Here is a 56,900-nt window from a genome sequence, read left to right as displayed (position 1 = left end):
GCCGCTCAGCACGGCCAGGCGGGTGGCGAGCAGCCCGATGACGCCCTGGCCGAAGATCGCGATCTGGTCGCCGAGGTGCACGTCGGCGGCGTGCACGGCGTTGAGCGCGATGGCCCCGACCCGGGCGAGGACGGCGCTCAGCGGGTCGGCGCCGGGCGGCAGCGCGTGGCCGACGAGCTTGCCGGCCGGGACGACGGCTTCGGCGCGGTGGCCCCAGATGCCCCAGACGATGCTGCCGACAGGGGGATCGGCGACGTCGGGCGCCGCCTCCACCACCTCGCCGACCTCCTGGTAGCCCCAGCCGGACAGCGGGTAGGCATGAGTGCGGCCGTCGACGAAGAGCCGTCGCTCGGTGTCCCACTTGCGGCTGAGGTAAGGGTTGGTGCCTCGATAGGCGGTGAGTTCGGTGCCCGCCGAAACCCCGGAGTAGATCGTGCGCACGCGCACGGAGCCCGGCACGAGATCGGCGGGCGGCTCAAGGTTGACGCTGACTTGGCCTGGCTTTTCAAAGGTGATGACGCGCATTCCCCACACTTACGCTTTATGATCAGACAGAAGTCAAAGATTTAGTCGTTGTTTGCACACCCTAGTTGCGCTCGTAACAGTAGTAAGTCTACGACTCCGACCTGGGAGGTGGCTGATGAAATCGGGGTCCCTGACGACGTGTCTTCCGGAAAGCGACCTTACCGACATCGCTCGATCAGCGACAGCGCACGGCTTCGAGGCTCTCGACGTGGCGGGCCGACGGTCTTCTGATGACCGAAATAACATCAGAGTAGATCGTTTCGATGCCGCCGAATGTGATCGTGTCAGGCGTGTCTTCGCGGATACCGGACCGACGCTTTCCACAATCGCCTGCCGCGAGGACAATCCGCGCCCTCCGCAAGGGGCGCAGGTGAACGCCCGGCGCCGCGGCCCATGCTGACGGCAGGGCAGATCCTCCAGCTCATCCGCCAGGGCACCTGCCGCACGCGCAAAGAACTGATCGAGCACACCGGCCTGTCCCGCTCGACGATCACCGACCGGGTCGACCGGCTCATCGACGCCGGCTACATCCACGAGTCGGGGGTGACCGTCTCGGGGGGCGGACGGCCGCCCTCGGTGCTCGCCGTGGACGCCACCAGGCGGCTGGTGCTGGTGGCCGATCTGGGCGCCGCCCACGCGAGGGTGGCGCTGACCGACCTGGCGGCCAGGCCGCTGGCAGAGGAGCGCACCGCGATGCGCATCGAGCTCGGGCCCGAGGCCGTGCTGTCGTGGGTGCGGCAGGCGTTCCAGCGCCTGCTCGACAGGGCCGGACGGGCGCCGGGCGAGGTGTGCGGGATCGGCCTGGACGTGCCGGGCTCGGTGGACCACGGCACCGGCCGGCCGATCAGGTCGTTCCTGATGCCGGGATGGGACGATCACCCGGTCGGTGAGGCCTTCGCCGCGGCCTACGACGTGCCGGTCATGGTCGAGAACGACGCCGACGCGATGGCGCTGGGCGAGTGGTGGTCGACGTGGCGGGACACGGAATCCCTGCTCCTCGTCAAGGTGTCGACCGGGATAGGCACCGGCATCGTACTCGACGGGTCGATCTATCGCGGCGTCGGGGACGCCGCGGGAAATCTCGGGCACGTGCGGCTGCACGAGACCGACGACCGCGTCTGCACCTGCGGCTCGCGCGGCTGCGTGGCCTCGCTGGCCAGCGGCAACGCCGTGGCCGCCGGCCTGGGCCACGGGTCGAGCCGCGACGTCGTCCGCCTCGTCCAGGCCGGCCATCCCGCGGCCATCGCGCGCACCCAGGAGGCCGGGCGCACCCTGGGCCTCGTGCTGGCCACGGCGGTCAGCCTGCTCAACCCGGGCGTGCTGGTGCTGGCCGGCGACATGGCCGACACCGGGCAGCACTACCTGACGGGCATCAGGGAGGTCGTCCACCGGCGCAGCCTGCCGTACACGACCGCGAACCTGGAGATCGTCACCACGTCGCTGGGCGAGCGGGCCGGGATCGTCGGGATGGCGGTCGTCGTCATGGAGCACGTGCTCTCCCCCTCCGCCGTGGACGCCGCGCTCGGCGTCCACGGGCCCGCCGAGCGGGGGCGAACGACGGGCTGACCGGTCAGCCCAGGGCGCGGCGGAGCAGGTCGGGCGCCTGCACGAGCGACGGGCCGTACCACGTGAGCAGGCGGCCGCTGACCAGGGCGCAGGAGAGCCCGGGGAAGGCCTCGGGCCCGTCGGTCGCGGAGAACGCGTACGGCTCGTCCGGCAGCACCACCAGATCGGGCCCGAGCCCGGCCAACTCGGTCAGCGGGATCCTGGGGTAGCGCTCGGCGTGGCCCGCGTAGAGGTTGTCCACGCCGAGGCGCCGCAGCACGTCGCCGGTGAACGTGTCGCGTCCCACCACCATCCACGGCCGCCGCCAGATCGGCACGATCGCCGTGCGCCGCGGGCCCCCGGCGGGCACGCGCCACGCCCGCTCCGCCGCGTCCAGCCAGCCGGGCCGGTCGGTACGGCACGCGTACGCGAACATCCGGCCCAGGGACGCGAAGGCCTCGTCCAGGGTCTCGATCCTCGTCACCCAGACCGGGATGCCCGCCCCGCGCAGCGCCTCGATGTCGGGCGGGCGGTTCTCCTCGGCGTTGGCCAGCACCACGTCGGGCCGCAGCGCTCTGATCGCGTCGAGGTCGGGGTTCTTCGTGCCCCTGACCCTGGCCACGTCGAGGTCGGCCGGATGCGTGCACCAGTCGGTCGCCCCTGCCAGCGCCTCGGGCATGGTGGCCGCCACCGACTCGGTCAGCGACGGCACCAGCGACACGATCCGTCGCACGGTCTCCGGAACCCTCACCTGCACCCCGGTGTCGTCTTCCACAACACGAGCCTAAAGCGGTGCGGACCCGTAGAATCCACGCCATGCGCTGGAGACGACCTGAATGATGGACGTCGGGCTGGCCGTGCCGCAATACGGCAGGTTCGCCGCGCTGTCCAGCGTGTTGCGGGTGGCTCGGGAGGCCGAGTCGATGGGGTTCGCCGGCCTGTGGGCGGGCGACCGGCTGCTGACGCCGCTGCGGCCCAGAGACCGCTACCCGGGGGGCGACGGCCGGATCCCCGAGGCGCACCGGGTGTTCCTCGACCCGTTCGCGGTGCTCTCGGTGGCGGCCTCGGCGACCTCCGCCATCCGGCTGGGCACCAGCGCGCTCAACGCCTGCTGGTATCCCCCGGTGGTGCTGGCCCGCTCGCTCACCACGATCGACCATCTCAGCGGCGGCCGGCTGGACGTCGGCCTGGGGCTCGGCTGGTCGTCCGACGAGTACGCCGCCGCCGGCGTGACCTGGCGGGACCGGGCGAGCCGCTATGACGCCACGCTCGACGCCCTGGAAGCGATCTGGCGCGACGATCCCGTCTCGTTCGAGCACGAGCCGTGGACGATCGTGCCCAGCCACATCGAGCCCAAGCCGGCCCGCCGCCCGCCGATCTATCTGGGTGGTTTCGCCGCACCCGCGCTGCGCCGCATCGGCCGCAGGGCCGACGGCTGGCTGACGGCCTCGCTGCCGATCCCGATGCTCACCGCGATGTGGCGGACGGTGCGCGAGACGGCGGAGCGGGCCGGGCGCGACCCCGGCGCGCTCCGCATGGTGCTGCGGACCAACCCCGAGATCACGGAGACCGGCAGGCCTCCGTGGAGCGGCACGGTCGCCCAGATCTGCGACTATCTCGCCGCCGCGGCGGAGGCCGGGGTCCACGCGGTGATCATCGACCTCCAGCACACCGCCACGGGCGACGAGCACCTACTGGAGCTGGCCGCGGAGTTCGGGGGTCACTTGAGAGCGGCCAGCGCGCCCTCGTAGTCGGGCTCCTGCGTGATCTCCGGCACCAGCTCGGAGTAGACCACCTTGTTGTCGCCGTCGAGCACGACGACCGCGCGCGCGGCCAGCCCGGCCAGCGGCCCCGACTCCTGCGCGACACCGTAGTCGGCCAGGAACTCGCGGCCCCGCATGAGCGAGAGCGTGGTCACCTTGTCGAGCCCTTCGGAACCGCAGAACCGCTTCTGCGCGAACGGCAGGTCGGCGGAGATGCAGAGCACGGCCACGCCGGGGTGCTCGGCCGCCACCTGGTTGAAGCGGCGCACCGAGGCCGCGCAGACGCCGGTGTCGAGGCTCGGGAAGATGTTGAGCACCTTGGTCTGCCCGCCGAAGTCGGCGAGCGTACGCTCACTCAGGTCGTCGCCGACCAGGCGGAACGCGGGCGCGCTGTCGCCCGGCTCGGGGAAGGAGCCGCCTACGGTGATGGGGTTGCCCTTGAACGTGACGTCGGACATGAGTGCCTCCTGGTAGCGATGTTCGATTCACTGGATATCAGGTTGGGCCGGGGATCCACGAACCAGGGGGTCAGGCCCACCCGTGGCGGGCGGCGTGCCAGCCGAGTTGCACGCGTGTGCGCACGCCCGCGAGGTCCATCAGAGCGCGCAGCCGCCGCTGGAGCGTGCGCAGCGACAGGTCGAGCTGGCCGGCCACGGACTCGTCGGTCAGCCCTGACAGCAGCAGGCCGAGGATCTTCCTGTCGAGCTCGGTGATCGCCGGCTCGGGCTGCTCGTCGAGCGCGCCGGAGGCGTCCAGGCGAAGGGGGTAGGCCCGCTGCCACACCGCGTCGAACAGCGCCTCCACGGCGCTCAGCAGGCCGCTGCGGTGCAGCAGCACGGCCGCGGGCTCGCCGCCCGGCTCGGTGGTCAGCGGGACCAGGGCCAGCTCGCCGTCCGCCATGATCAGCTTGATGGGCAGCTTGTCCACCACCCTGACCTGCACGCCCCTGCGGACGGAGTCGAGGGTCATCGCGGCGACGCCGGGGGTGGCCAGCACCTCGCGCTCCAGCACCACGCGATATTCCACGCCGCGGTCGACGGCCTGGTCCTCGGCGGTGTTGTCGCCGGGCGGCACCGCCACGAAGGGCGCCGTGGAGAACGAGCGCACCTGCCTGCCCGCCGCCCACTGGATCTGCAGGAAACGTTGCCGTACCGGCTCCATGCCGGTCACGACCTCGATGAGGTCTCCGGCGGCACGGTCGGTGGCCGCCATCCTGTGCTGCTCGGCCAGCGCGACGAGGGCCAGCTCCGCGGTGCGCAGCTCCTCCCTGCGCGCGGTGAGCAGGCCGCCGAGCGCGACCGAGGGCGGCGCGGCCACGTGCCGGACGGGGGTGCCCGCGAGCCGCGAGACCAGGCCGCGCCCGATCAGCGCGACGAGGTCCTCCTCGATCGAGGAGCGCGAGCGGTCGAGGGACTCGGCGAGCTCGGTGGCGGCGCGGGGGCCGTCGATCAGGAAGCGGTAGACGGCCTCCTCACCGGCTGTGAGACCCAGCGCTTCGAGCACGGTGCCCGTCTCCCCCTTCCCGGCCGGAACGCCGACCAGTATGGAAGAGACGACAGGCCCAAAGGCGACATCAGCCCTCAATCGTGACTGCACGGTTATTCAGCCACGATCGCCCGGATGATCTCACGACTCACCGTGTTGCCCCTGGCGTCGGCCGCGGTGGCCTTCAGCGACATCCTGCGTGGTCCCGACAGGGCGATCCTGGCGAGCGGCCCCAGCGTCTCGAACCACTCCCTCGTGACCAGCGCACCCGTCAGCGATTTGAGGGGCATGGTGAGGATTTCACCGTTTCCGCCATGCCCTCGGGTAGGTCATCCGCTGGCGAGAACCCGCCCTGACGGAATCCCGCCAGCGGACCTTTCAGACGTTGCGGCGGTACTGGCCTCCGGCCTCGAACAGCGCGTCGGTGATCTGGCCGAGCGAGCAGGCGCGGGCCGCGTCCATCAGCACCTCGAACGCGTTCTCCTCCGACATCGCCGCCTCACGGAGCCGGGCCAGCTGGGCGGGCGCCTCCGAGCGGTTGCGCTCGTGGAAGGCGCGCAGGCGGTCGAGCTGCGACTGCTTCTCCTCCTCCGTGCCCCTGGCCAGCTCCAGCTTGTGCGGGTCGGAGTCCTCGCCGTGGGCGCCGTTGCGGAAGGTGTTGACGCCGACGATGGGCAACGAGCCGTCGTGCTTGCGCATCTCGTACAGCATCGACTCGTCCTGGATCTTGCCGCGCTGGTAGCCGGTCTCCATCGCGCCCAGCACCCCGCCCCGGTCCGACAGGCGCTCGAACTCGCCGAGCACCGCCTCCTCCACCAGGTCGGTGAGCTCCTCGATGATGAACGAACCCTGCAGGGGGTTCTCGTTCCTGGCCAGGCCCCACTCCTTGTTGATGATGAGCTGGATCGCCATGGCCCGGCGCACCGAGTCGGCGGACGGCGTGGTCACGGCCTCGTCGAAGGCGTTGGTGTGCAGGCTGTTGCAGTTGTCGTAGACGGCGATCAGCGCCTGGAGCGTGGTGCGGATGTCGTTGAAGTTCATCTCCTGCGCGTGCAGGGACCGCCCCGAGGTCTGGATGTGGTACTTCAGCTTCTGCGAGCGCTCGCCGGCGCCGTACCTCTCCCGCATGGCCACCGCCCAGATGCGGCGGGCCACCCGCCCGAGCACGCTGTACTCGGGGTCCATGCCGTTGGAGAAGAAGAACGACAGGTTGGGGGCGAAGTCGTCGATCTTCATGCCCCTGGCCAGGTACGCCTCCACGTACGTGAAGCCGTTGGCCAGGGTGAAGGCCAGCTGGCTGATGGGGTTGGCCCCGGCCTCGGCGATGTGGTAGCCGGAGATCGAGACCGAGTAGAAGTTGCGCACGCCGTTGCGGATGAACCACTCCTGGATGTCGGCCATCATCCGCAGCGAGAACTCCGTGGAGAAGATGCAGGTGTTCTGTCCCTGGTCCTCCTTGAGGATGTCGGCCTGGACGGTGCCCCTGACCGTGGCCAGGGTGCGGGCGCGCAGGTCGCGGTCCTCCTGCTCCCCGGGGTCGCGGCCGTGCTCGGCCCGGAACCGGTCGCGGGCCTGGTCGATGGCGGCGTTGAGGTAGAAGGCCAGGATCGTGGGAGCCGGCCCGTTGATCGTCATCGACACCGACGTGTTGGGCGCCGCCAGGTCGAAACCGTCGTAGAGCACCTTCATGTCGTCGAGCGTCGCGATGGAGACGCCCGACGTGCCGACCTTTCCGTAGATGTCGGGCCGCAGGTCGGGGTCGTGGCCGTACAACGTGACCGAGTCGAAGGCGGTGGACAGCCGGGTCGCGGGCTGGCCCTCCGACAGCAGCTTGAAGCGCCTGTTGGTGCGGAACGGGTCGCCCTCGCCGGCGAACATCCTGGTCGGGTCCTCGTCCGCGCGCTTGAACGGGAACACCCCGGCGGTGAAGGGGAACATGCCCGGCAGGTTCTCGCCGCGCAGGAACCGCAGCAGGTCGCCGTGGTCGGTGTAGCGGGGCAGGGCGACTCTGGGGACGCGGTTGCCGGAGAGCGTCTCGCGCCAGAGCGGGGTGTGGATCTCGCGATCGCGGATCTTCACCACCAGCTCGTCGGCGGTGTAGCGCTCCTTGAGCGCCGGCCAGGCGTCGAGCAGCGCCCGGCTCTCGTCGCCGAGCTCCCGCTCGGCCTGGGCTTCGAGCTCGGCCAGCCGCCCGTCGCCCTCCTCCAGCAGCGACCGTACGGCGGCGAGTTGCTGGCGGCGGCGGGCCACCTCCGCCTGGGCGAGGGTCTCGGCGTGGTACGCGCGGACCGTCTCGGCGATCTCGGCCAGGTAGCGCGCCCTGGCGGGCGGGACGATGGCGGCCGAGGCCCTGGAGGTGCGCTCGGACACCCGGGGCAGCAGCCCGGGGCCGGCGCCGGGCAGCAGGAGGGGCTTGAGGTGCTGGTAGAGGGCCGTCACGCCGCTGTCGTTGTAGCGGGCGGCGATGGTGCCGAAGACCGGCATGTCGTCCGGGGACACCCCGAACGCCTCGCGGTTGCGTACGAGCTGGCGGCGCACGTCACGCAGGGCGTCCTCCGCGCCGCGCCGCTCGTACTTGTTGATCACCACGGCCTCGGCGAAGTCGAGCATGTCGATCTTCTCCAGCTGGGAGGCCGCGCCGAACTCGGGCGTCATCACGTAGATGGGCACGTCGACGTGCGGGACGATGCCGGCGTCGCCCTGTCCGATGCCGGGCGTCTCCACGATGACCAGGTCGTGGCCGGCCGCGCGGCAGGCGGTGATCACGTCGTCGAGGCAGGCGGGCACCTCGTTGGCGGCGCCGCGGGTGGCCAGGGAGCGGAAGTAGGTCTGGGGTCCCAGGCTGTTCATCCTGATGCGGTCGCCGAGCAGCGCGCCACCGCCTCGCCTGCGGGTGGGGTCGATGGCGATGATCGCGATACGCAGCTTGTCGTCGTTGTCGACGCGGAACCTGCGGACGATCTCGTCGGTCAGCGACGACTTCCCCGAGCCGCCCGTGCCCGTGATGCCGAGCACCGGCGCCCTCGCGTCGCCCTCCTTCGGCCCCGCGGCCCGCAGGCCCTCCATCAGGTCGGCGGGGGCGCGCCCGCACTCCACGAGCGTGATCGCCCGGGCCAGGGCCGCCTGGTCGCCGGAGACCACGGCCTCCACCGAGGGCGGGTCGTCCAGCTCGACGTCGCACTCCTCGACCAGCTTGTTGATCATCCCGGGCAGTCCGTAGCGCTGGCCGTCCTCGGGCGAGAAGATGCGGGCGACGCCGCGCGAGTGCAGCAGCTCGATCTCCTCGGGGACGATCACTCCCCCGCCGCCTCCGTACACCCTGACGTGGCCGGCGCCCCGCTCGCGCAGCAGTTGCACCAGGTAGGAGAAGAACTCCACGTGCCCGCCCTGGTACGAGCTGATCGCCACCCCCTGGGCGTCCTCCTGGATGGCGGCCGTGACGATCTCGTCAACCGAACGGTTGTGCCCGAGATGGATGACCTCGGCCCCCTGTGACTGGAGGATGCGTCGCATGATGTTGATCGCCGCGTCATGGCCGTCGAACAGGGCCGCGGCGGTCACGAAACGGACTGGGTGTACCGGGACGTGCACGCCTGTTCACTCCTTCGTGAGGGTGTCATCTCCGAAGATACTAGGACGTCCTACTATTTCCCAAGCCCGTCCGGGGTAGGGTCCCGCTGGAGGGGGTGAGCGCGATGCGTGCACTGACGTTCGCACCGGGCAAGCAGGGGACACTCGGCATCGAGGAACTACCCGAACCCCAGCCCGGCCAGGGCGAGCTGCTCGTCCAAGGGCTGGCCCTGGGCATCTGCGGGACGGACCGCGAACTGGCCGCCGCCGAATACGGCTGGCCGCCGCCCGGCAGGGAACGCATGGTCATCGGGCACGAGTCGCTGGGCCGGGTGCTCGAATCGCCCCAAGGATCCGCCTTCTCACCCGGAGACCTGGTGGTGGGCGTGGTCCGCCGCCCCGACCCCGTGCCCTGCGGGGCCTGCGAGCGGGGCGAGTTCGACATGTGCCGCAACGGCCGCTACACCGAGCGGGGCATCAAAGACCTCGACGGGTACGCCAGCGAGCGCTGGGTCGTCGAAGCCGGCTACGCCGTCCGCCTCGACCCCTCGCTGGAGAGCGTCGGCATGCTGGTCGAGCCCACCTCCGTGGTCGCCAAGGCGTGGGAGCAGATCGAGCGCATCGGGTCGCGATCCTGGTTCGAGCCACGCACGCTGCTCGTGATCGGCGCGGGGCCGATCGGGCTGCTGGCCGCGCTCCTCGGCCGGCAGCGAGGGCTCAACGTGCACGTGCTGGACCGCGCCCCCAAAGGGCTCAAGTCCGGCCTGGTGGAGGATCTGGGCGCCACCTACCACTCGGGCACGGGGCTGGAGCCGTTCGCCGACGCGAAGCCGGACATCATCATCGAGTGCACGGGCGTGGGGCAACTCGTCATCGACGCCATGCGCACCACCGCCGCCGCGGGCATCGTCTGCCTGTGCGGCCTCGCCCCTGGAGGGCGTTCCCATCGGGTGGACGCCGGGGTGATCAACCGGGACATCGTCCTGGAGAACGACGTGATCTTCGGCACGGTCAACGGCAACCTGCGCCATTTCAGGGACGCGGCGGCGGCACTGGCCCAGGCGGACATCACGTGGCTGGAGCGGCTGATCACCCGGCGGCTGCCGCTGGAGCGCGCCCTGGAGGCCTTCGAGCCGAGCCACGACGTCAAGGCCGTCATCGATCTCCCGTCCTAGCGCCCGCCGGGCTCCCGCACCGCACCCTTACCGGAAGGCCGTGCACGGGGTCGGACCGACCGGGCGGCGCGCCGTGCCGTTGCCGGACGGGCATGCGCGGGGCGAACTCAGCGGGGTTCGTACGGGCGGCGCCGGGTGGGCGCGGCCTGCTTGGCGGCCTGATGCGCCGGGCCGGCGGGAACGCGGATCCTGGCGGGGCGGGCGGGCTGCTCGGGGGCCGGATGGCGCTGGGCGGGGCCGGGGTGGGTTGCGGCCCGCGCCTTCTCGCGTACCTTGGGAGGCCGCGTACCGGAGGAGGTCTTGGCGGGACGGCGAGTGGTTGGCGCGTTCCGGGGCCAGGGGAAACGGCGGGCGAAACGGCGGGCGAAACGGCGGGTGAAGCGGCGGTGGGTGCCGCGGCGGCGGCCGGTCACGCGCAGCGTGAGCACGATCGTGGTGATCACCATCGCGGCGAGCAGCGCGGGCGGGGTGCCTAAGACGTCCAGCGGCGAGCCGTTGCCCGTTTCCGGTCGAGGCGCGGACACGAACGGCCGCTCGGTCGACCGGATCTCGTCGAGCCGCTCGGCGTTCGCCTTGACTAATCGCGGGACGCCGTAGCCGACGACCTTGTCCGTCTCGCGGGTCTTGCGCTTGAGCCACTCCCGGTCGACGTTGGCCTCGATCGTGTGGATCTTCTTGCCGGCGACGCGCTCCACGACGCCCACATGGTCGACACCTTTGTAACTCTCGCCGCCGCGCCAGTCGAAGAAGACCAGAGCTCCCGGCTCGGGCTTCCGCGTCCACGCGTCCTGCTTGATGAACCAGGCCGCGTGGGAGGGTGTCCACGCGAATTCGCCGACGTATTCGGTGAGGCCGGCCTTGTCCGCGGCCCAGGCGAGGAACATGTCGCACCATGGCGCGTTGCGATACTGGGTGTCTTGGACGCGATCCGCATACCACTGGCCGAATTTGGTGACCTGGCCGCTCTTCTCCCTGTAGCCGAGTTCCTGCCGCACCGTCTTCAGCAGCTCGTCCGCGATCGGGTCCAGGGTGACACCTCCCAGATAACCGACAAATCACGATGGACTGTAATAGCGCCATCGCGCATACGCGTGCGTCACTGCGAAAGTGTCTCGCTATGAGGCGAAATATCGGCTATGCGGTTTTCGGGGCATCAGCACACTGACGAGGCTGAGGAGAATTCTGAGACTCCTGGGATCCGGCCTGCGCTGCGAAGATCAGGAACCTGCGCCGACGCGGTAGACGCTCACCTCTCCGGCGCCCGGCGCGACGACGTCGGCCACGATCACGGTCACGTTGTCGGGAGAGCCGCCCTCGTTGGCCAGATCTATCAACCGCTGGACGGCCGCGCCCGGGTCTGCCACCGTGGTCAGCACCTCGTGCAGGACCTCGGGCCCGAGCACGGTCGTGAGACCGTCGGAGCAGAGGAGGTAGCGATCGTCAGGCTCGGCTTCGCGCAGCGCCATGTCCGGCTCCGCCCTGCCCTCGCTGCCCAGCACCCGCAGCACCATCGAGCGCCTGGGGTGCACGGCCGCCTGGTCCTCCGTTATCCGCCCTTCGTCCACCATCGACTGCACAAGTGTGTGATCCTTGGTCATCTGGTAGAGAGCGCCGTCGCGAAGCAGATATCCGCGGGAGTCACCAAGATGAGCCAGGGCGAACCGGTAGCCGTCCCACAACATGGCGGTCACCGTGGTCCCCATCCCCCTGCGCGCGGGGTCGATGTCGGCCAGCTCGACCAGCCTGCGGGCCGCCTCGTGCACGGCGCCTTCCAGCGCCGCCTCCAGGTCGGCGCCGCTCTCGGGAAGCGTGGCATCCAGCTCCCGCATGACGGCGATCGCCGCCGAACTCGCCAGCTCACCGGCGGCATGGCCGCCCATCCCGTCAGCCACCACGAGCAACCGGCCACTCGCATAGCCGGAATCTTCGTTCTGCTCCCTGCGGCGGCCCACGTCTGATCCGGCGGCATAGCGGATGTTGTGCTTCATACCCAGCAGTAAATCATTGGTTGAAAGACTTCACAAGCAGATGCGCTGAAGACCCTTGTGAACTAATGTGGGCCCCATGAGCCACGACCCGACCGTCAACGCCGGGGACATCGCCCGGCTCGCCGGTGTCGGGCGTGCCGCGGTGAGCAACTGGCGCCGCCGCCACGACGACTTCCCCCACCCGGTCGGGGGCACCGCCAACCAGCCGCTGTTCTCGCTGCGGCAGGTCGAGTCCTGGCTGCGTCGCTACGGGAAGTCCTACCAGGTCTCCCTGGGTGATCGGGTGTGGCAACGCCTGAAAGCCGCCGGCGATTTGCGACTGGGCGAGCTGGTGGCCCAGGCCGGGGTGCTCCTGACCCGCCACGCGCAGGCCACCGCCTCCTCTCCCTCCCCCGGAACCCACGCCGGCGACGGACCCGGCCGGGACGGCGAGCGACCTCGCCCCCAAGCCGGAGACGACCCCGTTGAGAGCGCCAGAACGGTGGACGAACCGGCCGGGCTCGACCCCGAGCTGGCCGAGCTGATCCTGGAGCTGGCCGGGCAGCACGGCCCCCTGACCGCGTACGAGTTCCTGTGTGAGCGCTACCTCGAAGCGCATTCCAGGCAGCTCTCCGTCACCCGCGACGACGTGGCCGAGCTGATGCTCCGGCTCGTCGAACCGGACGGCGCCACCATCCTCGACCCCGCCTGCGGTGTCGGGACGCTGCTGCTCGCCCCCGCACGATCGGTCCACGGCCAGGACGGCGACGAGCGCAGGATGCCCGCCAGGACGCTGGGCCAGGAGCTGAGCGAGACGTCGGCGGCCATCACCGCCTCCCGGCTCCGCCTGCGCGGCATCGAGGCCACGGTCGTGGCGGGCGACTCCATGCGCCACGACGGGTTCGCCGGAGAGCGAGCCGACGCGGTGGTGTGCAGCCCGCCGTTCAACGAACGGGCCTGGGGCTACGAGGAGCTGACCGGCGACCCGCGCTGGGAGCACGGCCTGCCGCCGCGCGGCGAGCCCGAGCTGGCGTGGGTGCAGCACTGCCTCACCCATGTCAAACCGCGCGGCCTGGTCGCCATCCTCATGCCCCCGGCGGCCGCCAGCCGCAAGGCCGGCCGCCGCATCCGCGCCAACCTGCTGCGCGCGGGCGCGCTGCGGGCTGTCGTGGCGCTGCCCGGCTCCGACCTGTGGCTGCTGCGCCGCCCCGCGGCGGGCGAGCGGCCGCCGTCCGACGTGCTGATCCTCGACGCCACGGCCGACCTGTCGCTGGTCGAGCCGGCCTGGCAGGCCTATCTGGAGGACCGTTCCGACCAGACCGTACGCATCATCGACCTGCTGGCCGACGAGGTCGACATGACCCCGGCCCGCCACCAGCGGCGTGACGACGTCGGACGGGCGTTCGCCGAGGCCCGCGACCGGTTCCTGGCGGCCGCCGCCGTGCCGCCCGACCTCAAGGTCCTGGAGCAGCCGCTCGACCAGCCCGCCACCACGCTGGGCGACCTGATCAAGGAGGGCCTGGTGACCTCCGCGCAGGCCCCGCCCAAGATGGCCGCGGACGGCGGCGACATCCCGGTGCTGACCACCGACGACGTGCTCAACGGCACCTCGCCGTCCGGCCTCACCAGCACGCAGCAGGGGCTGGTCGCGATCCGCCCCGGCGACGTGGTGGCCTCCTATTCGGCGGTGCGGGTGATGGCCGACGACGGCGCGGTGCTGGGGCCCCACCTGACCCTCTACCGCGTCGACGCCGGGCGGCTCGACCCCGACTTCCTGGCCGGTTTCCTGCGGGCCGCGGGCGGCCGGGTGACGACCGGCTCCAGCAGGTTCGACGTGCGCCGCACCCGGCTGCCGCGCCTGTCGTTGCGGGAGCAGCAGGCCTACGGCGCGGCGTTCCGGCAGCTCGCCGTGCTGGAGGACACCCTGCGCGAGACCGCCGCCCTCGGACAGACGCTCATCAGGCTGGGCCTCGACGGGCTCGCCGACGGCCACCTGCACCCACCTGCTCATGGCCCCACTTCGTGAGACGGGCTCGATCACCCCATGTCGCCGCCTGCTCATGGCCTCGCTCCGCTCCCGCCGCTCCGGCAGGCGACGGCACTCCTCACAAGTTCATGGCCTCACTCCGTTCGGCGGCTCGGTCGCCAGACGCCGCCGCCTTCCCCCGTTCTGGTCGCTCCGCTCCCGCCGCTCCTCCAGGCGACGGCACTCCTCACGAGTTCATGGCCTCACTCCGTTCGGCGGCTCGGTCGCCAGACGCCGCCGCCTTCCCCCGTTCTGGTCGCTCCGCTCCCGCCACTCCTCCAGACGACGGCACTCCTCGCCGTCCTGACGGTGTAGTTTTTTCCCGATAAGGCGGCAGGAGGGCGAATGGTCATCGGCGACCGCTATGAGCTCGACGACCTGCCCCTAGGGCAGGGCGGCATGGGTGCGGTCTACGCGGGCCACGACCGCCACCTCGATCGCCGGGTCGCGGTGAAGCTGCTCAGGTTGCCCAGCGGGCCCGACGAGGAGCTGGAGCGCAGGTTCATCCGAGAGGCCCGCATCCTGGCCAGGCTGGAGCACCCCGGCGCCCCCGTGCTGTACGACTTCGGCGCCCACGATCAGCGGCTCTACCAGGTGATGCAGTTCATCGAGGGCGTCACGGTGGCCGACGTGGTCAGCGAGCACGGCCCGCTGCCCGTGCCGTGGGCGGCGGCGATCGCGGCCCAGGCGTGCGCGGTGTTGTCGGCGGCCCACGCGCTGTCGATCTGCCATCGCGACCTCAAGCCGACGAACCTCATGCTCTGCCCCGACGGCAGCGTGAAGGTGCTGGACTTCGGGCTGGCCATGCTCCGCGACGCGGACGTCACCACGTTCACGAGGATCGGCCAGATCCTGGGCACGCCGGCGTACATGGCGCCCGAGCAGATCCAGCACGGCGTCGCCGAGCCGCGCAGCGACCTCTACTCGCTCGGCTGCGTCCTGCACGAGATGCTGGCCGGACGCCAGCTCTTCACCGGTCCCACCGACTACGTGGTCTTCGAGAAGCAGGTCAAGGAGCGTCCGCCCGCCCTGCCCGGGCTGCCGGGAGAGCTGGGCGCGCTGCTGGCGCAGTTGCTGGAGAAGAAGCCGGACGACCGGCCCGCGGACGCCGAAGAGCTGTACGAGCGGCTCGACCCGTTCGCCGTCAGCCTGCCCATGTTGCCCGGCTTCCTGACGAGGGCGCCGAGCCCCGGCCGGATGTACGCCCGGATGGCCGGGCGGGTGCTCAGCGACTGATCAGACCCCGTACGACGCCTGCCGGGCACCTGTCCGGTTCGTGAGAACGCTCTCTTCATAACCCCGATTGTTACACAGAGCCCGTTGACAGAGCCGTACGAACGCCTGGAATCTCTTGAGAGAGCGCTCTCTCCACCCTTCAGCACCTACCCAGGAGGGTTTCCGATGACCCCTCGTATCCGGCGGATCGGCCTGTCCTTGCTCGCCGCGTCCGCACTCACCCTGGCGGCCGCGTGCGGCGGCGGCGGTGGCGGGGACTCCGCCGCAGAGGCGAGCGCCAACCCCGGCGAAAAGATCAAACTGACCGTCGACCTCTTCGGCGACTTCGGGTTCAAACCTCTCTACGAGGAATACAAGAAGACCCATCCCGACATCGAGATCGTCGAGAACGTCACGCAGTTCAACGACCACCACAACAACCTGGTCAAGCGGCTCGCCACGAACTCGGGCGCGGGCGACGTCACGGCCGTCGAGGTCGGCTACATCAGCACGTTCACCGCGCAGCCCGCCAAGTTCACCGACCTCAAGCAGTTCGGGCTCGACAAGCGGCAGGCCGACTACCTCGACTGGAAGTGGCAGCAGGGCCTGAGCAAGGACGGCTCGCAGGTGCTCGGGCTCGGCACCGACGTGGGCGGCCTGGCCATGTGCTACCGCAAGGACCTGTTCGAGAAGGCGGGCCTGCCGAGCGACCGCGAGGAGGTCGCGGCGCTCTGGCCGACGTGGGACGAGTACATCGCGACCGGCAAGAAGTTCGCCGCGGCCGACGTGGCCGGCGCGAAGTTCGTCGACTCCCCCGGCGAGATCTTCCGCGCCATGGTCAACCAGGCCCCCGTCGGTCTGTACGACGCCCAGGACCAGATCATCGTGGAGTCGAACCCCGACGTGAAGAAGGCCTGGGACCTGTCGAACCAGCTCACCCAGGAGGGCCTGACCGCGAAGCTGGCGGCCTTCTCCCCGCCGTGGAACACCGGTTTCGCCAAGGGCTCGTTCGCCACGATCATCTGCCCGGCCTGGATGACGGGCTTCATCCAGGAGCAGGCCAAGGACGCCTCCGGCAAGTGGGACATCGCGGCCGTGCCCGGCGGCTCGGGCAACAGCGGCGGCTCGCACCTGATGGTGCCGAAGCAGAGCGACCACCCGAAGGAGGCGGCGGAGCTGATCGACTTCCTCACCTCCAAGGAGAACCAGGCCAAGGTGTTCAAGGAGGAGGGCACGTTCCCCTCGATCCCGGCGCTCTACGACGACCCGGAGATCCAGAACTTCACCAAGCCGTTCTTCGGCGACGCCCCCATCGGCAAGATCTACTCCGACGCGGCCAAGGCGCTCAAGCCGCAGCACCTCGGCCCCAAGGAGGCTGACGTCCGGGTCGCCATCGGCAACGGGCTCGGCCGGGTCGAGCAGGGCAAGCAGACGCCGGACGAGGCGTGGGCGCAGGTGCTCGAGGACGTCAAGAAGATCAAATGAGCACTCTCCCCCTCGCGGTCACGCGACGGCGCGGGAAGGGCGTGCGGCACACCCTCGACGTGAGGGTGTCGCCGTACGCCTACGTGGCGCCGTTCTTCCTGCTGTTCTGCGCGTTCGGGCTGTTCCCGCTCATCTACACGGCCTGGGTGAGCCTGCACGAGTGGACGTTGTTGTCGGAGACCCAGACGTTCGTCGGGCTGGACAACTTCGCGACGCTGCTCGCCGACGACTACTTCTGGAACGCCACGTTCAACACGCTCTCCATCGGCGTGTTGTCGACGGTGCCGCAACTCGCGCTGGCCATCTGGCTGGCGCACCTGCTCAACCGGCGGCTGCGGTTCCAGACGTTGTTCCGGGTCTCGTTGCTGCTGCCCAACGTCACGAGCGTGGTGGCGGTGGTGGTGATCTTCAGCCAGCTTTTCGGCCGCGACTTCGGCATGATCAACTGGGTCCTGTCGTGGTTCGGTGTCGGCAGCATCGACTGGGCGGCGGGCACCGCGAGCTCGCACGTCGCCCTCTCGGTGATGATCATGTGGCGCTGGACCGGCTACAACGCGCTGATCTTCCTGGCCGCCATGCAGGCCGTGCCGCGCGAGCTGTACGAGGCCGCCACCCTCGACGGGGCGAGCAACCTCACGCAGCTGCGCAAGATCACCATCCCGATGATCCGGCCAACGATGATCTTCGTGGTCATCGTCTCCACGATCGGCGCCATGCAGATCATCGCCGAGCCCATGCTGTTCGGACAGAGCAGCGGCGGCGGGGGCGGCATCGCCACCGGCGGGCCCGACCGGCAGTTCCAGACCCTGGCGCTGTTCGTCTACGAGCAGGGCTTCGCGAACTCGACGTTCGACTTCGGCTACGCCTCGGCCGCGTCCTGGCTGATGTTCCTCGCCGTGGTGATCGTGGCCGGCATCAACTTCCTGATCACCCGCAGGGCGAAGGGAGGGCTGGTATGAGGCTGCGCTATCTGACCCTGACCGCGGTCGCCTTCTTCTCGGCGTTCCCGCTCTACTACAGCGTCGTGGTGGCCTCCCGGCACAACTCGGCGCTGGCCGAGGTGCCGCCGCCGCTGCTGCCCGGCGGCAACTTCTTCGCCAACGTCGCCCGGGTCTTCGACACCGTCCCCTTCGGGCTCGCGCTGCTCAACTCCATCATCGTGGCCGGATCGATCTCCGTCGCGGTGATGTTCTTCTCGACGCTGGCCGGGTTCGCCTTCGCCAAGCTCAGGTTCCGGGGCAGGAACGCCATGCTGGTGATCACCGTGGCGACCATGATGGTCCCGGCGCAGCTCGGCATCATCCCGCTCTACATGCTCATGGTGAAGCTGGAGTGGACCGGCACCAACTACGCGCTGATCGTGCCGGCGCTGGTCAACGCGTTCGGCGTGTTCTTCATGACGCAGTACCTCTCGCGCGCCCTGCCCACCGACCTGCTGGAGGCCGGGCGGGTGGACGGGTGCACGACGTGGGGCCTGTTCTGGCACGTCGTGTTGCCGGCGGCCCGGCCAGCGGCGGCCGTGCTCGGCATGCTGACCTTCATGTCGGCCTGGAACGACTATTTCTGGCCGCTGGTCGTGCTGAGCCCGGACAACCCGACGGTCCAGGTCGCCCTGTCGACGCTGGCCAGCGGATACGTCAACGACTACGTGCTGGGCCTGGCCGGAACGGCGATCGGCACGTTGCCACTCGTTGCCGTCTTCGCCCTGTTCGGCAAGCAAATCATCGGCGGAATCATGCAAGGAGCTGTGAAGGGATGATTTTTCCCGAGGACTTCGTCTGGGGAGCCGCCACGGCCTCGTACCAGATCGAGGGGGCGGTCAAGGAGGACGGGCGGGGCCAGTCGATCTGGGACACCTTCTCCCATACCCCCGGGAACGTGGCGGACGGCGACACCGGCGACGTGGCGTGCGACCACTATCACCGCTACCGGGACGACGTCGGGCTGATGCGCGAGCTGCGGCTGGCGGCCTACCGGTTCTCGATCGCCTGGCCGCGCATCCAGCCCGACGGCGCGGGGCCGATCAACCCGCGCGGGCTGGCGTTCTACGACAAGCTCGTCGATGAACTACTAGCCGCCGAAATTTCGCCCTACGTCACGCTTTATCACTGGGATCTCCCCCAAGCCCTCGAAGAACGCGGCGGCTGGACCCACCGCGACACGGCCTACCGGTTCGCCGACTACGCCCAGGCCGTACACGACCGGCTCGGCGACCGCGTCAGCGACTGGGCGACGCTGAACGAGCCCTGGGTGGCGGCGTTCCTCGGCTACGGCAACGGCCTGCACGCCCCGGGCCGCCGTCTCCCGGCCGACGCCATGCGTGCCGCGCACCACCTGCTGCTCGGCCACGGGCTGGCCGCGCGGCGGCTGCGCTCCGGAGGCGCGCAGAGCATCATGCTGGTGGTCAACTCGGCGCCGGTGCTCACCCCCGCCCAGGTCAACAACCCCTCCGCGGTGCCGGACGAGGTGGACGCGGCCGTCACCCACCGCATCCACACGCTGCTGACCCGGCAGTTCCTGGACCCGGCGGTGTACGGGACGTACCCCCAGGAGGTGCTGGACGCGGCGGCCCGCAACGGCGGTACCGGCCACATCGAGGACGGCGACCTCGCGCTCATCAACGCGCCGATCGACCTGGTGGGCATCAACTACTACAACCCGTGCGTGGTCGAGGCGGGCCCAGGGCTGCCCGCGGACGCCGCGTGGCCGGGTTCGGAGGACGTCAGGTTCGCCGCGGCGGACGCGCCGACGACCGCGATGGGCTGGCCCATCGTGCCGGACGGCCTGTCCAGGCTGCTCGTACGCCTCTCGCGGGACTACCCGCAGGTCGGCCTGATGGTCACCGAGAACGGCGCGGCCTTCGAGGACGTCGTGGAGGACGGGCGCGTGCGCGACGACGAGCGGGTGGCGTACCTGGACGGGCACCTGCGCGAGGTGCACCGGGCCATCGAGGCGGGCGCGGACCTGCGCGGGTATCTGGTCTGGTCGCTGCTCGACAACTTCGAGTGGGCGGAGGGGTACCGGCGGCGTTTCGGCATCGTCCATGTGGACTATGCGACACAAACCAGGACGCCCAAGGACAGCGCCCTCTGGTACCGGGACGTGATCGGCCGAAACGGCCTGTAGATTTTTTCCATGCTCTCCCTCCTGCCGGTCCAGCCATGAGACGTCCGACGCTGGAAGCGGTCGCCGCCCGGGCGGGCGTGTCGCGCGCCACCGCTTCCCGGGTCGTCAACGGGCAGACGACGGTGGCGCCGCACATCCGTGACGCCGTGCTGCGCGCGATCGACGAGCTGGGTTATGTCCCCAACTCCGCCGCGCGCAGCCTCGTCACCCAGCGCACCGACTCGATCGCCCTGGTCGTCAGCGAGCCCGGCACCCGCGTCTTCTCCGAAGACCCGATGTTCTCCACGGCGATCAGGTCGGCCTCCATGGAGCTGGAGGCGGTCAACAAGCAGGTCGTGCTCATGATGGCCTCCTCCGCCAAGAGCCACGCCCGCGTGGAGCGCTACATCTCCGGCGGCCACGTCGACGGCGTCATGCTGATCTCCATGCACGGCGCCGACCCGCTGCCGTCGGCCCTGTCTCGGTTGCGCGTCCCCGTGGTCTCCTACGGCCGGCCGGCCGTCCCCGTGGAGATCCCCTACGTCGACAACGACAACATCGGCGGCGCGGAGGCGGGGGTTCGGCACCTGGTGGAGACGGGGCGGCGCAGGATCGCCACGATCGCCGGCCCGCAGGACATGATCGGCGGCCAGGACCGCCTGACCGGCTACCGCAACGTGCTGCGCGACTCCGACCACCGCTCGATCGTCGCCGTCGGCGACTTCACGCGGGAGTCGGGGGCGGTGGCGATGCGCCAGCTCCTGCGCGACGATCCCGAGCTCGACGCCGTGTTCGTGGCCAACGACCTGATGGCGGTCGGCGCGCTGCAGTCGTTGCGCCAGGCCGGCCGGCGGGTGCCCGACGACGTCGCCGTGGTGGGCTTCGACGACATAGAGGCGGCGAAATACACCGAGCCGCCGCTGACCACGCTCCGCCATCCGGTCGCCGAGCAGGCGGCGGCCATGGTCAGGCTGCTGCTCAACCTCTTCGAGGGTGGTGCGAGCGAGCCGGTGATCCTGCCCACCGAGCTGGTGATCCGCGAGTCGGCCTGACCGCGGCCTTGACAGCTCCGACCGCTGACACGACAGTCGGTCTCGACGATCATGCCCCACCCCCGAAGGGGACCCCATGACCACGAGATCCGTCAGCCGCCGCGTCAGTGTGGCGTTATGCCTGGCCGCCTCGCTACTGGCCACCGGCCATCCGGCCGCCGCCGACCCCGCGCGGACGACGGCGGTCACCGGCCCGCCCGTCCTCGACGCGCCCGTCTTCAACGATCCCACCGCCGACTCGGACGTGCCCGGCACGCCGAGCGCCGCCCAGTCCGCCGTCATGGACCAGCTGATCAGGCTGATCCAGGCGGTGCAGCCCGGTGGCGACATCCGGTTCGTGATGCACCAGTTCTCCACCGGCCAGCGGTCGAGCGAGGTGGCGAACGCGCTGGTCGCCGCCCACGAGCGCGGCGTGCGGGTGAAGGTCATCCTCGACAGCCGCGAGGACGCCTCCAACGACGCCGTCGAGGCCCAGCTCACCTCCGCGCTCGGCACCTCGGAGAGCGCAGGCTCGTGGGTGGTGGGCTGCGAATATCCCGACCCGTCCGCCGAGAACCGCGGTTGCATCGCGCGCAACTACCAGCACAACAAGTTCGCGCTCTTCTCCAACGTGCTGGTCGGCGGCACCCTGCATCCCAAGGTCGGCTTCCAGACGTCGTCGAACCTGTCCGACTGGTACCTGTACAACTCCTACAACGACGCCTACACCTTCACCGACGCCACGGTCTATGACGGCTACCTGACCTACTTCAACGACCTGCGCGCGGGCCGGCGCACGTCGGTCGATCCCGGCTATTTCTGGACCACCCCGACCGGCACTCCCATCCGGGCGATGTTCTTCCCGCGCCGGGTGTCGTCCGGCGACCCCGTCGTCAACATCCTGCGGCTCGTCGAGTGCTCGTACCAGACCCCCGACGGCGTCACCCGGCAGACCGACATCCGCATGGCGCTCACGGCCTTCAACAAGAACCGCAAGGCCATCGCCGACGAGTTGCTGCGGCTCAGGGGCAAGAACTGCTGGATCGACATCGTCTTCTACGAGAACGCCGGCAACGCCATGGAGAACGTCGACAGCGAGATCCGGAAGATCCTTGGCACCACGGCGTCCAACGGGAAGAAGATGCAGGTCACGCCCTGCCGGTTCACCGTCGGCTCGCGCAGCGTGGTGCCGCACACCAAGCTCATGCTGCTGGACGGCTTCTACGACGACGACATCACGCCCCGCGTCTACACCGGAAGCGCGAACTTCACGTATCTGGAGAACGCCGACGACGCCTGGCTGCGGCTCTCCGGCCGCGACCTGCACGACCGGTACGAGGCCTGGTTCAAGAGCATCCGTGGAGCCTGCGGCGGCCCGCCGCCCAGTTAGACACGGAAGACGCGGAGCTGGAGCGCCAGCGTCGTGTAGTAGCCGACCAGGGTGGTCAGCTCGAACACCACGCTCTCCTCCAGCTTCGCGTATTCGTCGTCGTCGAGGTCGCCTCTGGTCACCAGGGCGCGGGCGACGTCGAGGACCGCCTGCTCGTCCTCGGGCAGTGACAGGGGCGAGCCGTCGCGCAACGCCTGGAGCTGGTCGTCGGTGAAGCCGAGGCCGCGGGCGATCGGCTCGTGGGCGGCCCGCTCGAACGCGCTGTCGTGGTGGCCGGCGACGACCAGGATCGCCAGCTCCCGCGCCCGGTCGGTGAGCGCCGAACGGTAGCGGACGGCCGCCCCCAGCTCCTGCAGCGCGTCGCCGACCGGCGGGCTGAGCAACATCGCGTTGAACGGGCCGGTCAGCCCGCCCTCCGGGTCCACCATGAACGTGCCGCGCGGGCCGGCGGTGATCTTGTCATGGAGGGCGCGGGCGTGCGGCGCCAGGTCGTGCGGGGGCGTTCTGCGCAGGCGGGCCATCAGGCGATGGTAGCGCTGCGCGGCAGGGTCGCCCGCGGCATGTTGACACCGTATACGTCGATGTTTACGGTGTATACACGCCAACGGACGGGGCAAGCTTCATGGCATCACGACTCAGGGCGCCGGCCGCACTGGTGGCCTCGGCGCTGCTGTTCTACTTCGGCACCGGCTTCGCGCCCATCCCGGCGCTGACCTGGCTGGCCCCGCTGCCGGTGTTGCTGCTGGCGCCGCGGGTGAGCGCGAGGTCGACCTTCTGCGTCGCGTTGCTGGCGTACCTGCTGGGCTTGGGCAACCAGTTCGAGTTCTTCCTGAAGACGCCGTCGGTGCCGCTGCCCATCGGGATCGCCATCGTCATCGGCTCCTCCCTGCTGTTCGGGCTGGTGGCCTGGCTGTTCCGGGCGCTCCTCCTGCGCGGGCTGCCGCTGCTCGCCGCGAGCGCGCCACCCGCCGTATGGGTGGCTTTCATGTACGTGACCGTTCTCGCCAACCCGACCGGCATCGTCTGGCCGCTCGCCACGTCGGTGGCCGACGTGCCCGTCGTGATCCAGATCGCCTCGGTGACGGGCACGTGGGGGGTGACGTTCTTCGTGCTCATGGTGCCGGCCGCCATCGCGGCGGTGGCCTGGCCGGGAGCGGTCCCGAGGGCGCGGCTGCGCACCGGTGTCGCAGGGGTGGCGGCGTGCGCCGTCGTGCTCGGCTTCGGGGTGCTGCGCCTGGCCGACGCGGGCGGACCCGTCGCGCAGCGGGTGGTGGTCATGTCGGCGAGCCGCTTCCAGTGGGCCCCCGACGCGGCCGGCCCGGGAGGCCAGGCCCTGATCAAGGACTACGCGGCCAGGATCGCGGCGCTGCCGGAGGGCACGATGGCCGTGCTGCCGGAGGGCGCTCTGGGCACCGACGAGGACAGCCTGCCCGGCGCGCTCCAGCCGCTGCGCGCGGTCGCCCGCGAGCGAGGCGTCGACGTGGTGGTCGGGATCGTGCACACGACCCCGGAGATCAAGTACAACTACTCCGTGCACCTCCCGGCCGACGGGTCCGCGCCGGTCTCCTACACGAAGTGGCACTTCGCCCCCGGGGCGCCCTTCCGCCGCGGTGACGCGCTGGTCTTCGCGCACGGCCACGGGCGCGACGTCGGCCTGGCCAACTGCATGGACCTCAACTTCCCCACGCCGATCCGCGGCTACGCCCTGGCGGGGGCGCGCCTGCTGGCGACGCCGGCCGCCGACGAGTTCGGCAACGGCCGGCAGCACAGCCGCAACGCGTTGCTGCGCGGCGTCGAGAACGGGCTCTCGGTGGCGTGGGCGGCCCAGCAGGGCACGCCGATGATCTCCGACCCGTGGGGACGCGTGCTCGCCGAGACCGACACAGAAACGAGCAGCAGCCCGTTCGTCATGGCCGCCGCCGGCGTGCCCGAAGGGCCGGGCACCACCGTCTACGCCCGTTTCGGCGACTGGTTCGCCTGGTTGTGCCTGGCGCTCGCGGCGGCCGGCGGGTTGCGGCTCCTCAGGCGCGGGCGATCCGCACCCGAGACGGCCGGGACCCGCCGGGCCGTCCACACCGCGCACAGCGCGTGAGCGGTCAGCTCGCGGTCAGCCAGACCGTGGTGTCCGAGGGCAGCGCGCCGTCCTCCAGCGGCCCGCTGGCCAGGACGACCTCGCCGGCGGGCCTCGGCACCGGGTAAGGGCCCAGGTTGGTGACGCTGGTCAGGCCCGACTCGCGGGTGAAGGCCAGCACGTTCTCCCCCAGCGGAAGCCACGTCATGGTGCCGTCGCCCAGCCGGTCGCGCCGGATGGCCAGGGCCGCCCTGTAGAGGGTGAGCATCGACCCCGGATCCGTGCGCTGGGCCTGCGCGGTGAGCTTGCGCCAGCTCTCCGGCTGCGGCAACCAGGGCGTGCCGGTCCCGAAGCCGTACGGCGGCTCGTCGCCCGACCAGGGCAGCGGCACCCGGCAGCCGTCACGGCCCGGGTTGGCGCCGCCCGACCTGGCGAACATCGGGTCCTGGCGGAGCTCGTCAGGAAGGTTCTCCACCTCCGGCAGGCCCAGCTCATCGCCCTGGTAGACGTAGACCGACCCGGGCAGCGCCATCGACAGCAGGGCCGCCGCCCGCGCCCGCCGGTAGCCCAGCTCCGGGTCCGACGGGGTTCCGTGCAGGCGCCCGCCGTGCTCGAACGCGGTGTCGGCGCGGCCGTAGCGGGTGACGGGCCTGGTCACGTCGTGGTTGGACAACACCCACGTGGGCGGGGCGCCGATCGGGGTGTGGGTGGCCAGCGTCAGATCGATGACCCGGCGCAGCTCGGCCGGGTCCCACGGGCATGACAGGAAGCCGAAGTTGAAAGCCGTGTGCAGCTCGTCGGGGCGCAGGTAGCGGGCGAACCGCTCCTGGTCGGGCAGCCAGACCTCGCCGATCAGGACGCGCTCGCCGTACTCGTCGGCCACCTCGCGCCACCGGCGGTAGACGTCGTGGACCTCGTCGAGGTCCTCGTAGCCGGTGTCCGACTTGTACAGCAGGGCCGCCGAGTCGATGCGGAAACCGTCGACGCCGCGCTCGAACCAGAACCGCAGCACGTCCTCGAACTCCCGGTGCACCTCCGGGTTGGCCCAGTTGAAGTCGGGCTGCTCGGGGGCGAACAGGTGCAGGTACCACTGCCCGTCGGGCACCTGGGTCCAGGCGGAGCCGCCGAAGATGGACTGCCAGTCGTTCACGGGCTCGTCGCTGAACCAGAACCGGTCCCTGGCCGCCGGGTTCGCCAGCGCCTCCTGGAACCAGGCGCTCTGCGTCGAGCTGTGGTTCGGCACCACGTCGATGATGACCTTGATGTCCAGCTCGTGCGCCTCGGCGATGAACCGCTCCGCCTCGGCGAGCGTGCCGAAGTCCGGCTCGATGTCCCGGTAGTCGGCCACGTCGTAGCCGCCGTCGGCCATCGGCGACGGATACCACGGGTTCAGCCAGATGGCGTCGATCCCCAGGTCCTTCAGGTACGGCAGGCGGGCGCGCAGGCCGGCGAGGTCACCCACGCCGTCGCCGTTGCCGTCGGCGAAGCTACGCAGGTAGACCTGGTAGATCGCGGCTCCCCGCCACCACGTTTGCGACATGCGCTCATCCCTTGATGCTTCCGGCGGTGAGTCCCGCCATGATGTGCCGTTGGAAGATGAAGAAAACGATGATCATGGGGATGCCGGCGATGACCAGGCCTCCCATGACCTGGTTCTGCGTCACCGCTCCCGCCGTCTGTGACAGGCCCACGCTGATGGTCATCTTGTCGCTGTCGGTCATGACCAGCAGCGGCAGGACGAAGTCCTTGAACGCGGCGACGATCGTGAAGATGGAGACCACGCCGAGGATCGGCCTGGAGACCGGCAGCACGACCGACCACAACACTCGCAAGGGGCCGGCGCCGTCGATCTGCGCCGCCTCGATCAGCTCGCGGGGAATGGAGTCGAAGAACCGTTTGAGCAGGAAGATGTTGAAGCCGTTGGCCGCCGCGGGGAACCACAGGCCCCACGGGTTGTTGAGCAGCCCCAGGTCCACGATCGTGACGTAGAGCGGGATGAGGATCACCATCGGCGGGATCATCAGCGTGGCCAGCATGGCGCCGAGGATCACGTTGCCGAGGACCGGCCGCAGCTTCGACAGCGCGTACGCGGCCGTGACGTCCACCGCCATGGAGAACAACCAGGCGCCCAGCGCGTAGTAGACGGTGTTGGCCAGCAGCGTGCCGATGTCGAACAGGTCCCACGCCTCGGCGAACGCGTCGGTCGTCGGGCGGGCCGGGAAGAGCGACGGAGGCATCTCGGCGATCTCCTCCGGCGTCTTCATGGCGCCGGTGACCATCCAGTAGAGCGGGAAGACGAAGGCCAGCGTGAACAGCACGATGACCGCGGCCAGCACCAGCCAGTAGATCCGCCGCCCCCACCTGCTGTTGAGCTGGTGCGGCGAGACGATCGTGCGGAACTGCACGTGGATGGGTCTCGGCGCGCGCGCCTTCCTGGCCCGGCGTCGTGCGGCGGGCCGGACGTCCGTTGCGGAGGTCATGCCTGGTCCTCCCTGGTCGTCCGGAGCTGGAAGGCCGCGAAGACGAGGAGGGCCAGCATGAGCATCATGCCGAGCGCCCCCGCCTGGCCGTAGTTCATCTGCGAGAAGGCGAACTGGTACATCAGGTACGCCACCGAGACCGTGGCGTTCTCCGGCCCGCCGCCGGTGAGCATGTACGGCTCGATGAAGACCTGCATGGTGGCCACGATCTGCAACATCAGCATGAGGAGGAGGATCAGCCGGGTCTGCGGGATGGTGACGTGCCTGATGCGCTTGAGGATGCCGGCCCCGTCGAGCTCGGCGGCCTCGTACAGCTCGGGCGGGATGTTCTGCAGGGCGGCGAGATAGATCAGCGTCGCGCTGCCCATGTTCATCCACGTCGAGACGAGCACCAGCGAGATCAGCGCCGTGGACGAGCTGTCGAGCCAGGCCAGCGGCGGCAGGCCGGCGGCGCCGAGGATCTGGTTGAACAGCCCGGGCCCCGGATCGTAGAACCACCGGAACAGCAGCACCGCGACGATGGGCGGCAACATGACCGGCAGGTAGACGACGAACCGCAGGTAGGCCCGGGCGTGGCGCAGTTCGTTCAGCACGAGCGCGACGACGAACGGCACGGCATAGCCGCACAACAGCGCGAGGAGGGTGAACTCCATGGTGTTCAGCCAGGCCTCGCCGAAGGCGGGGTCCTGGACGGCCGCGGTGAAGTTGTCCAGGCCCACCCATTCGGGCGGGTTGATCAGGTCGGTCTTCTGGAAGCTCAGCACGAACTCCCTGACCATCGGATACCAGGCGAACACCGCGAAGCAGGCCAGCGCCGCGCACAGGAACCCGTAGGCCGTCAGATTGCGCCTCACGATTCCCACAGGGTCAGCCCTTGGCCGCCAGCAGGGAGTTCGCCTTGGTCTCGGCGTCGGCGAGGAGCTGGTCGATGCCGGCGTCCTCGCGGCTCAGCACGCCCGACATGGGCACGTCGAGGATGGCGTACAGCTCCTGCGCGTGCACCGGCTCGGCCTTCGGCGGGATCGTGGCGGCGGCCCGCACGTACGGGTCGTAGTTCTCGACCGGCAGCGAGGCGTTCTTCACGCGGTCGGCCTGGATCGCCTTGCCGGTGGGCGAGTCGCCGTAGACGTCGTTGTCGGGCACGCCGACCGGGTTGCCGAGGGCCTTGCCCCGGGCGAAGTCGAAGCGGCCCTTGCCGACGGTGTTGAAGCGGAAGTCGAGCCAGGCCAGGCCCGCCTTGGCCTCCTCAGGGGTGGCCTTCGGGTTGATCATGAACGCTTCGCCGCCGCTGAGCGACGCCTTGGCCTCGGGGAAGCCGGTGATGCCGTAGTCGGCGACGTTGCCCTTGAACTTGTTGACCACGTCGGTGACCACGTCGGGCGCCCCGAGCATCATGCCCACCTTGCCGCTGCCCATCGCCATCATCAGCGACTCCCAGCCGACCAGGAGCTTGTTGCCCATGCTGTCGTCCACCCAGCGCATGTCGTGCAGGGTCTGCAGCACGGCCTTGCCCTCGGGGGAGTTGAAGGCGGCCTTCGTGTTGTCGGGGGTCAGGATGCTGCCGCCGCGGCCGTAGATCGCCTGGGTGAAGTGCCAGCCTCCGGTGTTGCCGCCGGAGTATTCGCCGTAGCCGACGTAGCCCTGGCCGAGGGCGGCGATCTTCTTGGCCGCCTCGCGGACCTCGGCCCACGTCGTGGGCGGGCTGTTCGGGTCGAGCCCCGCCTTGGCGAACAGGGCGCGGTTGTAGACGAGTCCGACGCCGTAGTGGACGTTCGGGACGCCGTACACCTTGCCGTCCTTGGTGACCAGGTCGCGGACGTCGGGGCGCAGGTCGTTCCAGTTCTTGATCGTGCTGGTGTACGGGGTGATGTCGAGCGCCTGGCCCTTGCCGATGACGTCGGCGTAGTTGGTCACGGGCACCACGAAGACGGTCTCCATCTGGCCGCCGGCCATCTTGGGGCCGAACGTCTTGGGGTCGAAGCACGGCTGCTGGTCCGTGCTCTTGACCGTGACCCGGGGGTGGTTCTTCATGAACGTGGCCACGTCGTCATCCCAGGCCTGCCGCTCCTTCGGCGCCGACTTGGCGGGCTGGCAGGCCACCGTGATCGTCACGGCCTCGGCGCCGCCGGCGGAAGGGGAGGCTGGCTCGCCCGAGCCGCAGGCCGTGGCCGCGAGCCCGAGCACGGTTGCGAGCAGGAGTCCGGTGGATCTCTGCATGGTCTGACCCTTCTGATGCGAGGTGCCCACACCATAGGATCGCCAACCGAAGTCCGCAATATTTCGACGGACTATTGCAAGATAACGACTACGTCACGAGCGAGCTCGCGTCAACGGCGCCTTGCCGGGAGCGCGGGCCGTGGAGGCCCTGACCACGAGCTCGGGCTCGAACAGCAGCTCGTCCGCGGGCACGACCGCCTTGTCGATCTGCGCGACCAGCAGGTCCACCGCGGCCCTGCCCATGGCGTCGATCGGCTGGCGGACCGTCGTCAGCGGCGGCTCGGTGCAGTTCATCAGCGCCGAGTCGTCGAAGCCGATGACCGAGACGTCCGCCGGCACGGCGAGCCCGGCGCGGCGGGCCGCCCTGACGGTGCCGAGCGCGAGCAGGTCGCTGGCGCAGACCACGCCGGTGACGCCGCGCCTGACCAGCCGGGCCGCGGCGGCGTGCCCGCCCTCCAGCGAGAACATCGTGTGCTCGACCAGCTCGGGATCGCCACCCTCCGACAGGAACGTCTCCAGCTTGCGCCGCGACGGCATGTGGTCCTTCGGCCCGAGCACCATGCCGATCCGCTCGTGGCCGAGCGCGCGCAGGTGGGCGACGGCCATCCCGGCGGCCACCACGTCGTCGCAGGACACCTGCGGGAAGTCGAGCCGGGCCACGGCCGCGTTCACCAGCACGGTGGGCAGCTTGCGCTCGTGCAGCAGCTCGTAGTGCCCGTGCGCGGCGTCGGCCTGTGCGTAGAGCCCGCCGGCGAAGACCACGCCGCTGACCTGCTGCTGGAGCAGCAGGTCGACGTAGTCGGCCTCGGAGACGCCGCCGACCGTGCGCGTGCACAACACCGAAGTGAAGCCCTGCTGGGCCAGGGCGCCGCCGACCACCTCGGCGAAGGCGGGGAAGATCGGGTTCTGCAGCTCGGGGAGCACCAGGCCGACCAGCCTGGCCCGGTCGCCGCGCAGCTGGGTGGGGCGTTCGTAGCCGAGGACGTCGAGGGCGGTGAGCACCGCCTCGCGGGTCGCGTCGGACACCCCCGGCTTGCCGTTGAGCACGCGGCTCACGGTCGCCTCGCTCACCCCGACCTTCTTGGCCACCTCTGCGAGTCGTCGTGTCATGCGCAAACTATACGGCCTGGAACGCAAGCGCTTGCAACGGCTTACGTGAATCCGGCGCGGCCGCTTGCAGTGGACGCACGGCGCCCTTCGATGACCCGGGCAAGCCCTGACCAGCGAGGAGAGCCTTGGAAGCCATCGCGAGACCCGGTCAATTCCTTGCGAAATGTCGTCGGAATATTGCGGCTATCTGCTTGTCATCCTATGGTTCGGCCAACCGCCTGACCCGAAGGGCCACCCCCATGAGAGCACTCATCGCCGCCCTCGCGTTACTCACCGGACTCCTCGCCGCCCCCGCGCACGCCGCGGCCGACACCGACCTCGCCGCCGGGAAGACCGCCACCGCCAGCAGCCACGCCGACGTCTACCGCGCCGCCAACGCGACCGACGGCGACCAGGCCACCTACTGGGAGTCGGCCAACCACGCCTTCCCGCAGTGGATCCAGGTCGATCTCGGCGCCGCCGCCGACATCAGCAGGCTCGTGCTCAAGCTGCCCGCCGGCTGGCCCCGCCGCACCCAGACGCTGACCGTCCAGGGCAGCGCCGACGGCACGGCCTTCACCACGCTCGCCGACTCGGCCACGTACACCTTCGAGCCCACCGCGACGATCACCCTCACCGAGGCCAGAACCCGCCACGTCCGGCTGGCGTTCACCGCCAACACCGGCTGGCCGGCCGGGCAACTGTCCGAGTTCGAGATCTGGGGCAGCCGCCCCGACGGGCCCGGCGACCCCGGCGACGGCGCCAACCTGGCCCTCGGAAAGCCCGTCGAGGGCTCCTCCCACACCCACACCTACGTCGCCGCCAACGCCAACGACGACGACCTGAGCACGTACTGGGAGGGCGCCGCCTACCCCGGCACGCTCACCGTGAAGCTCGGCGCCGACACCGACCTGAGCTCCGTCACGCTCAAGCTCGACCCCGCCCAGGCGTGGGCCAGGCGTACGCAGGCCATCCAGGTCCTCGGCCGCGCGCAGGGCGCCACCGGCTTCACCAGCCTCGTCTCCCAGGCCACCTACACCTTCGACCCGGCCACCGGGAACGAGGTCACCATCCCCGTGACCGGCAGGGCCGCCGACGTCCGGCTCAGGATCACCGCCAACTCCGGCGCGCCCGGCGGCCAGATCGCCGAGTTCCAGATCTTCGGCGCGCCCGCGCCCAACCCCGACCTGACCGTGTCGGGCCTCACCTCCTCGCCCGCGTCGCCGGTCGAGACCGACGACGTCACGCTCTCGGCCACGGTCGGGAACGCCGGCACCGAACGCTCCGCCGCGACCACGGTCAACTTCTACGTGGGCGACGACAAGGCCGGCAGCGCCGACGTGGCCGCGCTGGCCGCGGGGGCGTCGGCCACCGTGTCCGCGGACATCGGGGCGCGTACGGCCGGCCCCCACGAGCTGTCCGCCAGGGTGGACGAGGACGGCGAGGTCACCGAGCAGGACGAAACCAACAACGCCACGACCGGCACGTTGACCGTGAAACCCGCCGACACGGCCGACCTGGTCGCCTCCCCCGTCTCCTGGACGCCGGGCAACCCGCCCGCGGGCGCCACCGTGACGTTCACCGTGGCGATCAGGAACCAGGGCACGGTCGCCTCCGGCGGCGGCTCCCACGGCGTCACGCTCACCGTCGCCGACGGCTCGGGCGACGTCGTCAGGACGCTGGCCGGCTCCGTGACCGGCGTGATCGCCCCCGGCGCCACCACCGCCCCGGTCAACCTCGGCACCTGGACCGCGGCCGACGGGAGGTACACCGTCAAGACCGTGCTCGCCGCCGACCCCGAAGAACTGCCGGTCCGGCGCGACAACAACACCAGCACGCTGCCGCTGTTCGTGGGCCGCGGCGCGAACATGCCGTACGACACCTACGAGGCCGAGGACGCCGTGCTCGGCGGCGGCGCCACCCGCGTCGGCCCGAGCAGGGAGATCGGCACGACCGCCGGCGAGGCGTCGGGGCGGCGCGCGGTGACGCTGGACAGGACCGGCGCCTACGTCGAGTTCACCACCAAGGCGCCGGCCAACACCCTCGTCACCCGCTTCTCCATCCCCGACGCCCCGGGCGGCGGCGGCATCGACTCGACGCTCAACGTCTACGTCGACGGGACGTTCCACAAGGCCATCGACCTGACCTCCCGCTACGCCTGGCTCTACGGCCCCGAGGCGAGTCCCGGCAACGATCCCGGCTCGGGCCCGCCCCGGCACATCTACGACGAGGCGAACCTGATGCTCGACGCCACCGTGCCGGCGGGCAGCAAGATCAGGCTGCAGAAGGACGCGGCCAACGGCTCCACGTACGCGATCGACTTCGTGGACCTCGAGCGGGTGGCCCCGGTCGCCAACCCCGACCCGGACGCGTACGCCGTGCCGGCCGGCTTCTCCCACCAGGACGTGCAGAACGCGCTGGACAAGGCCCGCATGGACGCCGGCCTGACCGGCGTCTACCTGCCCGCGGGCGACTACCAGACCTCCGGCAAGTTCCAGGTGTACGGCAAGGCGATCGAGATCGTCGGCGCCGGCCCGTGGTTCACCAGGTTCCACGCGCCCTCGGGGCAGTCCAACACCGACATCGGCTTCCGGGCCGACGCCACGGCCAACGGCACGACGTTCGCGAACTTCGCCTACTTCGGCAACTACACCTCGCGCATCGACGGCCCCGGCAAGGTGTTCGACTTCACGAACGTGGCGAACATGACGATCGACAACATCTGGGTCGAGCACCAGATCTGCATGTACTGGGGCTCCAACACCGACGACATGACGATCAGGAACTCGCGCATCCGCAACGTGTTCGCCGACGGCCTGAACATGACCAACGGCAGCACCGGCAACCACGTCACCGACGTCGAGACGCGGTCCACGGGCGACGACAGCTTCGCGCTGTTCTCCGCGACCGACAACAACGCGGGCGAGCAGCACGGCAACGTCTACGAGAACCTGACCTCGCTGCTCACCTGGCGGGCCGCGGGCGTGGCCGTCTACGGCGGCTACGGCAACACGTTCAGGAACATCCACGTGGCCGACACGCTGGTGTACTCCGGCGTCACGATCAGCTCGCTGGACTTCGGCATCCCGATGCACGGGTTCGGGGCCGACCCGCCCACGGTCTTCGAGAACATCTCGCTGGTCAGGGCAGGCGGGCACTTCTGGGGACAGCAGACGTTCCCGGCGATGTGGCTGTTCTCCGCGTCCAAGAAGTTCCAGGGCATCCGCGTCAGCAACCTGGACATCGTGGACCCGACGTACAGCGGGATCATGTTCCAGACCGGCTACCAGGGTCCGGCGCCGCTCAACCCGATCGAGGACACGGTCTTCACGAACGTGTCCATCAGCGGGGCGAAGAAGAGCGGTGACGCCTTCGACGCCAAGTCCGGGTTCGGCATCTGGGTTAACGAGCTGCCCGAGCCCGGTCAGGGCCCGGCGGTCGGATCGGCCACGTTCAACGGCCTGCGCTTCTCCGGCAACGCCCAGGACGTCAAGAACACGACCTCGACCTTCACTCTGGACATCGATCCCTGATAGCGCCTTCCACCGTCAGGTGAGGTCGGATCTGGTGGGCAGGCCCTGCCAGTCGCTCGCGCTGGTCACCGCGGCGGCGCTCAGCAGCGCCCCGCGGTGCAGGCGTTCCTGGGGGATGAGGCCGTCGAGCGCGGCGCTGATGTAACCCGCGGTGAAGGCCTCCCCCGCCCCTGACGTGTCCACGACGGGCACCTGCCAGCCGGGAACGTCGTACCGCATGCGGTCGGCCCGTACGCTCGCGCCCTTCGCCCCGCGGTCCACCACGACCTCGCGCTCGGGCGTGAGCGCGGGCTTGACCAGATCGAGCTCGTCCTGGCGGAGGAAGAGCAGGTGGGAGCGGCAGGCCAGCTCGCCGAGCACCTCCTCGGCCTCGCGTACGGACGCCCACAGGTCGGGGACGTACTCGACGGAGAAGGAGATCATCACGTCGGCGTTCCTGGCGGCGTTCACGGCGACCCGCACGGCTTCGCGGGTGTCCCTGCCGAGGCCGGCCGTCAGGCCGGTGACGTGCAACATCTTGGCCGCGGCGATCCGGTCGATGGGCACGTTGCCCGGCGCCAGCCGCGAGCCCGCCGAGCCGGCGCGGTACTGGGCCGCCCTCGGCTCGCGGCCGACGCGCGTCTCCCTGAGGAGCAGCCCCGTGCGCAACCCCTCGGACACGCGCATGTCCAGCACGTCCACGCCCTCGCCCCTGAGCACGGTGAGCGCCCTGGCGCCCAGCTCGTCGTCGCCCACCTTGCCGAGGTACGCGGACCGGTGCCCGAGCCGGGCCAGGGCGATCGCCAGGGTGAACTCGGGCCCGCAGACGTCCAGCCTGGCCTCGCTCTCGTGGCGTACGCGGCCGCTGGAGACGACGCCCAGCGGCTCGCCCAGGGTGTAGACGTCGGTCATGACCTCAAACTGTAGTGGCTCAAGTCACCCAAACAGTCTTTTTTCTCGCATAAGCGCAGGTTAAAGCGTGATCAAAAATTTTCTCGAAACTTGGGCCAACCTTTTCCCGAACGGGTGCCTCTAAGCAGTAGAGGAGCCGGCGCCCCGGGCCGGTTCTGAAGTCAATACGGGGAGAGGAATCAGCACCCTCATGAAGAAGATCACAGCAGGACTCATTTCCGCCGTCGCCGGCGGCACCATGCTCGTGTCCGGCGCGGGCGTGGCGTCGGCCACCACCTACGACACCGAGCTTCGGATCCGCGACATCTCGCCGAACCCCGTCGTGGTCAAGGGCAACTCCGAGACCAAGGCGTTCTTCGACGTCGGCGCCAGCCGCGACGTCGAGAAGGTCGTGCTCAGCGTGGAGCCGGCCAGCTCCAAGTTCCGCACCATGCGCACCAAGGGCGTCGACGACCTCGAGGGCTGGCGCTACGCCATCGCCTTCAACAAGAACGACCCCGAGGGCAAGTGGAAGGCCACGGCCGTCGCCTACAACGAGGACGGCAGGCGGATCGCCACCGACTCCGCGTACTTCTACGTGGACATCCGCAAGGGCCGGGCCGACACCAGGATCACCCGGTTCAACGCGTCCCCGTACAAGGTGCGCAAGGGCCGGTCGATCTACTTCTCCGGCAAGCTCCAGGCCGACGACCACCGGTGGGAGGGCGTCCGCGGCGAGCGGGTCAGCATCTACCACCGCGCCAGTGGCTCCAGCGCCTGGAAGTGGGTCGACTCCGCCAGGACCGGGCGGGACGGCAAGTTCTACGGCAAGACGCGCGCCTACCGCAGCGGCAGCTTCAAGGCCGTCTACCGCGGTGACCGCGAGCTCGAGCCGACCACGAGCCGCACGGACTACGTGCGGGTCTACAGCTGGCGCCGCTAGTTCATCCACCTGAGGCCCGGTCCCCTGTCGGGGGGACCGGGCCTCAGGCTTTCCGGATTCGTGCACGATCCGAGGTTTATCGATCACGCGAATGTTGCATGGAGTACCCCATTGCGTTGATCGACCTCGAAGGAGCCGCCGGATGCCGCATCCCGTGATCGCCCTCGTCCTGAGCATGACGAGCACGCTCGGGACGGCCCCTCCATCCGAAGTGTCCGTACGCTACGACCCCGCCGGCTCGCCGCGCGCCGAGCAGGCCAGGAAGCTCCTGAAGGACAGCGGCGCGCTGAAGACCAAGATCCGGGTTCCCCGGCCCGTCAAGGTCGTGGCCAAGGACTGCGGCTCGCCCAGGGCCATCTGGGATCACGCCGAGCGCCGCATGACGATCTGCTACCAGCTGGTCGACAAGGTGCGCACGACGATGAAGGGCATCGCGGAGACCGAGGAGGTCGACGCGAAAGACGCGGCCGCCCGCATGGACGGCGCGCTGAGCATGCTCTTCCACCACCAGCTCGGCCACGCCCTGACCACGCTGAACGGCATGCCGGACAGCGAAGGCCAGGCCGACCAGTTCGCCGCGCTCACGCTCGCGGCCGACGCGCCCAAGCGCGTGGTGTCCGCCGCCGAGGCCCGCCACCTGCTGGCCGGGCACACCGGCGTCGACCACCTGTCAGGCCTGACACAGTCGGCCACGTTCGCCTGCCTGTTGTACGGCTCCGACCCCGGCAAGCACGCCGAGATCGCCAGGGGCGGCTGGGTCCCCGCCGAGCGGGCGCCCTCCTGCGCCGACGAATACGCCCGTGTCAGGACGGCCCTCGGCTCCATGGCGGTGAAAGCCGGCACCTGACGGGTAGCGTCCGGGGTATGGCTGACGACCTGCTCAAGGATCACGACCCGTTCGACATCCTCGACGCCGAGGCGGCCCGGCTCGACCGGTTCTTCTCGGGGCTCGACGAGGCCGGCTGGTCGAGCCCCTCGCGCTGCGACGGCTGGTCCGTCCGCGACGTGCTGGGCCACCTGGCGGGCGAGGAGCTGTACAACCACGCCTGCCTCGACGGGACCGTCCAGGACCTGCTGACCCGCCTGTCCGCGGAAGGCGTGAGCGGCTACAACGACTTCAACGAGTGGTCCGTGCGAAGGCGCCGGGAGTCGCCCGTCGGAGAGGTCCTGGAGGAGTGGCGGGTCAAGAACGGCGAGACGCGCAGGCGCATGCGGGAGCTCGGCCCCGACGCCCTGCTCGACACGATGGCCGGCCCCTATCCCAACGGCCTGCAGGCCTTCCACTACGACTCCGAGTACGCCACCCACGCCGACGACGTCGGCGCCCCCGTGCCCGCCGGCGAGGCCGAGGGCAGGACCGCGTGGCGGGTCGCCGTGGGGCGGTTCGTGCTGGCGGAGCAGGAGGCCGAGGTGCAGGTCGAGCAGGCGGCCGGGCAGATCCGGGCGTCCGTCGACGGAGTCGCCGCGACGCTGTCGCCCGCGCAGTTCGTCGAGGCCACGGTGGGCCGGCTGCCCGCCTCGAGCGGCGTCGACCAGCGCGTCGTCGCGGCGCTGAGGTGCCTGGCCTGAGCCCTTCCAGCTGCAGAGAGGAGATCAGGTCATGTGGTTGCGCGACCGCTCGGGAACGGAGCCGGTGACCGCGCGCAGCCCTCTGCGCGCGCGCCGGATCCTGTCGTGGGTGGCACTCGTGATCGCCGTGGTGGCGGGGGTGTTCTTCCTCGTACGCGCCATGAGCACGGGCGAGGAGGTATGGCGCTGGGAGGCGACCATCGCCGCCGCGGTGGCCGTCGTCGCCGCCATCGACCTGGTGGTGCTGCGCCACCGATCAGGTCGCCAGCACGGCGACCAGCAGTGACACGATCACCAGGGCGGCGGCGAGATAGATCATCCAGGCGCGGGGCGCCCTCCTGCGCACGCCGCGCGCGTCCTTGTTGATCTCAGCGACGCGCCTGGCGAGCTCGGGGTCCTCCTGCTCAAGGGCACCCTCGATCTCGGCGAGGATGCGGCGCTCCCTTGGGGAGAGACTCATCGCGATCACCTCACACCGGTGACCACCTCTTACCCGCCGTGGGGGCGGACATGCCGCCCGCCCGGGGGCGGGGCGTCCTCATTCCCGTACCTCCTGGCCGGGCTCACCGTGCCTCCGGGTCGAGCCCGAGGACGGTGCGTCCGCCGTCCACCGGGATCGTGGCCCCGTTGACGAAGGAGGCGTCGTCCGACAGGAGGTGGGCCACGACGGAGGCCACTTCGGCGGGGGTCGCCACGCGGCCCAGGGGATGGAGCGTGGCCAGCTGCTCCTCGATGGCCGCCGCGCTCTCCGGGGCCTGGGCGGCCATGAACGCCTCGTGCCGCTCTGTGGCCACCGTGCCGGGTGCCACGGCGTTGACCCTGATGCCGTGCCTGCCGTACTCCACCGCGAGCGACCTGGTCAGCCCCTCGGTGGCGGCCTTCGCGGTCGCGTACGGGAGGCCGCCGGGCACCGCCCTGGCGGCCTGGTGCGAGGTGACGTTGACGATGGCGCCCGGCGTGCCGGCACCGAGGAAATGGCGTACGGCGGTGGCGCAGCCGACCACGGCCAGGTCCAGATTGGCCGCGATCAACGCTCTGACCTCGGCGATCGGGGCGGAGTGCACCGAGGCGTCCCGGAACACGGCGGCGTTGTTCACCCAGCCGCGCAGCGTGCCCGACTCCTGGGCCAGGTCCGCGGCCCAGGCGGCGACCTCCTCGTCCGCCGCGTCACCGATCACCGGGATCACCCGAGGGCCCGCCCAGGCCAGGGCGTCGGGGTCGTGCTCGACGGCGACCACGGTGTTCCGCTCGCCGAGCAGCCGTTCGACCACGGCCTTGCCGATACCGCGCCCGCCACCGGTTACCACATAAGAATGATCCATGACACAACGCTATTAGCCGTTCACGCATATAGGACAATGCAATTTCCGGCGTCGTGACTTTTATCACGAGTTGCCGCCACATGAGGCAACAGACGCGTCGCCTGCCGTACGAATGATCGGGCACGCGCGATCATCCGGACCGCCGGATACGGCGTGCTCTATTACGCGTTGCGGCTATTCGCCCCGCCGGGGAGGTCGCCTTCGCCGGGCCCGCCCGCGCAGCGCGCCGACCGGTCGCGAAGTCATCGCGGCGAACGGCGTCGACCGTGGCGGTCGGCCCTACGACGGGAGCCTGCTCGCGGACGCCGGCTGCCTGGCGGTGAGACCCGCCGCGATCAGCAGTCCGGCGGGAATGAGCCCGCCGAGGAACCCGCTCGGCCCGATCAGGAAGACGGCCAGCGCCACCCACCCGAGCATCGTCCAGCCCACGTAAGCCGGGACCTGCTGCCCCTGTCTCCCCATCCGCGACACCAGCAGCCCCAGCAACACGAGGACCACGACAAACCCGCCCGGAAGGGCCCAGAACGTCGTCAGCGATTCGGTGTTCCCCGTCCGGTTGCGCAGGTCACCGGCGAACCAGCTCGACCAGGGGGCGAGGCCGGCGAACACGGCGGTGTGCAGCGCCGCGATGAGGATCATGGTGCGGCCGGCCCAGACGGTGAGCCGGCTCGGGGGCGTGTCAGTGCTCATGACAGCCATCCTCACCGGGTCGTGACCTGGGACACTCCCCTGCGGGAGCGATCCGCGTCCCCCGCTCCGGGGAGGAGCCGCGACGACCGTCCCACGGGATCAGGTGACTTACCGTGGAGCGAGTCGACCGGCGGGGCACCCGCCCGATCTTCCGATCGCCGTCGGCGAACTCACGAAAAGCCGTCCCCCGAACACGTAAGGTAGCCGCATGGATACACCCCTCGAGGTCCTCCACCGCGTGTTCGGCTACGACTCGTTCAGGGCGGGTCAGCAAGAGATCATCGACCATGTCGTGACCGGCGGCGACGCGCTCGTCCTCATGCCCACCGGCGGCGGCAAGTCACTGTGCTATCAGATCCCCGCCCTGGTGCGACGCGGTGTGGGGGTGGTCGTCTCGCCCCTCATCGCGCTGATGCAGGACCAGGTCGACGCGCTGCGGGCGCTCGGCGTGCGGGCGGGGTTCCTCAACTCCACGCAGGATTTCGACGAGCGCAGGCTGGTGGAGTCGGAGTTCCTGGCGGGCGAGCTCGACCTGCTCTATCTCGCCCCCGAGCGGCTGCGCGTCGATGCCACGCTGCGGCTGCTGGCCAAGGGTGACATCTCGATGTTCGCCATCGACGAGGCCCACTGCGTGGCGCAGTGGGGCCACGACTTCCGCCCCGACTACCTCGAGCTGTCCAAGCTGCGCGAGTCCTGGCCCGACGTGCCGCGCATCGCCCTGACCGCCACCGCCACCCCGGCCACCCGCACCGAGATCTCCGCCAGGCTCGGTCTCGACGAGGCCCGCCACTTCGTCGCCGGCTTCGACCGGCCCAACATCCACTACCGCATCCTCCCCAAGAGCGAGCCCAAGCGGCAGCTGCTCGACTTCCTGCGCACCGAGCACCCGGGCGATTCGGGCATCGTCTACTGCCTGTCCCGCTCCTCGGCGGAGAAGATCGCCGAGTTCCTGGCCGCCAACGGGATCGCCGCGGTGCCCTACCACGCGGGCCTCGACGCCCGCACGCGCGCCGCCCACCAGGCCCGCTTCCTGCGCGAGGACGGGCTGGTCGTGGTGGCCACGATCGCGTTCGGGATGGGCATCGACAAACCCGACGTGCGCTTCGTCGCCCACCTCGACCTGCCCAAGTCGGTGGAGGGCTACTACCAGGAGACCGGGCGAGCCGGGCGCGACGGCCTGCCCGCCACCGCGTGGATGGCCTACGGCCTGCAGGATGTGGTGCAACACCGGCGGATGGCCATGGAGGGCGACGAAGCACACCGCCGCCGCCAGGTGCACCACCTCGACGCCATGCTCGCGCTCTGCGAGACCGTGGGCTGCCGGCGGATGATGTTGCTCGACTACTTCGGCCAGAAGAGCTCGGAGCCCTGCGGCAACTGCGACACCTGCCAGACGCCTCCCGAGTCGTGGGACGGCACGACCGCGGCCCAGAAGGTTCTCTCCACCGTGTGGCGGCTCGACAAGGAGCGGCGCCAGAAGTTCGGCGTGGGGCAGACGGTCGACATCCTGCTCGGCAAGAAGACCGCCAAGGTGCTCCAGCACGGCCACGAGACGCTGACGGTGTTCGGGGTCGGGGCCGACCTGGGCAACGTGGAGTGGCACGGGGTCGTGCGGCAGCTGCTGGCCCAGGGGCTGCTGGCGGTGGAGCCCAACCACGGCGCGCTGGTGCTCACCGACGGCAGCGCGGAGGTGCTCAGGGGCCGGCGCGAGGTGCCGCTGCGCCGTGACACGCTGCGCCCGGCCCGCGCCAGGACCGCGTCGGCGAAGGCCCAGGTCGCGGCCGAGCTGCCCGAGGCGGCGGCGCCGGTCTTCGAACGCCTGCGCGCCTGGCGCGCCGCCACCGCCAAGGAGCAGGGGGTGCCCGCCTACGTCATCTTCCACGACGCGACACTGCGCGAGATCGCCACCCGATCGCCGTCCTCGCTGGCGGAGCTGAGCCAGGTCAACGGCGTGGGCGAGAACAAACTGGCCAAATACGGCGAGCAGGTGCTGGCCGCGTTGCACGACAACCCCTGACACCCGCCATCGGGATCGGAGGGCGGCGACCAGCCGGGTCGGGTGGTGGCGACGGCCGCACGAAGAACGGTCGTCGCCACCACGTTGCTCGGCCCAGGCCGCGGCGATCCGCCGGGTCGCCCCGCCGACCGGGCCGGACGGATATCCGCCCCCTTGTGACACGGAATGCCCCGTGTGATGGTCCGGTGGTGACCGGTGGCCACTTACGATCTTCCCACCGTATCGGATGGATCGTTGGGGGTTCGCGGAGAGTCATGTCCGGGTGACTGCTCTGTACAGCACGATCGTACGGCGTTTTGTGTGGATTTGGTGGGATGGGCGCGCTCGATTACCTCGGGTGGCGCCCGCGACGCTTCCCCCTCCAAGGGTCGTTCCATGCGGAACACCCAAGATCTCCTGTTGATGGACGAAACCGCGCCGCGCCTGCACGTCCGTGGCCGGGGTCACGTCCCCAGGTGTGCGCGCCAGTCCGGGTCGCGGCCCAGGAAGGCGAGAAGGTGATCCTGCGCGGGCGCCTGGCGCGGAACGACCACGCGCGCGGCGAACCTGCCCGGGCGGTCCGCGGGCGTGACGAACACCCGGGCCAGCTCCAGCAGTTCCTCGGCCATCGCGGGCGGGATCGGGCGGTGCTCCCCGCACGACCTGGCCACGTCCCAGCCGTGCACGGCGATCTCGATCGCGCCGACCGCGGCCACCATCGGGCTCGACACGTGCCATCCGCCGATGGAGACGGGCTCGTCTGCGAGCAGGGCCGTCCAGAGACCGAGCACCGCCGTCGCGTCGTCCCTGAGATGCAGGGCCGGATTGGCGGCCGCCGGGCGGGGAGCGGCGGCCCCGCAGAGCTCGACGGCACGGGACGCCGCCGCCTCGTTCAGGCTCCGCAGCGAGTCGTCGACGTGGTCGAGCAGCCGCTGCAGGCTCCAGCCGGAGCAGGGCGTGCCGCGGCAGAGCACGTCCGGCGTGACGACCCGCAGGTTCCCCACGGCATACTCGATCGCCCGCTCCAGCAGCGCCACACCGGCGGCCAGTGCCCGATTCTGCTCGCCCATCATCGCCTCCTCGGACAGGAAGACCCGGCCACGGCGGGAAATTCATCGCAACCTTCCTGGCTGATCGGAAGTAGACAACGTGAGGAGGTTCGATCATGAGGTGGCTGACATGCGGGGCGGCCGTGCTGGCGGCGGCCGTCCTGGCCGGATGTTCGACCGCGGCGCCCGCTTCTGGTCCCGCCCCGAGCGGCGTGGCGAGCCCGACCGCGGGCGGCGTACCGAGCGGGGTGGCGAGCGCGACCCCGACCGGCGTGACGACCCCGGCTCCGAGCGGCGCTGCCGGCGCCACCCCGGACACCGGCCGGAGCGGCGGGTGTGCGGACGCCGTGGCGCCGCCGGCGGGCGGGGGGTTCCCCGAGGTCCAGGGGACGGCTCAGGACGCGGAACTGTGGGGGCTGCTCTTCGTGAAGAAGACCCCGCTCCACCATGGCGACGAGATCAAGATCGTGTGGCGGATGACCGGTGAGGGGCCGCTGCGTGTCAAGGCCACGCTGCCCGGCGGCGCCGCCGCCACGCTCGTCTGGGGGCCCGAGGAACACGGCGGATCCACCTGGCGGCGGCCCGGTCAGGAGTGGGGCACCGGGTTCGTGTTCCCCGAGCCGGGATGCTGGAAGGTCGAGCTGACCCGTACGCGGGGCTCGGGGCACGTCTGGCTGGCCGTGGACTGACCCCGCGCCCGCCCCGGCCGAGGGCGGTTCCAGGCCGAAAGACCACGCCCGTCGCCGAAGAGCCACGCCCAGGCCCGGAGCAGGAGGCCCGGACCCACCGTCCGAGGCCAGGAGAGCCACGCCGGGGCCGGGTCGGGAGGGTCAGGTCTGGGGCAGGGCGCGGTCGATGAAGGCCGTGACGTCGTCCAGCACCGCGTCCTTGTTGGTCTCGTTGAACACCTCGTGCCGGGCCTCCGGGTAGACGTGCTCCGTCAGATCGGTGCCGCGCACGGCCTCGACGCCGGGGCGGCTGCCGCTGATCGGGACGAGCTCGTCCGCCTCCCCGTGCACCCACAACGTCGGCAGCGGTCCGAGCGTGCCGCCCTTGGTGATCGTGGCCAGCGTCGTCGCGAACGCCTCCAGGGTGGCGCGCTTGAAAGGGCCGTGCCACACCAGCGGGTCGGCGGCGTACGCGGTGCCGACCGTGAGGTCGCGGGAGAGGGTCGCCGGGTCGATCGGGGTGTCCGGCGGCTCCTCGTAGGCCAGCAGCTCCGGCACGATCGCCCAGCTGCCGATCACCGGCCCCGACAGGACGAGCGCGGCCAGCCCGGCTCCGTAGCGCTGGGCGTAGCGGGCCGCGATCAGGCCGCCCATCGAGTGGCCGACCACCACGACGGGCACGTCCGGGTGCTCGGCCCTGCCGCGCTCCTCGACGGTGTGCACGTCGGTGACCACGTCTTCGAAGTCCTCGATGAGCACGCGGTCGCCCTCGGATCTGCCGTGGCCCATGTGGTCGGGCCCGTAGACGGCGGCGCCGTGGCGGACGAGCCGGTCGGCCACGTACTCGTAGCGGCCGATGTGCTCGCCGTACCCGTGGACCAGCACGGCTGCATAGCGCGGCCGGTCATTCGGCCAGCTGCGGACCGTGATGCGGCCCCTGGTGCCGGAGAAGGTGTGCTCCCGTGACTGCGCCATCGCTCACTCCTTGATCGAAAGTGCGGCGAGCGTACGCCCGGAGCCGCCCGGCCGTCCACCTGACCTGCTGCATCCGCCCGCTTGCTTCCACCCGATCGACCGGCGGGTCGCAACAGTGGCAGTGCTGGGCTGGACCGCGGCGGCGGTGGCGCTCGGGGCGTTATGGGCCGCGCCGGCCACGAGCGTGACACCGCTACCGGTGCTCACCCTGTGCGTCCTGGCGGCAGTGATGCTGACCGCACTGATCGCGTGGAATCGTCGCACCTACGGGCCGTGGTCGCGGCTCGCGACACCTGCCGGTGAGGAGATCTTGAGGCGGCCAAGCGGGATAACCCCCAGGACACCGCGTGATCATCGACAAGTGAACGAGCCGCGGACGCCGGCGTCATGCGTTCCGTGCCGGCCGTCACGGGGCCGCGGCGGGAACGCGCATGAACGCGGAGCGGCGGCTACCGCTTCGGGCAGAGCACCGCTTCGGCCGCCTGCTGGATGATCGGGTTAGGGGCATGCGGATTGATGGTCAGCGTGGTGGAGACGGCGAACTGCACGCGCCCGTCGAGCGTGCTGTAGGTCGTCGCGTTGAAACCTGCCGCTGCGCCTCCGGCAACCCGCATCGGCGGCTCGTTCCCGCATAGGCGCTCGGCGGGAGGCGGCGCTTCCGGCTTGCCGGGCGGCTTTTCGTCCCAGACCTGCTGCAGGTCGTCCGGCAACAGCTTGTCCTTCTCGAACGCGCTGAAGAACCTGCCCATGTCACGCGCGGTGGAGACCACTCCTCCGGTGCCCGCGCCGTAGCTCGAGTTGAGCCGGTCCATGTCGTGGAGCTTGCCCTCGTCATCACGAGCGTAACCGTGCCCGTGCGGGCCCTTGATGCCCTCAGAGGACCTGGCGGTCCCGTAGGTGCGGGTCATCTTGAGCGGGTCGAAGATCCGCCGCTTGAACTCCTCTGTGGAAGGGTTGCCGGTGATCTCCTCGATGATCATTCCGAGGAGGATGAAGTTGGTGTTGGAGTAGTGGTACTTCTCACCCGGCTCCCCCGTCCTGGGCAGGTCGCGGGTCTTCCTCACCAGATCGGCCGGCGAGTAGTCGGTCGTGAAGTCGAAGATGTCGAGGTGGCCGTTGGGGATGCCGGAGGTCTGCTGGACAAGTTGCCGGACGGTGATCTTGTCGGCGAGTTCCACAAGGTCCTGCTCGACCACGATCGGCAGCACGTCGCTGAGCTTGTCGTCCAGGTCGAGCTTGTCCTCCTCGACCAGTTGCAACGCCACGGTGGCCGTCATGTACTTGCCCTGGGATCCGATGCGGTAGCGGGCGTTCTCGGGAATCTTCCCGCCCTTGCCGTCCAGGAGCCTGGAGCCGGCCGTACCTCCGTCGACCTTCTTGCCGTCGACATAGAGCTCGCCGATGGCCCCGACGATCCCAGGGTTCTTGGCCAGGACGGTCAGCGCCTTCTGCACGTCCCCGTACCGGGGCTTGGCCTCGGCGGTGGCGGTCTGCACGCCGCCCAGCGCCATCATCGCGCAGGCCAGCCCGGCAATGCCGATGGCCTTCGTGCGATTCATACTCGTGGTCCTTCCTTGCCGGAAACATCTGGAAGGCGCCGGCCGCATGCCCGGAACTCGCCGAGCCGGGGCCACCGCGACGCCGGCCTCATGTCTAGAGCAGCAGACGTTTCCGCACCGTTTCCGGCTCCCGGAGACCCGCTCCGGGCCGGCTCGATCATCGCCCAGCGGGTCATCGCTCCGGCCGCCGGGGAAGAGCCACGACCAAAGGATTTTGGACAACGCTTTTTCATCCAGCCCGCAGGATGATGTCCTTCAGTTCAGCCAGAGTTTCGATTCGATAGGCAGCCTGCGCGAAGTCATGTGACTTCGTGAAGTCGTTGTGGACCACAGCACAGTCGATGCCGGCCGCCACGGCCGACTTCAGTCCTCTGGAAGAATCCTCAACGACCAGCGCCTCTTCCTTGGTGGCTCCGAACCGCTTCAAGCCGATCAGATATGGTTCCGGATGCGGCTTGGTGAGCTGGCAATCTTCACGAACGACGACGAAATCCATGAAGTGCTTGATCTGACGCTCTTCATGGATGAGCTCGAAATCCGCACGTTTCGCAGTCGTCACGATGGCCATACGAACGTATTTCGACAGTTCAGCCAGCGCCTCAGCGACGCCTTCGATCTCGATGGCTTCTGTCCTCAGATATTCTTGATAGAAATCATCACGGATCTGACGCTGCCTGCTGATGGTCCTTTCATCAATACCGGCCGCCCTGGCCTGGGCCCATGTGTCCGATCCCTGGCTCATCCCCCGGAGATACTGATCCTTGTCCAAGGTCAAGCCAAGGTCCGCCAGGGCTCGCCTCCCGGCTTCGTAATACCAGAATTCGGTGTCCACCAGAACGCCATCGTGATCGAAGAGAATGTACTTTCGCACTGTCCCGGGTCCTTTCCGGCAGCCGGAGGATGGCGGCGCCTGGCCGGCCGGGCTCGCTCGTGCGCCCCCTCGTCATGCGATCCGTGCCGGCCAGGTCCCCTGCGGCCGGCCGTCAGGAGGCCGCGGTGACGTAGTCGAAGTCGTCGTCGGAGAGCGTGCGCCGCAGGGTGCGCAGCACCTTGGCCGCGTCGTCGTGCGGCCCTTCCACGTAAAAGGGCCTGCCGTCGCGGCCGAACGTGATCGCCGACTTCTCGTCCCACGCGCCGAGAGCGCCGGCCGCCGGCTCGAACTCCTCGTCGGGCTCGAACCCGAGCGTGCGGGCGTAGTCGATCGACCCGAGCACGAGGTGCCTGGCCAGCTCGATCGGCGCCTCCTGCCATCCCGCGTACTCGCCGAAGAAGTATTCGCGAAAGCGCCGCAGCTCGAGGTCGTCGAGCACGTCGGGCCCGATGGCGTTCTTCACGCCCAGGCAGTAGACGTCGGCGAGGTAGCCGCAGACCGTCATCCGGTCCCACGTGTGCCGCCGGGCCACGAGCACGCACACCATGCCGTCCGCGCCGGAGCCGGGGGCTTCGTCCACCCAGCCGCGCGCGGGGTCGACGTCGAGGCCGTCGCTCCAGCCGGTGTTGATCCAGCACCCGACCACCTCGGGGTCGCCCGTGGGGGCGGTCTCGGCGGCGATGGCCCGCACGAGCGGCGCGACGACCGACGGCGCGACCTTGAGCGCGCGGGCGATCTCCTTCGGGGAGCGGCCCTGGAGGCGCAGCTCGCGTACGCGATCTTTCAAGTTCATGGGAGGAGCCTAGCCGTCCGCGAGCACGTCAGCCCGCCGACGACGTCACCGTGTCCACGTCCGCCTGCCCCACGGATCGGCCCGAGACCAGGACGAGGGCGAGGTTGCGAAGGTCGGACAGGCGGGTGAGCGGGTCGCCCGCGACCGCGATCAGGTCCGCCCGCTTGCCCGCCTCCAGGCTGCCGGCGACCTCCCCCACCCCGCAGGCGTCGGCGGCGCGCACGGTGGCCAGCTCGATGATCTCCGCGTTGCCGAACCCGGCCTCCGCGAACACCTCCAGGCTCGCCACGAATCCGTCCGTACGGTTGGCCACGCCGCCGGAGGCGAACCCGGCGTCGGTTCCCGCGATGAGCCGCACGCCCGCCTCCCGCATGGCCACGATGCCGCTCAGCCAGTCGTCGAGCATCTCGGCGCCGAGCACCTCGCGTGAGCGCCAGAACACGCCGTGCAGGGTCGGGCAGACGTACGTGCCGCCGGCCGCGACGAGGTCGGCGAGCTTGGAGTCGTAACGATGGCCCGAGGGCGTGAAGAACGAGCAGTGCTCGATCGTGGTGACCCCGGCTTCGAGCGCGCTGCGGATCGCCGCGTGGGCGTGGGCGTGCGCGGCGACGCCCTTGCCGCGCGCGCCGGCCTCCTCCACGACCACTCTGAGCTGCTCGGTGGTGTACTGGGGCACCCAGCTCGGAGGCGCGCCCGGCGTCATCTGGCCGCCCGAGGCCATCACCTTGAGGCAGTCGGCGCCGGCCCGCAGGTTCTCCCTGGCCACGCGGCGGATGGCGACCTCGTCGTCGGCCTCGCCGCCCATGTACCAGCAGTGGCCGCCGGTGATCGTGATGGGCCTGGTGGCGGCCACGATGTGCGGGCCGACGGCCAGCCCCTCCTCGATCGCGTCCCGGAGCGCCAGGTCGAGGAAGTCGCGCCCACCGAGGTCGCGGGCGGTGGTGACGCCGGCGGACACGAGCTTGCGCGCGTTCTCCGCCATCCGCAGCAGCAGGTGGTGGTCGCTCTGGCGCTCCGCCGCGTCACCGGGTCGACCGCGGCGTCGAACCCCAGGTGCACGTGCGCGTCGACCAGGCCGGGCAGCACCGTGTGGCCGGGCAGCTCGACGACCTCGCCAGCCTCGCCGGCGCTGCCGCGCGGCCCGACCGAGACGATCGTCGCCCCGTCGACGAGGACCTCCCCCTCGGCGATCACCTCTCCGGGACGTCCGGTGAGCACTCTGGCCGCGCGAATGATCCGCATGATCTCACCCTGTCATGGTCCTTCGGGCGCCGAGAAGGGGATCGTCAGCGCCGTACGCCACCGCGAAGCAGGTCGTGCACGTCCACCAGCTTGTACGCCGCGCCCTCCGCGTACGCCGCCGCGAACCCCTCCTCCCCCAGCGCCTCGCGTGCCCTGGCCGTGACCCGGTCGATCTCGACCTGCTCCGGCGGCCCCGCGGGGGTCCGGTTGTGCTCCCTGGCCGCGGCCGCCAGCCCCAGCAGCAGGGCGGCCTCGCCGGGCGCCCCCGTCGCGGCGGCCGCGCCCTCGACGGCCCACGCCATCGTCCTGGGGTCACCGATCTTCGCGGCGCCGGCCAGCGCCTCCAGCTGCAGGTCCAGGGCGGTGGCCGGGTCGCCGCGCCCTTCCGCGAGGAATCCCAGCTCGATCAGCGTGGAAGGGACGTGCAGGGAGGGCTCGGTGTCCGGGTCGCGCGGCACGCCTTCGAGCAGGCGGCGCAGGTGGACCTCGGCCAGGTCCGGGAGCCCGGCGCGGCGCGCGGCGAAGGCCAGGCCCATCCTGGCCATGACCTCGCCCTCCTTGTAGCCCTGCCCGATGGCCAGTTTCATGGCGCGCTCGCAGATCTCGACGGCGCCGTCGTAGTCGCCGCTCGAGAACGCGGTCCAGCCCAGCCACGCCGTCTGCGTGGCGGCCTCCGTCCACAACCCGAGGTCCTCGGCCATCCGCACGCCCTCGCCGAACAGCCGGTTCGCGCGCTCGGCGTCATGGGCCATCTCGGCCTGGGAGGCCAGCCACTCGGTGGCCCGCAGCAGCCCCCAGCGGTCGCCCAGCTCGGTGAACAGCCGCGCGCTCTCCCCCGCGGTGCGTTCGAGCGCGTCCAGGTCGCGCTGGGTGAACGCGTCTCTCGCCTGCCGGGTCAGCGCCGCGGCGATGCCCCACCTGTCGCCGAGGGCCCGGAACGTGGCCAGCGCCCGGCTGGTCAGCTCCTGCCCGGTCGGCATGTCCCTGAGGTGCAGGCCGACGAACAGCTCGGCCCTGGCCCGCGCGCCCGGGTCGTCGATCGCCGCCAGCGCGGGCTCGTACGCGACCTGCTCGCCCAGGATGAGTGCGAACCCGGCGTGCCAGGCGGCGGCTCTGGCCCTGGCGGGGGACGGCCTTCCTTCGATCGCCAGCGCCTCCGCGAACGACCGCCGGCCCTCGGCCAGCCTGCCGCGCAGGAACCAGTACCAGGCCAGCGCGTTGACCAGCCGGGCCGCGCGCTCGCCCTCCTTCTGCGCGACCGCCGTGTCCAGGGCCGCCCGCATGTTCGCGGCCTCGGTGTCGAGGCGCAGCAGCCGGTCGCGCTGCTCGGGCCCGTACAGCTCCGGCTCGGCCCGCTCGGCCAGCTCCAGGTAGTGGCGCAGGTGTGCGAGGCGTACCCGGTCGAGCTCGGCGGCGTCGGCCAGCCGGGCCACGCAGTACGCGGACACCGACTCCAGCAGCCGGTACCTGACGCCGCCAGGAGCGTCGGTGACGACGACGAGCGAGCGGTCGACGAGGCGGGCCAGCAGGTCGAGCACGTCGAGGCCGCTCTCGGCGCAGACCGCCTCCGCGGACTCCATGGTGCAGCCGTCGGCGTGCACGGCCAGGCGGCGCAGGACGCGACGTTCGCCGTCGGACAGCAGGTCCCAGCTCCAGTCGATCACCGCGGTGAGCGTCTGCTGCCTGGCGGGGGCGCCGCGCTGCCCGGAGGCCAGCAGCCGGAACCTGTCGTCGAGCCGGGCCACCACGCCGTGCACGCCGAGCGCCCGCACCCGGGTCGCGGCCAGTTCGAGGGCCAGCGGGATGCCGTCGAGCCGCCGGCACAGCTGGGCGACGGCCTGCGCGTTGCCCGCGTCGAGCCGGAAGCCGCGGGCGGAGGCGGCGGCCCTGGACACGAACAGCCTGACGGCGTCGGAGCGGGCCATGGTCGAAAGGTCCGCGCCGGCGGGCACGTCCAGCGGCGGCACGCTCCACAACACCTCGCCCGCCACCGCCAGCGGCTCCCTGCTGGTGGCCAGGACGCGCAGGTCGGGGCAGGCCCGCAGGAGCCGCTCGGCCAGCTCGGCGACCTGCTCGACCACGTGCTCGCAGTTGTCCAGGACGAGCAGCATCCGCCGGGGCCCGAGCGCGGCGGTCAGCTGCCCCGCCGGGTCGCCGCCGGTGTCCTCCCTGATCTCCAGGGCCGCCATGACGGCCTCGGCGGGCGAGCGGGACGCCTGGTCGAGCGCGACCAGCCACGCGCCGTCGGCGAAGTCGTCCACGAGCCGGTTCGCGGCCTCCAGCGCCAGCCGGGTCTTGCCGACCCCGCCGCTGCCGGTGAGCGTCACCAGCCGCTCGTCGCCTGCGAGCGCGCACACCTCGGCCAGCGCCTGCTCCCGGCCGATCAGCTTGCCGACGGGGGCGGGCAGGTTGGTCACGGGATGCGTGGCGGGCACGTTGAGCTCGGGGGCCTGCCCGAGGATCGCCTGGTGGAGCGCCACCAGCTCGGGACCGGGGTCGAGGCCGAGCTCGTCGGCCAGCCGCTCGCGCAGCTCGCCGTAACCGGCCAGCGCCTCGCTCTGCCGCCCGGCCCGGTAGAGGGCCCGCATGTGCACGGCTCTCAGCCGCTCCCTGAGCGGATGCCTGGCCACCAGGTCGCCGAGCTCGCCGACGAGCAGCCCGTGCTCGCCCAGCTCCAACCGGGCCTCGGCGTGCTGCTCCAGCGCCGACAGCCGCTGCTCCTCCAGCCGGAGCACGGCCGTCCTCGTGTACTCCTCGTCGGCGAAGTCGGCGTACGCGGGACCCCGCCACAACGCCAGCGCGTCGCCCAGCAGCCGCGCCCTGGCCCGCGCGCTGCCCACCGCCTCGGCCTGGGCCAGCAGGGCCGCGAAGCGGACGGCGTCCACGGCCCTGCCATCAGGGCTGCCATCGGGTCGCAGCAGGTAGCCGGGGGCACGGGAGACGACGAGGTTCTTGCCGCCGGGCTCGGCGTCCTCCAGCGCCTTGCGCAGCTGGGACACGCGGACCTGCAGCGCGCCCGCGGGGTTGGCCGGCGCCTCCTCGCCCCAGAGGTCGTCGACCAGCCGGTCCACGGACACCGGATGGCCCTCGTGGACGAGCAGGTCCACGAGGAGCGCCCGGACTTTCCGGCCGGGAATCGTGACGGTCTCGCCGGCGTCCGTCCACACGGTCAGCGGGCCCAACACCCCGAATCGCATGCTCGTCACCATATGTGCGGCCAGGTGACCGCGAGAAGAAGCCCTCCTCAGGTGGTGCCGGCGGACGGCGGCGCCTTCCTGGCCGAGCCGCGATAGGCGTCGGGGTCGTAGCGGCGGTCGTTGTCGTCGAGCTTGGCCCTGGCCGCCTCCACCAGGTCGACGCCCAGGACGTCCGCCAGGCGCACCAGGTAGAGGGTCACGTCGCCGAGCTCGGTGCGCATCCTCGCGAGCGCCTCGTCGCCGGGGCTCCTCGACTCCTCGGCGGTGAGCCACTGGAACTCCGCCACCAGCTCCCCCACCTCGCCCGCGAGCGCCATCGCCAGGTTCTTCGGCGTGTGGAACTGCTCCCACTCCCTGACCTTCGCGAACTCCCGCAACCGTACGGCGAGGTCCTCCAGCTCCGTCGTCACGGAACAGGACACTACCGAGTGGAATGCCATCGACGACGAGGAGCCCACCCCGTGGATCACCGGGGTGGACCACCGGGGTGGACCACCCGGGGGTGGATCACCCGGGCGTCCACGGCGGGCCGGCCGATGGCGGTCAGCGGGGTTTGAGGTTGTCGGAGAGCAGGTCGAGCAGGGGCCGGCGGCGTACGCAGCGGTCGAGGAGGAAGGAGTCGGCCAGGGCGGTCAGCTCCCCGTCGTCGAGCCCGCGGAAGAGCTCCGCGTACTCCGGCAGCAGCGCCTGGGCCATGAGGATGTGCCGGATGAGGTCGTCGGTCTGGTAGCGGGCGCCCCACGGATAGGGCTTCCAGCCGGGGAACTCCGTCTGGATCAGCGCGTGCAGCGGGGCCAGGACATCGGCCGACTCCTCCATGGTGGAGCCCCAGCGGTCCACCCCGAGCCGCCGCTTCCTGTCGATGAAGTCGCCGAACCTGTCGAGGTACGGCCCCGCGGCGTGCACCAGGCCCTGCAGCCCCACGTCCTTGTAGGTCCACAACGACCAGCCCGCGCCGTGGCCGTCGTAGATGTCCAGCTGGTCGCGGAGGATCTGGTAGCGCTGCGCGTCCACGCCGGGGTCGCCGGTGTAGACGGGGCCGAACTCGCCCACCCACAGAGGTGTGCCGGTCTCGCGCTGGAAGCGGGATCGTTTGGCGAAGGTGCGTTCCAGCTCGTCGCGGTCGCACCACTCGCCCCGGGTGTAGCCGGGGTACGGTCCGCCGTGGGCGAAGCCGGCGAGCGCGTAGTCGTGCAGGACGAAAACCGTGTTTTCGTACATTTCACGAAATATGGAGAAGTCGGTGGCGTACGTGTTCCCGTCCAGGAACAGGATGTGTCCCGGGTCCGCGGCGCGCACGGCCTTGACCAGCCGATCGTAGAAGGGCCCGATCACCTTGCCGGTGAGGTCGCCCGGCTCGTTGACCGGGTTGTAGCCGGCCACCCAGGGATGGTCGCGGTAGTGGTCGGCGATGACCTCCCACAGGTGCACCGCCCGGTCCTGGAAGTGGCGGTGCTGCCAGAACCCGGCCACGTGCGTGGGGTTGTCGGAGTGCCAGTGCTGGTTCTGGGAGCCGGGCAGGGCGTGCAGGTCGATGACGCTGTAGATGCCACGCTCGCCGAGCAGCCCGACCACCCGGTCGAGGTGGCGGAAGCCCTGCGGGTCGATCTCGAACGGCCGGTCGTCGGACTCCCAGTGGCGGTAGTTGACCGGGATGCGCACGCAGTTCATCCCCAGCCCGGCCAGCAGGTCGGCGTCCTGCTCGGTGAAGAACGACGCGAGCAGCCGGTCGAAGAAGAGCTCCGCCCGCTCCTCGCCGAGCACCGAGCGCACGGCCCGCCGCATCGAGCTCTCGTTGGCCGGATAGCCGGTGATGAAGTTCTCCATGTTCATCCAGCCCCCGAGACCCACCCCGCGTAGTCGTACCGGTGTGTGGTCGTCCGCGACGAGCTGGGTTCCGGACACGTGAAGCATGTTCACCCTTTCGTAGCACCAGCGGTGAGACCACCGACAAGGTGGCGTTCTGCGACGGCGTAGAACCCGAGTGCCGGCACCATGGCCAGGACGAGGTAGGCGAGGATGCGGGCGGTGTCCGAGGCGTACTGGCCCTGGAACTGCTGGATGCCGAGCGGCAGCGTCCAGCTCGCCTCTTCGCTGAAGACCACGAGCGGCAGCATGAAGTTGTTCCAGCTGCCCACGATGGCGAGGACGGAGACGGTGGCGATGGCGGGCCTGGCCATCGGCAGCAGGATGCGCCAGAAGAAGCCGAACGGGGAGCAGCCGTCGATGGTGGCCGCCTCTTCGAGCTCGCCGGGGATGCTGCGGAAGAAGCCCCGCAGGATGATGATCGTCAGCGGCAGGCCGAAGGCGGCCTGGGTGAGGATCACGCCCATCGGGTCGTCCAGCAGCCCGAGCGTGCGCAGCAGCACGAAGATCGGCAGGATGGCCACCGCGAACGGGAACATCAGCCCGGCCGTGAAGAGCGTGAAGTACAGCTCCCTGCCGCGGAAGGCGAACCTCGCGAAGACGAACGCCGCCAGCGCCGACAGCGCGACCGTCACCACGGTCGTGGCGACGGCGATGAACGTGCTGTTCCACATCTGCAACCAGAACGAGCCGGAGGCCAGCACCTCGGTGTAGTTGCCGGTCGCCCAGGTCCTGGGCAGGCCGAAGGGGTTCGAGGACAGCTCGCTGTTCTGCTTGAACCCTCCGAGCAGCGCGTAGACGACCGGGATCAGGATGAAGGCGCCGACGATCCACGCGATCAGGTGGAGCGGCAGGGTGGTGCGGCGCACACGGGTCGCCTTGCCGTGGTTCATCGGCGGCCTCCCATGGAGGTGGACGCGCCCTCGAGGTCACGGCGCATCACGAAACGCTGGTAGACGAGAGCGAAGACGAGGCTGAGCACGAACATCACGACGCTGATCGCGCTGGCGTAGCCGACCTGGGTGCGTTTGAAGCCCCACTCCATCATCGTGACGGCCATCGTCTCGGAGGAGTGCGACGGCCCGCCCCCGGTGAGGATCCAGACGAGGTCGAACAGCTGGATCGTGTAGATGACGGACAGGAAGATGCTGATCCGGATGGTCGGGCCGAGCAGCGGCAGCGTGACGTGCCTGAACGTCTTCCAGCCCGTGGCGCCGTCGATCTGCGCCGCCTCGATGAGCTCGTTGGGGATGTTCTGCCGTCCCGCCAGATAGATCATCATGTGGAAGCCGAAGTATTTCCACGTCATGACCAGGAAGAGCGACGGCATCACCGTGTCGGGGTCGGCCAGCCACTCCGACTCGACCCCGAACACCGACAGCAGCTGGTTGGCCATGCCCGCGTCCGGCGCCAGGATCAGCGAGAACAGCACGCCGGTGATCACCTCGGAGAGCACGTACGGCGCGAAGAACACGACCCGGTAGAGCGCCCGCCCGCGGATGCGCTGGTTCAGCAGCATCGCGAGGGCCAGCGAGAACGGCAGTTGCACGCAGATCGAGAACACGACCAGCACCAGCAGGTGCCACAGGTCCTGCGCGAAGATCTCGCTGCCGAACAGCCGGGTGAAGTTGTCGAAGCCGATGAAGTCGGTCGGCAGCCCGCCGAAGCCGTTCCACTTGAAGGCGCTGGAGTAGACGGCCACCAGCATGGGGGCCACGACGAGGAGGAGGAACAGGACGAGCGCCGGCAGCAGGAACAGGGTGATGGTCACCCAGCGTCCGCGCCGCCTGGCGGCGGGGGCGGGGGCCGGAAGCTTGACCGCCTCCGGCCCTCTGGTGAGTGTCGTCATTCTTCGCTCTTGGCCACTTCCGTGATGTCCTGGGAGACCTCTTCCGGCGTTTTCGTGCCGCCGATGAGCTCGGCCACGCTGTCGTTGACCTGCTGGCCGACGGCCGGCGGGTAGGCCTGGTCGAGGTAGAGCTGGTAGCCGGTGGTCTCGGCGAGCAGGGCCGCCACCTGCTTGAGGTTGGCGTCCTTGACCGCGCTCTCCTCGCCCTTGAGCACGGGCAGCACGCCGCCCGCCTCGACGGCCTTGGAGTGGTTCTCCATCTCCGTCATGTACTTGACGAAGTCGACGGCCTCCTTGGGCGCGTCGGCGCCCACGGCCAGGCCTCCGCCGCCGCCGAAGGCGTCGCCGATCGAGCCCTTGCCGCCTTCGACCGCGGGGAAGGGGAAGAAGCCGAGGTCGTCGCCGAGGCCCTCGCCCGCGTCCTCCTGCGTGACCGGCGCCCACTGGCCCATCAGCTCCATGGCCGCCTTGCCGTTGCCCATCGTGGCCGCCTGGCCGTCAGGGGTGCCGTACCCGGCGCCCAGGAAGCCCTTCTGGAACGGCTGCAGGTCGGCCAGCGCCTTGACCTGCTGTCCCGCGGCCACGAAGTCCGGTTTGGTGAAGTCGTGGTCGGTGGCGGCCTGCTTGAGCGCGTCGAGGCCGGCGATGCGCATGGCGAGGTAGGCCCAGTAGTAGTGGCCCGGCCACTTTTCCTTGCCGGCCAGGGCGATCGGGGTGATGCCCGAGGCCTTGAGCTTCTTGACGTCTTCGAGGAACGCCGACCAGGTGGCCGGGGGTTCGCTGATGCCCGCCTTCTCGAAAAGTTTCTTGTTGTACCAGAAACCCACCAGCCCGATGTCGGTCGGCAGCCCGTACGTCTTGCCGTCGAACTGGTACGCGCTCAGCGCGGCGGGCGTGAAGTTCGGCAGGACGTCGGCGACGTCGCCGGAGAGGTCCTTGACCAGTCCCGCGTCGATCTGCTGCTGGAGCACTCCGCCGCCCCACGTCGCGAAGATGTCGGGCGCCTTGCCCGACTGCGTCACCGTGGTGAGCTTGGCCTTGTAGGCGTCGTTCTCCAGGACGGTGGCCTTGATGGTGACGTTCGGGTTCTTGGCCATGAACTCCTCGGCGCGCTGCGCCCAGAGCGTCTTGAGCGGGTCGGCGGTCGACAGGTGCCACCACTCGATCGTGACCTTGCCGGGCGAGCCGCCCTCGCCCTGGGGTGACGCGGACTCTCCGCCGCCGCAGCCGGTCACGAGCCCGGCGATCAGCACGGGGGCCGCGATCAGCACCACACTGCGTCGCATAGGGGTCCCTTCCTCAGGAATCGAAAATTTCGCCAAACCCCCGATACTTTCTACGCTCGGAGCGTAAGTAAACACCAGGTAAAGCGTCAACACCTGGGGGCCGGGCGATGGCAAACCGAAACTTTCGGATACACTCCCGAACGTGTCAGCGAAGAGGCGGGTGACGATCGCACTGATCGCGGAGGAGGCCGGAGTCTCCATCCCGACGGTCTCGAAGGTCATCAACGGACGTCCAGAAGTCGCTCCCGCGACCCGCCACCGGGTCGAGCGGCTGTTGCAGGAACACGGCTACCAACGGCGCATCAGCCAGGACGACACCCCGGCCGGCCTGGTCGACCTGGTGTTCGCCGAGATCGAGTCGCCGTGGGCCATGGAGATCGTGCGGGGCGCGGAAGGCGCTGCCCACGAGGCGGGGGCCAGCGTGGTCATCTCCGTCCTGCACACGCACGCCGGACCGGGACGCGACTGGCTCGAACGCCTGGC

Annotated in this window: 50 protein-coding genes (2 of these 50 only partly in view); 20 read left to right on the top strand and 30 right to left on the bottom strand. The window is 70.3% G+C overall.

The window, feature by feature from the left end:
- Positions 1-525: the 5' portion of a zinc-binding alcohol dehydrogenase gene (locus ABGB14_RS12340; protein WP_347643743.1), read on the bottom strand. Its footprint begins 510 nt before the window's first position; the window shows 525 of its 1,035 coding nt (coding positions 1-525); it begins with the start codon at positions 523-525; the stop codon falls past the left edge of the window.
- Between the two features lie 393 nt (positions 526-918).
- Here ABGB14_RS12340 and ABGB14_RS12335 point away from each other — a divergent pair, with 393 nt between their 5' ends.
- Positions 919-2,091 carry an ROK family transcriptional regulator gene (locus ABGB14_RS12335; protein ID WP_347643742.1) on the top strand — a complete coding sequence of 391 codons (1,173 nt, stop codon included), beginning with the start codon at positions 919-921 and terminating at the stop codon, positions 2,089-2,091.
- Between the two features lie 4 nt (positions 2,092-2,095).
- Here the strand turns inward: ABGB14_RS12335 and ABGB14_RS12330 are convergent, their stop codons facing one another.
- Entirely contained in the window at positions 2,096-2,845 is a 750-nt protein-coding gene (locus tag ABGB14_RS12330) for a helical backbone metal receptor (protein WP_347643741.1), read from the bottom strand.
- Positions 2,846-2,906: 61 nt separating this feature from the next.
- Here ABGB14_RS12330 and ABGB14_RS12325 point away from each other — a divergent pair, with 61 nt between their 5' ends.
- A complete protein-coding gene (locus ABGB14_RS12325; protein WP_347643740.1) occupies positions 2,907-3,821 on the top strand; it encodes a TIGR03619 family F420-dependent LLM class oxidoreductase in 915 nt (304 codons plus the stop codon).
- On the opposite strand, the gene tpx is transcribed toward ABGB14_RS12325, so the two are convergent.
- The 4 genes from tpx to icmF all read right to left on the bottom strand — a co-directional run bounded on the left by tpx (position 3,791) and on the right by icmF (position 8,909).
- Entirely contained in the window at positions 3,791-4,291 is a 501-nt protein-coding gene (gene tpx / locus ABGB14_RS12320; RefSeq protein ID WP_347643739.1) for a thiol peroxidase, read from the bottom strand. The genes ABGB14_RS12325 and tpx overlap by 31 nt on opposite strands.
- A gap of 70 nt (positions 4,292-4,361) precedes the next feature.
- Complete coding sequence (locus ABGB14_RS12315; RefSeq protein WP_347643738.1) at positions 4,362-5,336, bottom strand: helix-turn-helix domain-containing protein; 975 nt, start codon at positions 5,334-5,336, stop codon at positions 4,362-4,364.
- A 95-nt stretch (positions 5,337-5,431) separates the two neighbouring features.
- Positions 5,432-5,608, bottom strand: a complete 177-nt coding sequence (locus tag ABGB14_RS12310) for a hypothetical protein (protein ID WP_347643737.1) — start codon at positions 5,606-5,608, stop codon at positions 5,432-5,434.
- A gap of 88 nt (positions 5,609-5,696) precedes the next feature.
- Positions 5,697-8,909 (bottom strand): fused isobutyryl-CoA mutase/GTPase IcmF, encoded by a 3,213-nt coding sequence (gene icmF, locus ABGB14_RS12305; RefSeq protein WP_347643736.1) that lies wholly within the window; start codon positions 8,907-8,909, stop codon positions 5,697-5,699.
- Positions 8,910-9,013: 104 nt separating this feature from the next.
- Between icmF and ABGB14_RS12300 the strand changes: the two genes are divergently transcribed.
- A complete protein-coding gene (locus ABGB14_RS12300; protein ID WP_347643735.1) occupies positions 9,014-10,063 on the top strand; it encodes a glucose 1-dehydrogenase in 1,050 nt (349 codons plus the stop codon).
- Positions 10,064-10,170: 107 nt separating this feature from the next.
- Here the strand turns inward: ABGB14_RS12300 and ABGB14_RS12295 are convergent, their stop codons facing one another.
- Both ABGB14_RS12295 and ABGB14_RS12290 read right to left on the bottom strand, forming a co-directional pair.
- Entirely contained in the window at positions 10,171-11,058 is an 888-nt protein-coding gene (locus tag ABGB14_RS12295) for a CHAP domain-containing protein (RefSeq protein WP_347643734.1), read from the bottom strand.
- Positions 11,059-11,280: 222 nt separating this feature from the next.
- Positions 11,281-12,051 (bottom strand): protein phosphatase 2C domain-containing protein, encoded by a 771-nt coding sequence (locus ABGB14_RS12290; protein ID WP_347643733.1) that lies wholly within the window; start codon positions 12,049-12,051, stop codon positions 11,281-11,283.
- Positions 12,052-12,127: 76 nt separating this feature from the next.
- Between ABGB14_RS12290 and ABGB14_RS12285 the strand changes: the two genes are divergently transcribed.
- From ABGB14_RS12285 to ABGB14_RS12250, 8 genes are all read left to right on the top strand, one after another.
- On the top strand, positions 12,128-14,056 hold the full coding sequence (locus ABGB14_RS12285; protein WP_347643732.1) for an N-6 DNA methylase: 1,929 nt from the start codon (positions 12,128-12,130) through the stop codon (positions 14,054-14,056).
- Between the two features lie 345 nt (positions 14,057-14,401).
- Complete coding sequence (locus ABGB14_RS12280; protein ID WP_347643731.1) at positions 14,402-15,292, top strand: serine/threonine-protein kinase; 891 nt, start codon at positions 14,402-14,404, stop codon at positions 15,290-15,292.
- A gap of 165 nt (positions 15,293-15,457) precedes the next feature.
- Positions 15,458-16,756, top strand: a complete 1,299-nt coding sequence (locus tag ABGB14_RS12275; RefSeq protein ID WP_347643730.1) for an ABC transporter substrate-binding protein — start codon at positions 15,458-15,460, stop codon at positions 16,754-16,756.
- A complete protein-coding gene (locus ABGB14_RS12270) occupies positions 16,753-17,715 on the top strand; it encodes a sugar ABC transporter permease (RefSeq protein ID WP_347643729.1) in 963 nt (320 codons plus the stop codon). Before ABGB14_RS12275 ends, ABGB14_RS12270 begins: the two co-directional genes overlap by 4 nt.
- The gene (locus ABGB14_RS12265) at positions 17,712-18,515 is read left to right on the top strand and encodes a carbohydrate ABC transporter permease (protein ID WP_347643728.1); all 804 of its coding nucleotides are present in this window, start codon (positions 17,712-17,714) and stop codon (positions 18,513-18,515) included. The genes ABGB14_RS12270 and ABGB14_RS12265 overlap by 4 nt, the downstream gene beginning before the upstream one ends.
- A complete protein-coding gene (locus ABGB14_RS12260) occupies positions 18,512-19,882 on the top strand; it encodes a GH1 family beta-glucosidase (protein ID WP_347643727.1) in 1,371 nt (456 codons plus the stop codon). The genes ABGB14_RS12265 and ABGB14_RS12260 overlap by 4 nt, the downstream gene beginning before the upstream one ends.
- A 35-nt stretch (positions 19,883-19,917) precedes the next feature.
- Positions 19,918-20,913, top strand: coding sequence for a LacI family DNA-binding transcriptional regulator (locus ABGB14_RS12255; RefSeq protein ID WP_347621705.1), 996 nt, complete (start codon positions 19,918-19,920; stop codon positions 20,911-20,913).
- A gap of 76 nt (positions 20,914-20,989) precedes the next feature.
- Positions 20,990-22,282, top strand: coding sequence for a phospholipase D-like domain-containing protein (locus tag ABGB14_RS12250; protein ID WP_347643726.1), 1,293 nt, complete (start codon positions 20,990-20,992; stop codon positions 22,280-22,282).
- Here ABGB14_RS12250 and ABGB14_RS12245 read toward each other — a convergent pair.
- Positions 22,279-22,803, bottom strand: coding sequence for a carboxymuconolactone decarboxylase family protein (locus tag ABGB14_RS12245; RefSeq protein WP_347643725.1), 525 nt, complete (start codon positions 22,801-22,803; stop codon positions 22,279-22,281). The genes ABGB14_RS12250 and ABGB14_RS12245 overlap by 4 nt on opposite strands.
- 101 nt (positions 22,804-22,904) lie before the next feature.
- On the opposite strand from ABGB14_RS12245, the gene ABGB14_RS12240 reads away from it, so the two are divergent.
- Positions 22,905-24,374 carry a nitrilase-related carbon-nitrogen hydrolase gene (locus ABGB14_RS12240; protein ID WP_347643724.1) on the top strand — a complete coding sequence of 490 codons (1,470 nt, stop codon included), beginning with the start codon at positions 22,905-22,907 and terminating at the stop codon, positions 24,372-24,374.
- Positions 24,375-24,378: 4 nt separating this feature from the next.
- Here ABGB14_RS12240 and ABGB14_RS12235 read toward each other — a convergent pair whose 3' ends face one another.
- From ABGB14_RS12235 to ABGB14_RS12215, 5 genes are all read right to left on the bottom strand, one after another.
- Positions 24,379-25,893 (bottom strand): glycoside hydrolase family 13 protein, encoded by a 1,515-nt coding sequence (locus tag ABGB14_RS12235; RefSeq protein WP_347643723.1) that lies wholly within the window; start codon positions 25,891-25,893, stop codon positions 24,379-24,381.
- A gap of 4 nt (positions 25,894-25,897) precedes the next feature.
- Positions 25,898-26,833: a carbohydrate ABC transporter permease gene (locus tag ABGB14_RS12230; RefSeq protein WP_347643722.1), complete on the bottom strand. Its 936-nt coding sequence runs from the start codon at positions 26,831-26,833 to the stop codon at positions 25,898-25,900.
- Positions 26,830-27,687, bottom strand: coding sequence for a sugar ABC transporter permease (locus tag ABGB14_RS12225; RefSeq protein ID WP_347643721.1), 858 nt, complete (start codon positions 27,685-27,687; stop codon positions 26,830-26,832). Before ABGB14_RS12225 ends, ABGB14_RS12230 begins: the two co-directional genes overlap by 4 nt.
- Positions 27,688-27,700: 13 nt before the next feature.
- Complete coding sequence (locus tag ABGB14_RS12220; RefSeq protein ID WP_347643720.1) at positions 27,701-29,050, bottom strand: extracellular solute-binding protein; 1,350 nt, start codon at positions 29,048-29,050, stop codon at positions 27,701-27,703.
- Positions 29,051-29,143: 93 nt separating this feature from the next.
- On the bottom strand, positions 29,144-30,160 hold the full coding sequence (locus ABGB14_RS12215; protein WP_347643719.1) for a LacI family DNA-binding transcriptional regulator: 1,017 nt from the start codon (positions 30,158-30,160) through the stop codon (positions 29,144-29,146).
- A 239-nt stretch (positions 30,161-30,399) separates the two neighbouring features.
- On the opposite strand from ABGB14_RS12215, the gene ABGB14_RS12210 reads away from it, so the two are divergent.
- On the top strand, positions 30,400-33,672 hold the full coding sequence (locus ABGB14_RS12210; protein ID WP_347643718.1) for a discoidin domain-containing protein: 3,273 nt from the start codon (positions 30,400-30,402) through the stop codon (positions 33,670-33,672).
- A 15-nt stretch (positions 33,673-33,687) separates the two neighbouring features.
- Here the strand turns inward: ABGB14_RS12210 and ABGB14_RS12205 are convergent, their stop codons facing one another.
- Positions 33,688-34,563, bottom strand: coding sequence for a sugar kinase (locus ABGB14_RS12205; protein WP_347643717.1), 876 nt, complete (start codon positions 34,561-34,563; stop codon positions 33,688-33,690).
- A 190-nt stretch (positions 34,564-34,753) separates the two neighbouring features.
- Here ABGB14_RS12205 and ABGB14_RS12200 point away from each other — a divergent pair, with 190 nt between their 5' ends.
- From ABGB14_RS12200 to ABGB14_RS12185, 4 genes are all read left to right on the top strand, one after another.
- Positions 34,754-35,485 (top strand): hypothetical protein, encoded by a 732-nt coding sequence (locus ABGB14_RS12200; RefSeq protein ID WP_347643716.1) that lies wholly within the window; start codon positions 34,754-34,756, stop codon positions 35,483-35,485.
- Between the two features lie 142 nt (positions 35,486-35,627).
- Positions 35,628-36,332 (top strand): DUF4344 domain-containing metallopeptidase, encoded by a 705-nt coding sequence (locus ABGB14_RS12195; protein WP_347643715.1) that lies wholly within the window; start codon positions 35,628-35,630, stop codon positions 36,330-36,332.
- 17 nt (positions 36,333-36,349) lie between these two features.
- A complete protein-coding gene (locus tag ABGB14_RS12190; RefSeq protein WP_347643714.1) occupies positions 36,350-37,054 on the top strand; it encodes a maleylpyruvate isomerase N-terminal domain-containing protein in 705 nt (234 codons plus the stop codon).
- 31 nt (positions 37,055-37,085) lie between these two features.
- Positions 37,086-37,340: a DUF6343 family protein gene (locus ABGB14_RS12185; RefSeq protein WP_347643713.1), complete on the top strand. Its 255-nt coding sequence runs from the start codon at positions 37,086-37,088 to the stop codon at positions 37,338-37,340.
- Here the strand turns inward: ABGB14_RS12185 and ABGB14_RS12180 are convergent.
- From ABGB14_RS12180 to ABGB14_RS12170, 3 genes are all read right to left on the bottom strand, one after another.
- Positions 37,311-37,514, bottom strand: a complete 204-nt coding sequence (locus ABGB14_RS12180) for a DUF3040 domain-containing protein (protein WP_347643712.1) — start codon at positions 37,512-37,514, stop codon at positions 37,311-37,313. The genes ABGB14_RS12185 and ABGB14_RS12180 overlap by 30 nt on opposite strands.
- Before the next feature lie 103 nt (positions 37,515-37,617).
- On the bottom strand, positions 37,618-38,376 hold the full coding sequence (locus ABGB14_RS12175; RefSeq protein WP_347643711.1) for an SDR family oxidoreductase: 759 nt from the start codon (positions 38,374-38,376) through the stop codon (positions 37,618-37,620).
- Positions 38,377-38,655: 279 nt separating this feature from the next.
- Complete coding sequence (locus tag ABGB14_RS12170) at positions 38,656-39,066, bottom strand: DUF6463 family protein (RefSeq protein ID WP_347643710.1); 411 nt, start codon at positions 39,064-39,066, stop codon at positions 38,656-38,658.
- Between the two features lie 208 nt (positions 39,067-39,274).
- Between ABGB14_RS12170 and recQ the strand changes: the two genes are divergently transcribed.
- A complete protein-coding gene (gene recQ / locus ABGB14_RS12165) occupies positions 39,275-41,083 on the top strand; it encodes a DNA helicase RecQ (RefSeq protein ID WP_347643709.1) in 1,809 nt (602 codons plus the stop codon).
- A 443-nt stretch (positions 41,084-41,526) separates the two neighbouring features.
- Here the strand turns inward: recQ and ABGB14_RS12160 are convergent, their stop codons facing one another.
- The gene (locus tag ABGB14_RS12160) at positions 41,527-42,132 is read right to left on the bottom strand and encodes a TIGR03086 family metal-binding protein (protein ID WP_347643708.1); all 606 of its coding nucleotides are present in this window, start codon (positions 42,130-42,132) and stop codon (positions 41,527-41,529) included.
- 95 nt (positions 42,133-42,227) lie between these two features.
- On the opposite strand from ABGB14_RS12160, the gene ABGB14_RS12155 reads away from it, so the two are divergent.
- Positions 42,228-42,800 carry a hypothetical protein gene (locus ABGB14_RS12155; protein ID WP_347643707.1) on the top strand — a complete coding sequence of 191 codons (573 nt, stop codon included), beginning with the start codon at positions 42,228-42,230 and terminating at the stop codon, positions 42,798-42,800.
- Between the two features lie 141 nt (positions 42,801-42,941).
- Here the strand turns inward: ABGB14_RS12155 and ABGB14_RS12150 are convergent, their stop codons facing one another.
- From ABGB14_RS12150 to ABGB14_RS12100, 11 genes are all read right to left on the bottom strand, one after another.
- Complete coding sequence (locus tag ABGB14_RS12150) at positions 42,942-43,754, bottom strand: lysophospholipase (protein ID WP_347643706.1); 813 nt, start codon at positions 43,752-43,754, stop codon at positions 42,942-42,944.
- Positions 43,755-44,203: 449 nt separating this feature from the next.
- Positions 44,204-45,313, bottom strand: a complete 1,110-nt coding sequence (locus ABGB14_RS12145; RefSeq protein ID WP_347643705.1) for a serine hydrolase domain-containing protein — start codon at positions 45,311-45,313, stop codon at positions 44,204-44,206.
- 229 nt (positions 45,314-45,542) lie between these two features.
- Positions 45,543-46,184 carry an HAD-IA family hydrolase gene (locus ABGB14_RS12140; RefSeq protein ID WP_347643704.1) on the bottom strand — a complete coding sequence of 214 codons (642 nt, stop codon included), beginning with the start codon at positions 46,182-46,184 and terminating at the stop codon, positions 45,543-45,545.
- 112 nt (positions 46,185-46,296) lie between these two features.
- Complete coding sequence (locus ABGB14_RS12135) at positions 46,297-46,977, bottom strand: helix-turn-helix domain-containing protein (RefSeq protein WP_347643703.1); 681 nt, start codon at positions 46,975-46,977, stop codon at positions 46,297-46,299.
- A gap of 28 nt (positions 46,978-47,005) precedes the next feature.
- Complete coding sequence (locus tag ABGB14_RS12130; RefSeq protein ID WP_347643702.1) at positions 47,006-47,959, bottom strand: amidohydrolase family protein; 954 nt, start codon at positions 47,957-47,959, stop codon at positions 47,006-47,008.
- Positions 47,960-48,263: 304 nt separating this feature from the next.
- Positions 48,264-51,416: a BTAD domain-containing putative transcriptional regulator gene (locus ABGB14_RS12125; protein WP_347643701.1), complete on the bottom strand. Its 3,153-nt coding sequence runs from the start codon at positions 51,414-51,416 to the stop codon at positions 48,264-48,266.
- A gap of 47 nt (positions 51,417-51,463) precedes the next feature.
- Complete coding sequence (locus ABGB14_RS12120; protein WP_347643700.1) at positions 51,464-51,826, bottom strand: nucleotide pyrophosphohydrolase; 363 nt, start codon at positions 51,824-51,826, stop codon at positions 51,464-51,466.
- 133 nt (positions 51,827-51,959) lie between these two features.
- Entirely contained in the window at positions 51,960-53,330 is a 1,371-nt protein-coding gene (locus ABGB14_RS12115; RefSeq protein WP_347643699.1) for a cellulase family glycosylhydrolase, read from the bottom strand.
- Between the two features lie 2 nt (positions 53,331-53,332).
- Complete coding sequence (locus ABGB14_RS12110; protein ID WP_347643698.1) at positions 53,333-54,175, bottom strand: carbohydrate ABC transporter permease; 843 nt, start codon at positions 54,173-54,175, stop codon at positions 53,333-53,335.
- Positions 54,172-55,131, bottom strand: a complete 960-nt coding sequence (locus tag ABGB14_RS12105; protein ID WP_347643697.1) for a sugar ABC transporter permease — start codon at positions 55,129-55,131, stop codon at positions 54,172-54,174. The genes ABGB14_RS12110 and ABGB14_RS12105 overlap by 4 nt, the downstream gene beginning before the upstream one ends.
- Complete coding sequence (locus tag ABGB14_RS12100; RefSeq protein WP_347643696.1) at positions 55,128-56,417, bottom strand: extracellular solute-binding protein; 1,290 nt, start codon at positions 56,415-56,417, stop codon at positions 55,128-55,130. Before ABGB14_RS12100 ends, ABGB14_RS12105 begins: the two co-directional genes overlap by 4 nt.
- Before the next feature lie 142 nt (positions 56,418-56,559).
- Here ABGB14_RS12100 and ABGB14_RS12095 point away from each other — a divergent pair, with 142 nt between their 5' ends.
- Positions 56,560-56,900, top strand: partial view of a LacI family DNA-binding transcriptional regulator gene (locus ABGB14_RS12095; protein WP_347643695.1) — the beginning only. The gene runs 670 nt beyond the window's last position; 341 of the gene's 1,011 nt are visible here — the first part of the coding sequence; the start codon lies at positions 56,560-56,562; its stop codon lies off the right edge, out of view.

It is taken from the genome of Nonomuraea sp. B10E15 (assembly GCF_039871615.1).
Classification (GTDB): domain Bacteria; phylum Actinomycetota; class Actinomycetes; order Streptosporangiales; family Streptosporangiaceae; genus Nonomuraea.
This window is presented reverse-complemented; position numbering and strand designations above follow the sequence as displayed.

Coding starts and splice junctions, on each gene's coding strand:
- ABGB14_RS12115 (WP_347643699.1), bottom strand. CDS start 53,330: ATGCTTCACGTGTCCGGAACCCAGCTCGTCGCGGACGACCACACACCG.
- ABGB14_RS12135 (WP_347643703.1), bottom strand. CDS start 46,977: ATGAACTTGAAAGATCGCGTACGCGAGCTGCGCCTCCAGGGCCGCTCC.
- ABGB14_RS12280 (WP_347643731.1), top strand. CDS start 14,402: ATGGTCATCGGCGACCGCTATGAGCTCGACGACCTGCCCCTAGGGCAG.
- ABGB14_RS12130 (WP_347643702.1), bottom strand. CDS start 47,959: ATGGCGGAGAACGCGCGCAAGCTCGTGTCCGCCGGCGTCACCACCGCC.
- ABGB14_RS12235 (WP_347643723.1), bottom strand. CDS start 25,893: ATGTCGCAAACGTGGTGGCGGGGAGCCGCGATCTACCAGGTCTACCTG.
- ABGB14_RS12275 (WP_347643730.1), top strand. CDS start 15,458: ATGACCCCTCGTATCCGGCGGATCGGCCTGTCCTTGCTCGCCGCGTCC.
- ABGB14_RS12170 (WP_347643710.1), bottom strand. CDS start 39,066: ATGAGCACTGACACGCCCCCGAGCCGGCTCACCGTCTGGGCCGGCCGC.
- ABGB14_RS12270 (WP_347643729.1), top strand. CDS start 16,753: ATGAGCACTCTCCCCCTCGCGGTCACGCGACGGCGCGGGAAGGGCGTG.
- ABGB14_RS12220 (WP_347643720.1), bottom strand. CDS start 29,050: ATGCAGAGATCCACCGGACTCCTGCTCGCAACCGTGCTCGGGCTCGCG.
- ABGB14_RS12210 (WP_347643718.1), top strand. CDS start 30,400: ATGAGAGCACTCATCGCCGCCCTCGCGTTACTCACCGGACTCCTCGCC.
- ABGB14_RS12265 (WP_347643728.1), top strand. CDS start 17,712: ATGAGGCTGCGCTATCTGACCCTGACCGCGGTCGCCTTCTTCTCGGCG.
- ABGB14_RS12105 (WP_347643697.1), bottom strand. CDS start 55,131: ATGACGACACTCACCAGAGGGCCGGAGGCGGTCAAGCTTCCGGCCCCC.
- ABGB14_RS12175 (WP_347643711.1), bottom strand. CDS start 38,376: ATGGATCATTCTTATGTGGTAACCGGTGGCGGGCGCGGTATCGGCAAG.
- ABGB14_RS12250 (WP_347643726.1), top strand. CDS start 20,990: ATGACCACGAGATCCGTCAGCCGCCGCGTCAGTGTGGCGTTATGCCTG.
- ABGB14_RS12335 (WP_347643742.1), top strand. CDS start 919: ATGCTGACGGCAGGGCAGATCCTCCAGCTCATCCGCCAGGGCACCTGC.
- ABGB14_RS12310 (WP_347643737.1), bottom strand. CDS start 5,608: ATGCCCCTCAAATCGCTGACGGGTGCGCTGGTCACGAGGGAGTGGTTC.
- ABGB14_RS12285 (WP_347643732.1), top strand. CDS start 12,128: ATGAGCCACGACCCGACCGTCAACGCCGGGGACATCGCCCGGCTCGCC.
- ABGB14_RS12100 (WP_347643696.1), bottom strand. CDS start 56,417: ATGCGACGCAGTGTGGTGCTGATCGCGGCCCCCGTGCTGATCGCCGGG.
- ABGB14_RS12215 (WP_347643719.1), bottom strand. CDS start 30,160: ATGACACGACGACTCGCAGAGGTGGCCAAGAAGGTCGGGGTGAGCGAG.
- ABGB14_RS12190 (WP_347643714.1), top strand. CDS start 36,350: ATGGCTGACGACCTGCTCAAGGATCACGACCCGTTCGACATCCTCGAC.
- ABGB14_RS12200 (WP_347643716.1), top strand. CDS start 34,754: ATGAAGAAGATCACAGCAGGACTCATTTCCGCCGTCGCCGGCGGCACC.
- ABGB14_RS12125 (WP_347643701.1), bottom strand. CDS start 51,416: ATGCGATTCGGGGTGTTGGGCCCGCTGACCGTGTGGACGGACGCCGGC.
- ABGB14_RS12185 (WP_347643713.1), top strand. CDS start 37,086: ATGTGGTTGCGCGACCGCTCGGGAACGGAGCCGGTGACCGCGCGCAGC.
- ABGB14_RS12325 (WP_347643740.1), top strand. CDS start 2,907: ATGATGGACGTCGGGCTGGCCGTGCCGCAATACGGCAGGTTCGCCGCG.
- ABGB14_RS12300 (WP_347643735.1), top strand. CDS start 9,014: ATGCGTGCACTGACGTTCGCACCGGGCAAGCAGGGGACACTCGGCATC.
- ABGB14_RS12290 (WP_347643733.1), bottom strand. CDS start 12,051: ATGAAGCACAACATCCGCTATGCCGCCGGATCAGACGTGGGCCGCCGC.
- ABGB14_RS12260 (WP_347643727.1), top strand. CDS start 18,512: ATGATTTTTCCCGAGGACTTCGTCTGGGGAGCCGCCACGGCCTCGTAC.
- ABGB14_RS12155 (WP_347643707.1), top strand. CDS start 42,228: ATGAGGTGGCTGACATGCGGGGCGGCCGTGCTGGCGGCGGCCGTCCTG.
- ABGB14_RS12145 (WP_347643705.1), bottom strand. CDS start 45,313: ATGAATCGCACGAAGGCCATCGGCATTGCCGGGCTGGCCTGCGCGATG.
- ABGB14_RS12230 (WP_347643722.1), bottom strand. CDS start 26,833: ATGACCTCCGCAACGGACGTCCGGCCCGCCGCACGACGCCGGGCCAGG.
- ABGB14_RS12240 (WP_347643724.1), top strand. CDS start 22,905: ATGGCATCACGACTCAGGGCGCCGGCCGCACTGGTGGCCTCGGCGCTG.
- ABGB14_RS12245 (WP_347643725.1), bottom strand. CDS start 22,803: ATGGCCCGCCTGCGCAGAACGCCCCCGCACGACCTGGCGCCGCACGCC.
- recQ (WP_347643709.1), top strand. CDS start 39,275: ATGGATACACCCCTCGAGGTCCTCCACCGCGTGTTCGGCTACGACTCG.
- ABGB14_RS12110 (WP_347643698.1), bottom strand. CDS start 54,175: ATGAACCACGGCAAGGCGACCCGTGTGCGCCGCACCACCCTGCCGCTC.
- ABGB14_RS12255 (WP_347621705.1), top strand. CDS start 19,918: ATGAGACGTCCGACGCTGGAAGCGGTCGCCGCCCGGGCGGGCGTGTCG.
- ABGB14_RS12160 (WP_347643708.1), bottom strand. CDS start 42,132: ATGGGCGAGCAGAATCGGGCACTGGCCGCCGGTGTGGCGCTGCTGGAG.
- ABGB14_RS12195 (WP_347643715.1), top strand. CDS start 35,628: ATGCCGCATCCCGTGATCGCCCTCGTCCTGAGCATGACGAGCACGCTC.
- ABGB14_RS12180 (WP_347643712.1), bottom strand. CDS start 37,514: ATGAGTCTCTCCCCAAGGGAGCGCCGCATCCTCGCCGAGATCGAGGGT.
- ABGB14_RS12205 (WP_347643717.1), bottom strand. CDS start 34,563: ATGACCGACGTCTACACCCTGGGCGAGCCGCTGGGCGTCGTCTCCAGC.
- ABGB14_RS12150 (WP_347643706.1), bottom strand. CDS start 43,754: ATGGCGCAGTCACGGGAGCACACCTTCTCCGGCACCAGGGGCCGCATC.
- tpx (WP_347643739.1), bottom strand. CDS start 4,291: ATGTCCGACGTCACGTTCAAGGGCAACCCCATCACCGTAGGCGGCTCC.